The sequence below is a fragment of the Clostridium sp. NSJ-145 genome, from assembly GCF_021044725.1.
Lineage (GTDB): Bacteria > Bacillota > Clostridia > Clostridiales > Clostridiaceae > Clostridium > Clostridium disporicum_B.
In genome coordinates this window covers 1-56,688 of sequence record NZ_JAJNOS010000008.1, presented here as the reverse complement: position 1 = coordinate 56,688, position 56,688 = coordinate 1, and the positions used below count along the sequence as shown (strand labels likewise).

The window sequence follows — 56,688 nt, the reverse complement described above, 5'->3', positions numbered from 1 at the left end:
ATTGATGCTTTAATCTCATCATTTACATCTTCTAAAACAATAAAATGTTTTAGTTTTTTCTTCTTCGGCATCTGAATAGTTTTAGTCCTTCCGTTACTAAGAAGGTAATAATCATCATTTAATTTTTTAACAATAACATAATAATGATCCTTATCTCTTCCACATGTTGAAAGAACAACTTTTCCAATTAAGTCATTGTTTTGCAAATTTTTCACCTCGATGATTACCTTAGTCATAAATCTACAAGCCACCTTTTGGTATCATGCGAATTTATAACTAAGCAACACTTATTTAATTAGTGTCAATATTTCCGGCCCATCTGGTAAAATTACAACAGTGTTTTCGTAGTGAGCTGATAAGCTCTTATCTGCAGTAACAACTGTCCAGTCATCACCTGCGGTTTTCACTCTATATGTTCCCATGTTAACCATAGGCTCTATAGCTAGTGCCATACCAGCAACTAACTTGGGACCACGGCCAGGTCTACCAAAGTTAGGAACTTCAGGATCTTCATGAACTGTCTTTCCTATTCCATGACCTACGAAATCTCTTACAACTGAAAAACCATTAGCCTCTATATGATTCTGTATATTATGAGAAATATCAGATAGTCTGTTTCCGACGATAGCAGCTTCAACTCCCTTGAAGAATGATTCTTCAGTTACAGTTATAAGCCTTCTTGCTTCTTCAGAAATTTCACCAACAGCAAAAGTTCTTGCTGCATCACCATGGAAGCCATTTATTTCTGCTCCACAGTCAACGCTGATAATATCTCCTTCTTTTAATACATAACCTCCTGGTATTCCATGAACTACTTGCTCATTAACTGATATACATAGTGAAGCAGGAAATCCATAGAGCCCTTTAAATGAAGGTTTTGCCCCATGCTTAGTTATAAATTCTTCTGCTATTCTATCCAGTTCAGCAGTAGTTACTCCTGGTTTAACCTCTTTTTCAACAAGTAATAAAGTTTCAGCAACGATTTTTCCTGCCTGTCTCATTAGGTCAATTTCTTTTTCAGTCTTAATAATTATCATTAATTAACACTTCCTAATATGCTACAGATACTTTCAAAAACTTCGTTTATAGCTTTAGTTCCATCTACTGTTGATAATAAGTTTTTATTATTATAAAAATCAATCAGTGGTTGTGTTTGTCTTTCGTAGACCTCTAGTCTTTCACTAACTGTCTCTTCAGTATCATCTTTTCTTTGTACTATATCACTTCCGCAAACGTCGCACACACCATCTTTAGTAGGTGGATTGAATTTTACATGATAACTAGCTCCACATGATGGACATACTCTTCTTCCTGTCATTCTTTCAAGAATGAAACTGCTAGGTACTTCTATTGAAAGAGCTGTATCTAACTTTTCATTTCTATCTGCTAAAAATCCTTCTAGGGCTTCAGCTTGAGCAACAGTTCTTGGAAAACCATCTAATAGATATCCATTTTTACAGTCTTCCCAAGTAAGTCTATCCTTAACCATATTAATAGTTACTTCATCTGGAACTAACTGACCTTTATCCATGTAACTCTTTGCTTCTATTCCTAGAGGGGTTCCTTCAGAAATATTCTTTCTAAAGATATCCCCAGTAGAAATATGTGGTATAGAATATCTATTACTAATTGATTTTGCCTGTGTTCCTTTTCCAGCCCCAGGAGGACCTAATAATACTATCTTCACGGGCATCATCTCCATTATTAATCTATTTTAAGAATCCTTGATAGTGTCTCATTACTAATTGTGAATCAAGTTGTCTAGAAAAATCTAATCCAACTCCGATTAAAATTAATACAGATGTTCCACCGAATTGAATTCCTTTGAATGCTGTATAATTATTAACTATTGTTGGTAATACTGCTAAAACCGCTGCAAATACTCCTCCGATTAAAGATACTTTAGTAAGTAACTTTTCAAAATACTTCTCTGTTGGAACTCCTGGTCTAACACCTGGAATAAATCCTGCAGATTTATGAAGATTTTCAGCCATTTCATCTGGTTTAAAAGTGATTTGAGTATAGAACCAAGTAAAGAATATAGTGAACGCAGCATAGAATACTGGGTACATCCATGTTTCTTTATTGAATATACTATATGGACTATGTAAAATCCATGTCGACCAACTCTTACCAGGGAAGAAATTAGCTATTGTCTCAGGGAACATCATTACTGACATTGCAAAGATTATAGCAATAACCGCTGATCCTATTATACTTAGTGGAATATGTGTAGATTGACCTTTCATAACCTTGCTTCCAACAGCTTTACCAGCATATTGAACAGGCACTCTTCTCTCTGCTAATGAGAAGAAAATACTTATTGCTAGTAGTGCAACTACAGCTACTAAGAATATGGTAATTTCTACTATTCCTACTTGACCAGCTTCCTTTAATGTAAATAATGACATTAAAGTCATTGGTAATTGAGATACGATATTGACAAATATTAATATTGATACCCCGTTACCGAATCCTCTTTGAGTTATTTGGTCTCCAAGCCACATACAGAATGTAGAACCAACTACTAAAGAAATTAATACTACTGCTTTTTCAGCTGTATTTAATCCTGTAGCAGCTCCTTGAGAAGATATCATAGTGAATATTCCCATTGCTAAAACGAATCCTATTCCTATTGATAAGTATCTTGTAATACTTTGTATCTTCTTTCTACCTTCTTCACCTTCTTTAGAAAGTTGTTCTAATGAAGGAATTGCAATTGTTAGTAATTGCACTATGATTGAAGCATTAATATATGGAGAAACTGCTAAAGCAAATATGCTAAAGTTTTTTAAAGCTCCTCCTGATATTAAGTTATAAAAACTTAATAATCCTCCAGATTCAGTTACTTGTGTCAAATATGATGTGTCAATCCCAGGAACAGGAATATGTATCCCTATCCTGAAAATTGCTACTAAAAATATCGTCCATAAAAATTTCTTTCTTAATTCGGGAACCTTCCAGGCATTACGTAGGGTTGATAGCATATTAAATCACCTCAACTTTTCCTCCGGCTGCTTCGATTTTCTCTGCCGCTTGTTTAGAGAATTTGCATCCCTTAACAGTTAGGCTTTTTTCTATAGTTCCGTTACCTAATATCTTAACTCCGTCTAGAACCTTAGATATTACTCTAGTTTCTAATAATAATTCAGGAGTTACTTCTGTACCATTTTCAAATATGTTTAATCTATCAACGTTGATAGAAACGTACTTTTTAGCGAAGATATTTGTGAATCCTCTCTTAGGAAGTCTTCTGTATAAAGGCATTTGACCACCTTCAAAACCAGGTCTTACTCCACCACCTGATCTAGCGTTTTGTCCTTTTTCACCTTTACCAGCGTTTCTTCCTAAACCTGAACCAGTACCTCTACCAACTCTTTTAGGAGCTTTTCTGCTTCCAGCTGCTGGTTTTAATTCATGAAGTTTCATATCTTAGTGCACCTCCTCGTTCTTATACTTCTTCTACTTTTAATAAGTAGTCAACTTTGTTGATCATACCTCTGATTTGAGGAGTATCCTCATGCTCTACAGTCTTGTTGATTTTTCTTAGACCAAGGGCATTTGCAGTAGCGATATGGTCTTTCTTTCTTCCGATTAAGCTCTTAACTAAAGTAACCTTTATCTTTGCCATTGCTTATACCTCCTAACCTAAAATTTCCTCAACAGTTTTGCCTCTTAACTTAGCTATATCTTCAGCTGTTCTTAAGCTTGCTAAACCATTGATTGTAGCATTTACCATGTTTCTTGGATTGTTTGAACCTAAAGACTTAGCTCTAACGTCCTTTAATCCTGCTAATTCAAGGACAGCTCTTGCTGGACCTCCAGCGATAACTCCTGTACCTTCTTTAGCTGGCATTATTAGAACTTTACCAGTTCCAAATTTACCATATATTTCGTGAGGAACTGTTGTTCCAACTATAGCAACGCTAACCATGTTTTTCTTAGCGTCTTCGATACCTTTTTTAATTGCTTCTGGGATTTCGATTGACTTACCCATTCCTACGCCTACGTGTCCGTTTTCGTCACCAACAACAACTAAAGCGCTGAATCTGAAGTTTCTACCACCCTTAACAACCTTAGTAACTCTGTTTATAAAAACAACCTTTTCCTTAAGGTCTAGTGTGCTAGGATCGATTCTCATTGATTTCCCTCCTTGTTTTATTAGAATTTTAAGCCTGCTTCTCTAGCGCTATCTGCTAATACTTGAACTCTTCCGTGATATACGTATCCACCTCTGTCAAATACAACTTCAGTTATACCCTTATCTACAGCTCTCTTAGCGATTAATTCACCAACAAGCTTTGCAGCTTCTTTGTTTCCACCAACTTTTAAGTTTAAATCCTTATCTAAAGTTGAAGCAGATACTAAAGTAACAGCATTTACATCATCTATTATTTGAGCGTATATATTCTTTTCACTTCTATATACTGAAAGTCTTGGTCTTTCAGGAGTACCAGAAACTTTCTTACGTACTCTAAGGTGACGCTTTACTCTACTTGAATTTTTGTCTACCTTTTTAAACATACGGTCCACTCCTTTCTATTATTTCTTACCAGTCTTACCTTCTTTACGTCTGATAACTTCGCCTTCAAACTTAATACCTTTACCCTTATATGGTTCTGGTTTTCTCCATTTTCTTATATCAGCTGCAACAGCTCCAACTACTTGCTTATCTATACCTGATATAACAACTTTAGTAGCTGATGGAGTTTCGAAAGTTATCCCTTCAACTGCTTTTATTTCAACTGGATGTGAGAATCCTAAGTTCATTACTAAGTTTTTACCTTGTAATTGAGCTCTGTAACCAACACCAACTAATTCTAGAGTTTTTTGGAATCCCTTTTCAACTCCTATAATCATGTTGTTGATTAATGCTCTAGTTAATCCATGAAGAGCTCTGTGCTCTTTTACATCGCTAGGTCTAGTTACAACAACTTGGTTGTCTTCAACTGCAATATTAATGTCTTTAGCCATAGTTTTAACTAATTCACCTTTTGGTCCTTTAACAGTAACTACGTTACCTTCAGCAACAGTTACAGTTACACCAGTAGGGATAGCTATTGGTAATCTACCTACTCTTGACATAATCGCACCTCCTATTTTACTTGTTAGATATATATGTTAATCTAGTTAATTTCTCTTTTTAGTTTAGAAACTACCAAACGTAGCAAAGAACTTCTCCGCCTAATCCCATTTTTCTAGCTTCTCTATCAACTACTATTCCTTTTGAAGTTGATATAACAGCAACTCCTAGTCCGTTAAGAACTCTTGGAACTTCGTCTTTCTTACAGTAAACTCTTAAACCTGGTTTAGATATTCTCTTTATACCAGTTATAACTCTTTCTTTGTTTGAGCCATATTTAAGAGCTATTCTCATCATTGGAACTACACCATCATTATATTCTTCAATATTTTTGATGTATCCCTCTTGTAATAATATATTTGCAACAGCCTTCTTTACATTTGAAGAAGGTACTTCTACAACTTCGTGTCTCACAGAATTTGCATTTCTAATACGAGTTAGTAAATCTGCGATAGGATCTGTCATAACCATTTAATTTGCCTCCTTTCACTGGTTCAAGTCTACCAACTTGCTTTTCTACATCCTGGGATTTCACCCTTGTAAGCAAGTTCTCTAAAGCATATACGACAAATACCAAATTTTCTTAGTACTGCATGTGGTCTTCCACATATTCTGCATCTTGTATAAGCTCTTGTAGTGTATTTAGGTGTTTTGCTCCACTTTTCAATAATAGCTTTACGTGCCACAGTTTTCCCTCCTTATTTTTGAGCGAATGGCATTCCAAGGAATCTTAATAATTCTCTTGCTTCTTCGTCAGTTTTTGCACTAGTAACGAAGATTATATCCATTCCTCTAACTTTATCGATTTTATCGTATTCTATTTCTGGGAATATTAATTGCTCTTTAATTCCTAATGAATAGTTTCCTCTTCCATCGAAAGCCTTATCTGAAACTCCTCTGAAGTCTCTAACTCTTGGAAGGGCTATTGACACTAGTTTGTCAGCAAATTCAAACATTTTAGTTCCTCTTAATGTTACTTTGCATCCTAATGCCATGTTTTCTCTTATCTTAAAGTTTGCAACTGATTTCTTCGCTCTAGTTAAGATTGGCTTTTGACCAGTGATTAAAGTTAAATCTGCAACAGCTGATTCTAAAACCTTTTGGTTATCTTTAGCCTCTCCAACTCCCATGTTTATAACTATTTTTTCAAGCTTTGGAACTTCCATAATATTTTTATATCCGAACTTTTCAATCATCGCTTGAACTACTTCATTTTTGTACTTTTCTTGAAGTCTTGGTGTCATTATAAGTACCTCCTTTCAAATTCTAGAATGTTTCTCCGCACTTCTTACAAGTTCTAACCTTAGTACCATCTTCTAAGATTTTGTTGCTAATTCTTGTAGCATTTTTGCATTTTGTGCAGTATAACATAACTTTTGAGCTGAATATAGCTCCCTCTTTTTCTATTATACCACCTTGAGCGTTTGCTCTTGTTGGCTTTTGGTGTTTCTTTACTATGTTAACTCCTTGAACAAGAACCTTTCCTGTCTTTGGATATACTTTTAAAACTTCACCAGTCTTTCCAGCATCTTTACCAGAAATAACTACTACTGTGTCGTTCTTTCTAACGTGTAACTTCAAATTAGCCACCTCCTTATTATAGAACTTCTGGTGCTAATGATAATATTTTATTGAATTCTTTATCTCTTAGCTCCCTAGCAACAGGCCCGAATATACGAGTTCCTCTTGGTTGCTTGTCGTCTTTTATTATAACCGCTGCGTTTTCATCAAATTTGATGTATGAACCGTCAGCTCTTCTTAATCCTCTTACTGATCTAACTATAACAGCTTTTACAACGTCACCTTTTTTAACAACTCCGCCTGGTGTTGCACTTTTAACGCTAGCAACTATTATATCTCCAATGTTACCGAACTTTCTTTTTGATCCGCCTAAAACTCTGATACACATGATTTCTTTTGCACCTGAGTTATCTGCTACCTTTAGTAAGGTTTGTTGTTGTATCATTGAATTTTACCCTCCTTTCAGTCTTTAAAGCTTATTTAGCTCTTTCAACTATTTCAACAAGTCTCCATCTCTTATCTTTAGATAATGGTCTAGTTTCCATTATTAATACTCTATCATTAATTTTTGCTTCATTATTTTCATCATGAGCTTTAAATTTAGTAGTTCTGTTTACTGTTTTCCCGTAAAGTGGATGTCTTACTTTAGTTTCAACAGCAACAACGATAGTTTTTTCCATTTTATCAGAAACAACTCTACCGATTCTCTTTTTTCTTAATCCTCTTTCCATTAGGGGCTACCTCCTTCCAGATTTACTGTTCAAATGCCCTGATCTCTTCTTCTCTTATGATGGTTTTGATTTGGGCTATAGATTTTTTCACTTCTTTTATTCTCATAGGATTTTCTAATTGACCTGTAGCTAATTGGAATCTTAAATTGAATAATTCAGCTTTAAGGTCGTTTAATTTAACCTTTAAATCTTGAGGATTATTTGCTCTTAATTCTTTTAACTCTCTAGCCTTCATTATTCTTCACCACCCATTTCCTCAAAATCTCTTCTTGTAACGAACTTACACTTTACAGGAAGTTTGTGTGATGCAAGTCTCATTGCTTCTCTTGCAACTTCTTCGTTAACTCCTGATAATTCAAATAATACTCTACCAGGTTTAACTACAGCTACCCAGTATTCTGGTGAACCTTTACCAGAACCCATTCTTGTTTCAGCTGGTTTTTCAGTAACTGGCTTATCTGGGAATACTTTTATCCAAAGTTTTCCACCTCTTCTAATGTATCTATTTATAGCAATTCTGGCAGATTCAATTTGATTGCTTGTAATCCAACCACAAGTTTGCGCTTGTATACCGAAATCTCCGTATGCAAGGAAATTACCTCTAGTTGCCTTACCTTTCATTCTACCACGTTGTACCTTACGATGCTTTACTCTTTTAGGCATTAACATGACTTATTCCTCCTTTCTTATGCGTTAACTTCTTCCTTCTTTTCAACTTTTTTAGTTGGAAGAACTTCTCCATTATAAACCCAAACTTTAACTCCGATTTTTCCGTATGTTGTATCTGCTTCAGCAAATCCATAATCGATATCAGCTCTTAATGTTTGTAGTGGAATTGTTCCTTCATGATATTGTTCAGTTCTAGCGATTTCAGCTCCGCCTAATCTTCCTGAACAAGCAGTTTTAACACCCTTAGCTCCTAATTTCATAGCTCTTTGGATGCTTTGCTTCATAGCTCTTCTGAAAGATACTCTCTTTTCTAATTGAGCAGCTATATTTTCAGCTACTAATTGAGCATTAGCTTCTGCATTCTTAACTTCAACGATGTTGATTAAGATGTTCTTTCCGTTTACTAATTTTGCAACCTTAGCTTTTAAAGCTTCGATTCCTGCTCCACCTTTACCGATAACAACACCTGGTTTAGCAGTATATATATTTAACTTAACTCTCTTAGCAGCTCTTTCGATTTCTATCTTAGAGATACCAGCTGAGAAAAGTTCCTTCTTTACGAATTCTCTTATTTTGTTATCTTCGATTAAGTTGTCTGCAAAAGTCTTCTTGTCAGCGTACCATTTTGCATCCCAACCCTTGATAACTCCTACTCTAAGTCCGTGAGGATGTACTTTTTGACCCACTATTGTTTCCCTCCTTCTTTATTAAGCTCTTTCTTTAACTACTACTGTAATATGACTTGTTCTCTTGTTGATTCTGAATGCTTTACCGTGATCCATTGGTCTGAATCTCTTTAATGTTGGACCAGCACCTACGAATGTTTCTGCAACATATAAGTTTTCAACGTTTAAGTCATGATTGTTCTCTGCGTTTGCAACAGCTGATTTTAAAACTTTGTTTATAACAACTGCAGCATCCTTTGGAGTATATTGTAATATAGCGAAAGCTTCGTTAACACTCTTTCCTCTTATTAAATCAAGAACAACTCCTACTTTCATTGGAGATATTCTAACGTATTTAGCTATAGCTCTAGCTTCCATTTATGTTCCTCCTTTCTGAGATTACTTTCTCTTTCTTGATGCTTTCTCGTCGTAATCGTGTCCTTTATAAGTTCTAGTAAGAACGAATTCTCCTAACTTATGTCCAACCATATCCTCTGAAACATAAACTGGAACGTGCTTTCTTCCATCGTGAACAGCGATTGTATGACCGATCATTTGTGGGAAAATTGTTGAACTTCTTGACCAAGTCTTAACAACTTTTTTCTCACCATTAGCGTTCATTTCTTCTATTTTCTTTAAAAGTCCTTCGTGTACGAAAGGCCCTTTTTTAATTGATCTACTCACTATTTTTGCCTCCCTTCATAATCTCTAGGCTTAGCAAACCTCGAAGAGAATTAAAATTCTCTTCAATTATTTGCTATTTCTTCTCTTAATTATAAATCTATCAGAATACTTCTTATTCTTTCTAGTCTTGTATCCAAGAGCTGGTTTACCCCAAGGAGTAACTGGACTTGGTCTACCGATTGGTGATCTACCTTCACCACCACCATGAGGGTGATCGCAAGGGTTCATTACAGAACCTCTAACTGTAGGTCTCCATCCCATGTGTCTCTTTCTACCTGCTTTACCAATGTTGATGATATCGTTAGTAGTGTTAGAAACTGTTCCGATTGTAGCTCTACATTCGATTCTTACATATCTCATTTCACCTGATGGTAATCTTAATGTAGCGTAATCGCCTTCCTTAGCCATTAATTGAGCTGAAGTACCAGCTGATCTTACCATTTGACCACCTTTACCAGCTTGTAATTCGATGTTGTGAATTACTGTACCAACTGGCATGTGCTTTAATTGTAAACAGTTACCTGGTTTGATATCTGCTTCTGGTCCAGATACTACTGTATCTCCAACCTTTAATCCTACTGGAGCAAGTATGTATCTCTTTTCTCCATCAGCATATACAACTAACGCAATGTAAGCTGTTCTGTTTGGATCGTATTCTATAGTAGCAACTCTTGCTGGAATACCATCCTTGTTTCTCTTGAAATCTATTATTCTGTATTTTCTCTTAGCTCCACCACCGTGGTGTCTTACAGTTATTTTACCTTGAGCATTTCTACCACCAGTTTTCTTTAAAGAAACAAGAAGTGATTTCTCTGGGCTATTTGTAGTTATTTCTTCAAAAGTAGCCATAGTCATTTCTCTTCTTGATGGTGTAGTAGGTCTAAACTTTTTAACTGCCATGCTAATTCCCTCCTTCTTTAAGCTTCTCTGGCTTTGTCGCCAATACTACGCTTTTTTAAAATTATTGCATTCCTTCAAAGAATTCAATAGCTTTGCTGTCTTGAGCTAAAGTAACGATAGCTTTCTTTTGGTCAGCTCTCTTACCAACATGTACGCCCATTCTCTTAGTTTTTCCCATAGTTCTGATTGTTTGAACTTTTTCAACTTTAACGCCGAAAATTTCTTCACAAGCTCTTTTTATTTGAACTTTGTTAGCATTCATGTGAACTATGAAAGTGTACTTCTTTTCTGCCATAGCAGTCATAGATTTTTCAGTTATAACAGGCTTTCTTATTATATCGTGGCTTGTTAACTTCATTATGCGTACACCTCCTCAATCTTTGTTACGGCATCCTTAGTTACCATTACTGTTGGATACTTTAATAAATCATAAACATTGATGTTGTTAACAGGTAATACTGCTACCCCCTCAATATTTCTAGCAGATTTATAAACATTTTCGTTAGATTCAGCAGTGATGATTAATGTCTTCTTAGCTTCGAAAGCTTTTAACATTTCAACAACTTGCTTTGTCTTTGGTGCTTCGAAATCTAAGCTTTCTAAAACTACCATTTCGTTGTTTTGAACCTTGCTAGTTAATGCTGATACCATAGCAACTCTTTTCATGCTCTTTGGTATTGACATTCTGTAATCTCTTGGCTTTGGTGCGAATACAACTCCACCTTTGATCCATTGTGGTGCTCTGATTGAACCTTGTCTTGCTCTACCAGTTCCCTTTTGTCTCCAAGGCTTGATTCCGCCTCCTCTAACCTCAGCTCTAGTTTTAGCTGATTGAGTTCCTTGTCTCTTGTTAGCTAATAATGCAACAACTACTTGATGCATTGCAGCTTCATTCACTTCTACTGCGAATACTTTATCATTTAATTGGATATCTCCAACTTGCTTTGCTTCTTTGTTAAATAATCCTACTGTAGGCATCCTATTTCCTCCTTTCTACAGAATTAAGCTTTAACTGCGTTTCTTATTACTACTGTGCTCTTATTTGCACCAGGGATACCACCCTTAACTAGTATTAAGTTCTTTTCTGGGATAACTCTAACTACTTCTAAGTTCATTACTGTAGTGTTAACAGCACCCATATGTCCTGGCATTTGCTTGTTCTTGAATGTTTTTGATGGATCTGATGAAGCTCCCATTGAACCTACTGCTCTGTGGAACTTAGAACCGTGTGACATTGGTCCTCTGTTAGCATTCCATCTCTTGATAACACCTTGGAATCCCTTACCTTTAGAAACTCCAGAAACGTCAACTTTTTCACCAGCAGTGAATATGTCAGCCTTTATTTCTTGACCAACTTCGTATTCGTTAGCGTTATCTAATCTAAATTCTTTTAAAGTTCTTCTTAAAGAAACTCCTGCTTTAGCGAAATGACCTTTAACTGGTTTATTCACTAACTTTTCTCTTATTTCACCGAAACCTACTTGTATTGCTTCATAACCATCCTTTTCGATAGTCTTCTTTTGAACAACAACACATGGGCCAGCTTCTACTACAGTTACAGGAACAACTTTTCCATTCTCGTCGAATATTTGAGTCATACCTATTTTCTTACCGATTATAGCTTTTTTCATGTATTTACACCTCCTAAACGTATTAGCGGATTGCTTAGCAATCATAACCGTTCAACTTTTCGTTTAAATATTAATTATAGCTTTATTTCGATATCCACACCAGCTGGTAAGTTTAATCTCATTAAAGCATCAACAGTCTTTGGTGATGGATTAACGATGTCGATTAATCTCTTGTGTGTTCTGATTTCGAATTGTTCTCTTGAATCTTTGTACTTGTGAACAGCTCTTAAGATTGTTATTACATCTTTCTCAGTTGGTAGTGGTACTGGACCTACAACCTTTGCACCTGTAGTCTTTGCTGTTTCAACGATTTTTTCAGCTGATTGATCTAATATTGTGTGATCAAAAGCCTTTAATCTGATTCTTATTTTTTGTTTTGACATTCTGGTTTCCCTCCTTTTCATGTACGCTTTACTTCTAACGCACAACAGCGATAGTTCTGTAAACTGTTCCTGGTGTTTCATATATATGAAACGTAAAACTAATCACTGTCGTTGGATTCTAGATCCTAACTTGCTCCTCAAGAATAACCCGGAAGTCCGACAACCTCTTGATTCATCGCGTCATATTACACAACTTCTTTATTATACTATGTTTACATATCTTTATCAAGACTTTTTTTATTGTTTTTTCATCGTCATTATTGGATTTTAAAGTAAATAATTTCTGTGTTTTTTCTCAATTTGCAATTAATATTCTATAATGATTTTTAATTTTAATCAATAGTTATTTAGATGTAATTTTAGCCTTTTTTAGATTATCTTTTTTAATCTTCCCCTAAACTTCACATGTTAAACATTATCATCCATAAAAAATTTTTTTTAAATAAAAAAAAGAATAAGGGCGTCCCCTTATTCTTTTCAATTGTCATGACTTTTTTAGCGCTTATATATTTGTAAGAAATTAATCTTTTAATTTTAAAAGTTATACATTTATAATTGAAATTATTCGATTATAGATGTAACAACTCCTGAACCTACAGTTCTTCCACCTTCTCTGATAGCGAATCTTAAACCTTCGTCCATAGCAACTTGAGTTATTAATTCAACGTTCATATCGATGTGGTCTCCAGGCATAACCATTTCCATACCATCTGGTAATTTGATTGATCCTGTAACGTCTGTTGTTCTGAAGTAGAATTGTGGTCTGTATCCATCGAAGAATGGAGTATGTCTTCCACCTTCTTCTTTCTTAAGTACGTATACTTGACCTACGAACTTGCTGTGTGGATTTACTGATCCAACTTTTGCTAATACTTGACCTCTTTCGATGTCAGTTCTTTGAACACCTCTTAATAATGCTCCGATGTTGTCTCCAGCTTGAGCTTCATCTAGTAACTTTCTGAACATTTCTATTCCTGTTACTACTACTTTTCTCTTTTCTTCCATTAATCCTACGATTTCAACTTCGTCTGATACGTGAAGAACTCCTCTTTCAACTCTTCCTGTTGCAACTGTTCCTCTACCAGTGATTGTAAATACGTCTTCTACTGGCATTAAGAATGGCTTATCAGTAGCTCTTTCTGGTGTTGGGATGTAGCTGTCTACAGCATCCATTAATTCCATGATGCAAGCTGTTGCTTCTGGATCTGTTGGGTTTTCTAATGCTCTTAAAGCTGAACCCTTGATTACTGGAATGTCATCTCCTGGGAAGTTGTATTCAGAAAGTAATTCTCTAACTTCCATTTCAACTAATTCTAATAATTCTTCGTCGTCAACCATATCTGCTTTGTTTAAGAATACAACGATGTAGTCAACACCAACTCTTGAAGCTAGTAGTATGTGCTCTCTTGTTTGAGGCATTGGACCGTCTGCAGCTGAACAAACTAAGATTGCTCCGTCCATTTGTGCAGCACCAGTGATCATGTTCTTAACATAGTCAGCGTGTCCTGGACAGTCTACGTGAGCGTAGTGTCTATGTTCTGTTTCGTATTCAACGTGAGCTGTATTGATTGTGATTCCTCTTTCTTTTTCTTCTGGAGCCTTATCGATATCTGCATAGTTGAATGCTTCAGCGAATCCTCTGTTTGCTAATACTGTTGTAATAGCCGCTGTTAATGTAGTCTTACCGTGGTCTACGTGACCGATTGTTCCAATGTTAACGTGTGGTTTGCTTCTTTCGAATTTTTGCTTTGCCATTTGAAATTCCTCCTTATGGAAATAAAATTTTTCAACTTAACAGAATAAATAAACTGTTATGCTTTAAATTTTATAATTATTTAAATTAGTTATTTTTAAAATTTATATTAATATTTATGATGAAGTCCATAACTTAATTATGAACAACATCACAAAAAATTATTACATATTATTTAGCTCTTTTTCCAGCTACTTCTTCTTGAATGCTCTTTGGAACTTCTTCATAGTGATCGAATACCATTGAGTAAGTACCTCTACCTTGAGATCTAGATCTTAAAGTAGTTGCATATCCGAACATTTCTGCTAGTGGAACGTATGCTCTTATAATTTGAGCTCCATTAACAGCTTCCATTCCTTCCATTCTACCTCTTCTTGAGTTGATGTCACCAATAACATCTCCCATGTACTCTTCAGGAACAGTTACTTCAACCTTCATCATTGGTTCAAGTAATACTGGACTTGCTTTTTGCATAGCGTTCTTGAACGCCATAGAACCAGCGATTTTGAATGCCATTTCTGATGAGTCAACTTCATGGTAAGAACCGTGTACTAACTTAACTTTGAAGTTTATAACTTCGTATCCAGCTATTATACCGTTCTTAGCAGCTTCTTGAATACCAGCATCGATTGCAGGAATATATTCTCTTGGAACAGCTCCTCCAACGATAGCATTTTCAAATACGTATTCTCCTTCAGTTGGTTCCATTTCAATTACAGCGTGACCGTATTGACCCTTACCACCTGATTGCTTAGCGTACTTAGCTTCAGCTTTAACAGCAGATCTGATAGTTTCTTTGTAAGCAACTTGAGGAGCACCTACATTACATTCAACCTTGAATTCTCTTTGAAGTCTATCAACGATGATGTCTAAGTGTAACTCACCCATACCAGCGATGATTGTTTGACCTGTTTCTTGATCAGTCCAAGTCTTGAATGTTGGATCTTCTTCAGCTAACTTAGCTAAAGCTAATCCCATCTTTTCTTGACCAGCTTTTGTCTTTGGCTCGATAGCTACAGATATAACTGGTTCTGGGAATTCCATAGATTCAAGTATGATTGGTGCATTTTCATCACATAAAGTATCACCAGTTGTAGTGTTCTTTAATCCGATGATTGCTCCTAATTCACCTGCTTCTAAAGATTCAACTTCTTCTCTTGTATTAGCATGCATCTTAACAAGTCTTCCGATTCTTTCTTTCTTACCTTTTGTTGAGTTAAGAACGTATGAACCACTGTTCATTACACCAGAATAAATTCTTGTGAATGCAAGTTTTCCAACGAATGGGTCAGTAGCAATTTTGAATGCTAATGCAGCCATTGGAGCTTCATCTGAAGCTTCTCTTGAATCTTCTTCACCTTCTAAAGTTTGACCTTGGATAGCAGGAATGTCTAATGGTGATGGTAAGTAAGCAACAACCCCATTAATCATTTCTTGAACACCCTTGTTCTTGTATGAAGAACCACAGATACATGGAACTATTTCGTTAGCTATAGTAGCTTTTCTTAAAGCAGCATGTAACTCTTCTTCAGTTATGTCTTCACCTTCTAGGTATTTTTCCATTAATTCTTCATCAGTTTCAGCTATTGCTTCTATCATAGCCATTCTGTATTCTTCAGCTTGATCAGCTAAATCTGCAGGAATTTCTTCAATTCTTACATCTTTACCTAAATCATCGTAAGTTATGATAGCATGGTTAGCTATTAAGTCAACCATTCCTCTGAAGTCAGCTTCAGCACCTACTGGTATTTGTATTGGAACTGCATTTGCTTTTAATCTATCTCTTACAGTGTTTATACATCTGAAGAAGTCAGCACCTGTAGCATCCATTTTATTAACATATATCATTCTTGGAACGCCATACTTATCTGCCTGTCTCCAAACAGTTTCAGTTTGTGGTTCAACACCACTCTTAGCGTCAAGAACTGTAACAGCTCCGTCAAGAACTCTTAATGATCTCTCAACCTCAACTGTAAAATCTACGTGTCCTGGAGTATCGATTATGTTTAATTCATGACCTTCCCAGAAACAAGTTGTAGCAGCAGAAGTAATTGTTATACCTCTTTCTTGCTCTTGAACCATCCAGTCCATTTGTGAAGCACCTTCGTGCGTTTCACCGATTTTGTGAGTTTTTCCAGTATAGAATAATATACGCTCAGTAGTAGTTGTTTTACCAGCATCTATATGAGCCATTATTCCAAAGTTACGGAATTTATCTAATGGATATTTTCTAGCCATTGTATGTCCTCCTCTCAATGAGTAATTTTATATTCGACAAAACTGTTTTGGCACAAGCCAAAACAGTTTTTGTATTAGTATCTGTAGTGAGCGAATGCTTTGTTTGCTTCTGCCATCTTGTGAGTATCTTCTCTCTTCTTAACAGCAGCACCAGTATTGTTAGCTGCGTCTAATAATTCCCCAGCTAATCTTTCAGCCATAACTTTTTCGCCTCTTTTTCTAGCTGCAGCTAAAATCCATCTTAAACCTAAAGTTTGTCTTCTTTCAGGTCTAACTTCTATTGGAACTTGGTAGTTAGCACCACCTATTCTTCTAGCTTTAACTTCTAATAAAGGCATTACATTGTTCATAGCTTCTTCAAATACTTCTAAAGCATCTTTGCCTGTTTTTTGCGCCATTATTTCAAACGCTTCGTAGCATATCTTTTGAGCTACTCCCTTTTTACCATCTTCCATAACGTTGTTTATTAACTTAGTAACAACCTTTGAGTTGTACATTGGATCTGGTAATACATCTCTCTTAGCGATAAATCCTTTTCTTGGCACTTTTCTTCCCTCCTTAACAATTTTAAATTTAAGTTCATCGGTACTCGGTAAAGTCTTACCCTACCGCAAAGTGCTTCGCTTCTTACATTTATATAAACCATATGTATTGCTATCTATAGTGTATAATCAATGCCGAAGATAAGCACTATTTTAGTTTAAGAAACTATTTTTTCTTAGGTCTCTTAGCACCGTATTTAGATCTTCCTTGCATTCTGTTAGCTACTCCAGCACAGTCAAGTGCTCCTCTAACGATATGGTATCTAACACCAGGAAGGTCCTTAACTCTTCCACCTCTTATAAGAACAACGCTGTGCTCTTGTAAGTTGTGTCCTACACCACCGATGTAAGCAGTAACTTCGAATCCGTTTGTAAGTCTTACTCTGGCAATTTTTCTTAAAGCTGAGTTAGGCTTCTTTGGAGTAGTAGTTTTTACAACAGTACAAACTCCTCTTCTTTGTGGACACTCGTTAAGTGCTGGTGCTGTAGATTTGTTAACAACAGTTTTTCTACCTTTTCTTACTAATTGGCTTATAGTTGGCATTTTGTCACCTCCTGAAATTTATTTATCTATATTAAATAAGATAAACGCATATTAATCATTAAGTACTAATGTAGCAGCTGATTTAACATCAATTCCACTCATTTTCCCTAGTTCTTTCATAGTAGATATTTCTACTATCTCTACGTTATTCTCTTTAGCAAGCTCTATTAAAGGTAATACAAGCTTACTAATTGCATCTTTAGCTACATATAAAACTTTGCCGTTTCTAATGAGTTTTTGGCATTGCTTTACGCCTATGACTTTCTTTCCTACAATTTTGTCTAACATGAAATCCCCCCTCATTATAAAGTTCATAGAGACATTTGCATGTCTCTATGAATCATGCAGACATTTATCTTGTAGTGTAGCTTTTTAAAAATCACACAATTGGTATTTTATCATTTAAGCATACACATGTCAATAAATTTACATTGTATTATTCAATTACATCAATTGTTTCAATTTCTTCGTCTTCACTCTCTACATCAAGGTCTACAGATCTGTATCTCATCATACCTGTACCAGCTGGAATTAACTTACCTATAATTACATTTTCTTTTAATCCAACTAAAGGATCTACCTTACCTTTGATTGCTGCTTCTGTAAGAACTCTAGTAGTTTCTTGGAATGATGCAGCTGATAGGAAACTATCAGTAGCTAAAGCTGCTTTAGTAATACCTAATAAAGCAATTTCACCTTGTGCTTCTTCTCCTCCAAACTCTCTAACTCTTTCATTTTCAGCTTCGAAGTCGAACATATCTATCATAGTACCTGGTAATAAATCAGTATCTCCTGAATCTGAAACCTTAACTTTTCTTGTCATTTGTCTAACAACAACTTCTAAGTGCTTATCGTTGATATCAACCCCTTGAAGTCTATAAACTTTTTGAACTTCAGAAAGTAAGTATCTTCTAGCTCCTTCAACACCTTTGATATTCATAATATCATGAGGGTTAACTGAACCTTCTGTTATTTCATCTCCAGCTTCTATAACATCTCCATCTGAAACTTTTAATCTTGATCCAAATGGTATGTCGTAGCTACGTTCTTCACCATCAGAACCCATTACGTAAACAGTTCTCTTCTTCTTAGTTTCTTCTACTCTTACAGAACCTGAGATTTCACTTACTATAGCTAATCCCTTTGGTTTTCTAGCTTCAAATAATTCTTCAACTCTAGGAAGACCTTGAGTGATATCCGCACCGGCAACACCACCAGTATGGAATGTTCTCATTGTAAGCTGAGTACCTGGTTCTCCGATAGATTGTGCAGCTATTATACCAACAGCTTCACCAATATTTATTTTTTGAGCTGTAGCCATGTTCATACCGTAACACTTAGCACAAACACCAATCTTACAAGAACATGTAAATACAGATCTAATCTTAACTTTTTTAACACCTGCTGCAACAACTTTATCAGCCATATGTCCGTCAATATATTGATCCTTAGCTACCATTACTTCTCCTGATTCAGGGTTAATGATATCTTCAGCAGTATATCTTCCATATAGTCTTTCAGCTAATCCTTCAATAACTTCGTTACCTTCTTTGATTTCGCTTACTATTATACCTCTATCAGTACCACAATCTTCTTCTCTTACGATAACGTCTTGTGATACGTCAACAAGTCTTCTTGTTAGGTATCCTGAGTCGGCAGTCTTAAGTGCTGTATCGGCATTACCCTTTCTAGCACCGTGTGTAGATATGAAGTATTCTAATACTGAAAGACCTTCTCTGAATGATGCTTTGATCGGTAACTCGATAATTTTACCTGATGGAGCGGCCATAAGTCCTCTCATACCAGCTAATTGTTTTATCTGAGCCTTAGATCCTCTGGCTCCAGAGTCAGCCATCATGAATATTGGATTGAATTTATCCAAACTATCCATAAGTGCATTCGCAACATCTTCAGTAGTTTTACTCCACTTTTCGATTACTCTTTCATATCTTTCATCTTCTGATATGAACCCTCTCTTATACATCTTTTCTATCTTTTCAACAGTTTGTTCTGCATCTTTAAGAAGTTCATATTTAGCATCAGGTACTATCATATCAGATGCAGCTACTGTTACAGCTCCAATTGATGAATAGTGATATCCTAAAGCTTTTATCTTATCAAGCATTATTGATGTATTTGTTGGGCCGTGTTTTGTATAACACTTATCAATAAGCTTTCCTAATGTCTTTTTAGTAATTAAGAAATCAACTTCTAAGTCAAACATAGTTTCAGGATTTTCTCTATCAACATATCCTAAATCTTGAGGTATAGATTCATTGAATATAATCTTACCTACAGTAGTTTTTATAATACCATGTTTCATTTCTCCATTAACTTCTCTAAACATTCTAACGTTAATTGCAGCATGAACAGCTATTTCACCAACGTTGTAAGCCATTATAGCTTCATCTACATCTGCAAAGTAGCTTCCTTCACCCTTCGCACCTTCTTTATCCATAGTTAAGTAATATGAACCTAGAACCATATCCTGTGTAGGAACACAAACTGGCTTACCATCTGAAGGTTTCATTATATTACCTGCTGCAAGCATTAAGAATCTAGCTTCTGCTTGAGCTTCTACTGATAATGGTACGTGAACAGCCATTTGGTCACCATCGAAGTCAGCGTTATATGCTGTACATACTAATGGATGAAGTTTAATAGCTCTTCCTTCAACTAATACTGGTTGGAATGCTTGAATACCTAATCTATGTAGAGTAGGTGCTCTGTTTAGTAAAACTGGATGGTCAGTAATAACTTCTTCAAGTATATCCCATACTTGATTGTTTACTCTCTCAACCATTCTCTTAGCACTCTTAATATTGTGTGCTATTCCATCTTCTACTAATTTTTTCATAACGAAAGGCTTAAATAATTCTAAAGCCATTTCTTTTGGTAAACCACATTGGTACATCTTAAGCTCAGGTCCAACAACGATAACTGATCTTCCTGAGTAGTCAACTCTCTTACCAAGTAAGTTTTGTCTAAATCTACCTTGCTTACCTTTTAACATATCTGATAATGATTTTAGAGGTCTGTTTCCTGGACCAGTAACTGGTCTTCCTCTTCTACCATTATCTATAAGAGCATCTACAGCTTCTTGTAGCATTCTCTTTTCATTTCTAACGATTATATCTGGAGCTCCTAAATCTAAAAGCTTCTTTAATCTGTTATTTCTGTTTATAACTCTTCTGTAAAGATCATTTAAGTCAGAAGTAGCAAATCTACCACCATCTAATTGAACCATTGGTCTTAAATCTGGAGGTATTACTGGAATAACATTGATAACCATCCATCTTGGATCATTTCCAGATTTTCTGAATGATTCAACAACTTCAAGTCTTCTTATTATTCTTACTCTCTTTTGACCTGTGCTAGTTTTAAGTTCTTCTTTAAGATCTCTTCCAGTTGAATCTAAGTCGATTTCTCCTAAAAGATCTTGAACAGCTTCAGCTCCCATTCCAGCTACAAAGCTTTCTTCACCGAACTTATCTACTGCTTCTCTGTACTCTTTTTCACTTAATAATTGCTTCTTAAGTAATGGAGTTTCCTTTGGATCTATTACTACATATGAAGCAAAGTAAAGAACTTTTTCTAAAGCTCTTGGTGACATATCTAAAAGTAATCCCATTCTTGATGGAATACCTTTGAAGTACCAAATGTGAGATACTGGGGCAGCCAGTTCAATGTGCCCCATTCTCTCTCTTCTTACTTTAGCCTTAGTTACTTCAACTCCACATCTATCACAAACGATACCTTTGTATCTAACTCTTTTGTACTTACCACAATGACATTCCCAGTCTTTCATTGGTCCAAATATTCTTTCACAGAATAGACCATCTCTTTCTGGTTTTAATGTTCTATAGTTAATTGTTTCAGGTTTCTTAACTTCTCCTCTAGACCACTCTCTTATTTGGTCAGGTGAAGCTAAACCAATTTGTATAGCATCAAAATTGTTTAATTCAAACAAGGGTATATCCTCCCTTCAATTTTAGTGTTCATCATTGACAAAATCATCTAGTTCTAATTCTTCTTCATGGAACCCATCTAAAGTGAATGCATCAGCATCGAATTCTATATCTTCTTCGATCTCGTCTTCACTTGAAGTGTAGCTATCGTCTCCTACAGGAATATCGTTAACTATTTCTTCTGTTCCTTCAATATTTACCTCTAAATCATCCATATCTTCATCTGCAAATTCTTTTAATTTAACTTCTTCATTTGCATCATTTAATACTTTAACATCTAAACATAAAGCTTGTAGCTCTTTAATTAGAACCTTGAATGATTCTGGAACTCCTGGTTCTGGTATGTTTTCACCCTTTACGATTGCTTCGTAAGTTTTAACTCTACCAACAACGTCATCTGACTTAACTGTTAGCATTTCTTGTAGTGTATGAGCAGCACCATATGCTTCTAACGCCCAAACTTCCATCTCACCGAATCTTTGACCACCAAATTGAGCTTTACCTCCAAGTGGTTGTTGAGTTACTAATGAGTATGGACCTGTTGATCTAGCATGGATCTTATCATCAACTAAGTGAGCAAGTTTTAAGATATACATTATACCAACTGTAACAGGGTTATCAAATGCTTCCCCAGTTCTTCCGTCGTATAATACAGTCTTTCCGTTTGCATTATATCCAGCCTTTTCTAAACATGCTTCAATATCACTTTCAGTTGCACCATCAAACACTGGAGTAGCTATATGCCATCCTAATTGACTTGCAGCCCATCCTAAGTGAACTTCTAATACCTGCCCGATATTCATACGTGATGGAACCCCTAGTGGATTTAAACAAATTTGTAGTGGTCTACCATCTGGTAAGAATGGCATATCTTCTTCTGGTAAAACTCTTGAGATAACCCCTTTGTTACCGTGACGTCCTGCCATCTTATCCCCAACAGATATCTTTCTCTTTTGAGCTATATAACATCTTACAAGTTCATTAACACCTGGATTTAGATCATCACCGTTTTCTCTTGTAAATACTTTTACATCAACGATTATACCTGCTTCTCCGTGTGGAACTCTTAAAGAAGTATCTCTAACTTCTCTAGCTTTTTCACCAAAGATCGCTCTTAATAATCTTTCTTCAGCAGTTAATTCTGTTTCTCCCTTTGGAGTTACTTTACCAACAAGGATGTCACCAGATCTAACTTCAGCACCGATTCTGATTATACCTCTTTCATCTATATCTCTTAAAGCATCTTCTCCAACGTTAGGAATATCTCTTGTTATTTCTTCTGGTCCTAACTTTGTATCTCTTGCTTCACATTCATATTCTTCGATGTGGATAGATGTAAATACATCTTCTCTAACTAATTCTTCAGAAATTAGCATCGCATCTTCGTAGTTATAACCTTCCCAAGTTATGAATCCCATTCTGATGTTCTTACCTAATGCAATTTCACCTAAATCAGTTGATGGTCCATCAGCTAATACTTGGTTCTTAAATACTATTTCACCATTATCAACTAAAGGTCTTTGATTTATACAAGTACCTTGGTTACTTCTCTTGAACTTAAGTAACTTGTAAGTATCAATTCCACCATCTACATCTCTTCTTATTCTTATTTCATCAGCTGAAACGTAAACTACCTTACCAGCGTTTTTAGCTTTAGGTAATACTCCTGAATCTGCAGCTGCTCTGTACTCTATTCCTGTACCTACTATTGGTGCTTGTGGCTTTAATAGTGGAACTGCTTGACGTTGCATGTTTGAACCCATCAGTGCTCTCGATGCGTCATCATTTTCAAGGAAAGGAATCATCGCTGTAGCAACAGAAACGATTTGTCTTGGAGATACGTCAACTAAGTCTACTTCTTTAGCATTAACAACTAAAATGTCATGCTTATGTCTTACAGTAACTCTACTGTCAATAAACTTTCCGTCTTCTCCAATTGGCTCATTTGCTTGCGCAACTAAGTATAAATCTTCTTCATCAGCTGTGAAATATCTAATTTCATTTGTAACTATACCTGTATCTTTATCTATAACTCTATATGGAGTTTCAATAAATCCATATTCATTAACTCTTGCATATGTAGCTAAAGAGTTGATAAGACCTATATTTGGACCTTCTGGAGTTTCAATTGGACACATTCTACCATAATGTGAATAGTGAACGTCTCTTACTTCGAAACCAGCTCTTTCTCTTGAAAGACCTCCTGGTCCTAATGCAGATAATCTTCTCTTATGAGTTAATTCTGATAATGGATTAGTTTGATCCATGAATTGAGATAATTGTGAGCTACCAAAGAATTCTTTTATAGCTGCTGATACTGGTCTAATGTTAATTAACATTTGTGGAGTTATAGCTTCTTGGTCTTGAATAGTCATTCTTTCCTTAACTACTCTTTCCATTCTTGATAAACCAATTCTGAATTGGTTTTGTAATAACTCACCAACAGATCTTAATCTTCTATTACCTAAGTGGTCGATATCATCTGTATATCCTACACCGTAAGCTAAACCAATTTCATAACTTATAGTTGCAAATATATCATCTCTAACGATGTGTTTAGGTATTAATCTATTTATGTTCTTTTTAATCTCTTCTTTTATTGATCCTTCATCATCATAATTTTGTAATATTTCCATTAAAGTTGGGTAATGAACAGCCTCTCTAATGTTTAAATCACTTATATCAAAGTTTACAAATTTATGAATATCAACAAAGTGGTTACCTATAACTCTTAAAACTCTATCTTCAACTAAGATATCAACTGAATTAATTCCAACATTTTGGATTGCTTCAGCCATAGTTCTACTGATTTTTTGACCTTGTTCAACCATAACTTCACCAGTTGAAGGGTTTATTATATCAGTCGCTGCTATTTGATTTATAAGTCTTAAGTTTATAGCTAATTTCTTATTAAATTTGTATCTACCAACTCTAGAAAGATCGTATCTCTTTGCATCAAAGAATAAAGAGTCTATTAAAGATACAGCTGAATCAACAGTTGGTGGTTCACCTGGTCTTAATCTCTTATATATTTCTAATAATGCTTCTTCTCTAGTTTTAGTATTATCTTTTTCTATTGTAGCTTTAAATCTTTCTTCTTCACCGAAGTACTCTAAAAGCTCTTGATCGCTTCCGAAGCCCATAGCTCTAGCTAAAATAGTTATTGGAAGCTTTCTTGTCTTATCTATTCTTACATAGATAATATCGTTAGAATCAGTTTCGTATTCTAACCATGCTCCTCTGTTTGGTATTACAGTTGAAGAGAATAATTTCTTACCACTCTTATCAACTGAATAGTTGTAGTAAACTCCTGGAAATCTTACTAATTGGCTTACGATAACTCTTTCAGCACCATTAATAACAAAAGTACCTTGTTCAGTCATTAATGGGAAATCTCCCATAAACACTTCTTGTTCTTTTATTTCTCCAGTTTCATTATTTGTTAGTCTTACAGACACTTTTAATGGAGCAGCATAAGTAGCGTCTCTCTCCTTACACTCTTCCACCGAATACTTAATATTGTCCATATCAAGTTTGTAGTCTACGAATTCAAGTACAAGATTCCCAGTAAAGTTTGTAATAGGATTAATGTCATCAAAAACTTCTAATAATCCTTCTCTTAAAAACCATTCGTAAGAATCCAATTGTACTTCTATTAAGTTTGGCATCTCAGTTACATCTTTAACTTTTGCAAAACTCATTCTAGTTCTTTTTCCAACTTGGACAGGATGTACCATGAATTTTCACCCCTTGTATAAAGTAAAATAACCAAAAACACACTTTCCCTAGGGAATTGTGCTTTCGGAGGCATCACGTCTTAGTATAACCTTTTTTCTAAAAAATTATACTCATTTTCCGCAAGAATATATAGTTTTCCATATTGAACAGTACATTTTGTAATAGTACCATATACAATATTTTTTGTCAATACTTTTGTATATTAATTATATCCTGTTAATATAATAGTATTTTGCCCAATTAACTCCATTATATTAATATATTGACAAATAAAAAAGGTGCTATAAAGCACCTTTTTATATTTAAATAGAAATTACTTAACTTCTACTTCTGCTCCAACTTCAGCTAATTTAGCTTTCATTTCTTCAGCAGCTTCTTTAGCTACAGCTTCTTTAAGAGTCTTAGGAGCTCCGTCAACTATTTCCTTAGCTTCCTTTAATCCTAATCCAGTTAATTCTCTAACAACTTTGATAACCTTTATTTTGTTAGCTCCAGCGTTAGTTAATACCACGTCGAACTCTGTCTTTTCTTCAGCAGCAGCTCCACCAGCAACAGCACCAGCAACAGCTACAGGAGCAGCAGCGCTAACACCAAATTCTTCTTCACATGCAGTAACTAATTCGTTTAATTCTAAAACTGTCATTTCTTTTATAGCTTGAATGATATCTTCTCTTGTCATTTTAAATTCCCTCCAAATTCTTTTTTTAAATTAATAACCAGCAATTATTCAGCTGATTCTGATTCTTTCTTTTCCTTGATTGCATTTAATAAGTATGCAAGGTTTGATAATGGAGCCTTGAAGCTTCCAAGAAGTTTTGCGATAAGAACTTCTCTTGATGGGATTGTAGCAAGTTTTTCAACTCCAGCCTTGTCGTAAACAATACCTTCTACAACACCTGCTTTAAGCTCTAATTTCTTGTGCTCTTTACCAAAGTTAAATAATACTCTAGCAGGAGCAGTAGCATCTTCGTATCCGAATGCTATTGAAACTGGTCCTTCTAAATGTTGAACTAAGTCTTCTAAACCTAATTCTCTAGCTGCTAATGTTACTAAAGTGTTTTTGTAAACTTTATATTCAACACCAGCTTCTCTTAAGCTCTTTCTTAACATTGTATCTTCTTCAACTGTTAAACCTTGGTAGTTAGCTAATGCAACACCTTGAGCTTTTTCTAACTTTTCTTTAATTTCAGCTACTTTAGCTTCTTTTAATGTTCTATTCTTGTTCATCACTGTGTGTCCACCTCCTCACAGTTTCTTAACTGCAAAATATATTAATAAAGGTCTTCCCATAGACATAGGAAGACCAAAATAATTACTTACCTTATTTTGATTCCTAGGTAGGCAATTATTTAAACCTTTCGGCACCTACTGTCTACGGAAACAGTATTCTTTTTTTCACAACGAAATTTATTATATTATAAACTTAACGTTATGTCAATAATTAATCTAAAACTTTAGTTGGATTAATTTTTGCTCCAGGTCCCATAGTGCTTGAAACAGATACAGATTTAACGTATTGTCCCTTAGCAGCTGCTGGTTTAGCTTTTATTAAAGCTTCCATTAAAGCGTGGAAGTTTTCTTGTAACTTTTCAACTCCGAATGAAACCTTTCCGATTGGGCAGTGAACGATAGCAGTTTTGTCAACTCTATATTCAACCTTACCAGCTTTGATTTCAGCGATAGCCTTAGCTACATCAAATGTAACTGTTCCTGATTTTGGGTTTGGCATTAATCCCTTAGGTCCTAATACTCTACCTAATCTACCAACAACACCCATCATATCTGGAGTAGCAACTACTACATCGTAGTCGAACCAGTTTTCACCTTGGATCTTTTGAACTAATTCTTCAGCTCCAACGAAATCTGCTCCAGCTTCTTGAGCTTCTTGAGCCTTAGCACCCTTAGCGAATACTAAAACTTTAACTGATCTACCAGTTCCGTTTGGAAGAACAACAGCTCCTCTAACTTGTTGGTCAGCGTGTCTTGGGTCAACCCCTAATCTTACGTGTAACTCAACAGTTTCATCAAACTTAGCTTTAGCAGTTTTAACAGCTAAATCTAAAGCTTCTGATGGAGTGTATAAAACACTTTTATCTATTAATTTTGTACTTTCAACATATTTCTTTCCCATAATAAGCCTCCTACGTGGTACTAACGGTTTTTACCTCCCACTTATTTTTAAAGAATTACTCTTCAATAGTAACGCCCATACTTCTTGCTGTTCCTTCGATCATGCTCATAGCTGATTCGATTGAAGCTGCATTTAAGTCTGGCATTTTTAATTCAGCAATTTTTCTAACTTGATCTTTAGTTAGCTTACCAACTTTTGTTCTGTTTGGTACTCCAGATCCGCTTTCTAATCCTAATTCTTTCTTAATTAGAACTGCTGCTGGAGGAGTCTTTAAGATAAAACTAAAAGATCTATCTTGGTAAACTGTTATAACAACTGGTATTATTAATCCAGCTTGGTTAGCAGTTTTTGCATTGAACTCCTTACAGAATCCCATAATATTAACACCGTGTTGTCCTAAAGCTGGACCTACTGGTGGTGCTGGTGTTGCCTTACCTGCAGGAAGTTGTAATTTAATCATTCCTGTTACTTTCTTAGCCATTTACTATTCCTCCTATACTGTGGTAATACGGATTTTATAATAATCCTCCCACTTAATTAAAAACATTAGTTTATATAGTAATATTAAACTAATTTCTCAACTTGATTGAAATCTAGTTCAGCAAGAGTTTCTCTTCCGAACATATCGATTAAAGCTTTTATCTTACGCTTTTCGATGTTTATTTCTTGGATGATCGCTACGAATTCTCTAAGCGGTCCAGAAATAACAACTACACTTTCACCTACTTCTAAATCAATATCAACTGGAACTTCTACAACTCCCATGTTTTCAATCTCTTCATCAGTAAGCGGTACTGGTTTAGAACCAGGTCCAACGAATCCTGTTACACCTCTTGTGTTTCTAACCACATACCATGACTCATCAGTCATTAGCATTTTAATTAGTACATACCCTGGAAATTTCTTTTTAAGTGAAACTTTTTGTTTTCCATCTTTTTCTTCAATAACTTCTTCCATTGGAACTTGGATGTCATGAATTAAAGATTCAAGATTTCTGTTTTCAACAGTCTTCTCAATATTAGCCTTCACTTTGTTTTCATAACCTGAGTATGTATGTACTACATACCATCTTGCTCTTTCGCTCATATATTTTTTAGATGAAAAATTTCACCTAAACCTCCTTTATTTCAGATTAAAAATTAATTTAAAGAGGCTTGAAAAAATATAATCTAACCCACCTACTAATACTATATATATTAGTACAACTACGCCAACTGCAATTAACGCTTTCTTTGTGTCATCTTTAGACGGCCAAGTTATTCTCTTAACCTCTGCCTTAATTTCTCTGAAAAATTTAGCAATACTATTTTTTTCAGATTTACTTTTAGTTTTTACACCTTCTTTAATAGCCATCGTTTCACATCCTTAAACTATCGCGAGTATGTGTCATTACTATATAAGCTAATTATTTTGTTTCTTTATGAGTTGTATGCTTCTTACAGAATCTGCAATATTTGTGCATTTCCATTCTGTCTGGGTTGTTTTTCTTGTTTTTCATTGTGTTATAGTTTCTTTGCTTACACTCTGTGCATGCTAATGTTATTTTAACTCTCACAGTCTGCACCTCCAGTATTTAAATAATCATAAGTCTCTATGCTATTGTGTTTCAGTATTTCGTTAATTACTTTAACACATTATCATAAAACTATTATTATGTCAATAATATCAGCTTTGTAAAGGACTAGGTAAAGTAACCCAGCCCTTTTTTCTTCTGTATTATTCTATTATAGATGTAACAACTCCTGAACCTACAGTTCTTCCACCTTCTCTGATAGCGAATCTTAAACCTTCATCCATAGCAACTTGAGTTATTAATTCAACGTTCATATCGATGTGGTCTCCAGGCATAACCATTTCCATACCATCTGGTAATTTGATTGATCCTGTAACGTCTGTTGTTCTGAAGTAGAATTGTGGTCTGTATCCATCGAAGAATGGAGTATGTCTTCCACCTTCTTCTTTCTTAAGTACGTATACTTGACCTACGAACTTGCTGTGTGGATTTACTGATCCAACTTTTGCTAATACTTGACCTCTTTCGATGTCAGTTCTTTGAACACCTCTTAATAATGCTCCGATGTTGTCTCCAGCTTGAGCTTCATCTAGTAACTTTCTGAACATTTCTATTCCTGTTACTACTACTTTTCTCTTTTCTTCCATTAATCCTACGATTTCAACTTCGTCTGATACGTGAAGAACTCCTCTTTCAACTCTTCCTGTTGCAACTGTTCCTCTACCAGTGATTGTAAATACGTCTTCTACTGGCATTAAGAATGGCTTATCAGTAGCTCTTTCTGGTGTTGGGATGTAGCTGTCTACAGCATCCATTAATTCCATGATGCAAGCTGTTGCTTCTGGATCTGTTGGGTTTTCTAATGCTCTTAAAGCTGTACCCTTGATTACTGGAATGTCATCTCCTGGGAAGTTGTATTCAGAAAGTAATTCTCTAACTTCCATTTCAACTAATTCTAATAATTCTTCGTCGTCAACCATATCTGCTTTGTTTAAGAATACAACGATGTAGTCAACACCAACTCTTGAAGCTAGTAGTATGTGCTCTCTTGTTTGAGGCATTGGACCGTCTGCAGCTGAACAAACTAAGATTGCTCCGTCCATTTGTGCAGCACCAGTGATCATGTTCTTAACATAGTCAGCGTGTCCTGGACAGTCTACGTGAGCGTAGTGTCTATGTTCTGTTTCGTATTCAACGTGAGCTGTATTGATTGTGATTCCTCTTTCTTTTTCTTCTGGAGCCTTATCGATATCTGCATAGTTGAATGCTTCAGCGAATCCTCTGTTTGCTAATACTGTTGTAATAGCCGCTGTTAATGTAGTCTTACCGTGGTCTACGTGACCGATTGTTCCAATGTTAACGTGTGGTTTGCTTCTTTCGAATTTTTGCTTTGCCATTTGAAATTCCTCCTTACTTCTTTAGATACACCTTGCCTAGCGTTTGCATTTCTAAATGTATATAATTGGAGCTCACGATCGGGATTGAACCGACGACCTCCGCCTTACCAAGGCGACGCTCTGCCGACTGAGCTACGTGAGCATTAAAGTGTATTACACTTTAATATACCAATTATAAAGTTTACTAGCATTTGTTTTTTTTGTCAATATAGATTAGTACATTATTTATTATTTACAAGGCATTTTTCAAGCTTCTTCTTGACACGCTGTAGAGCGTTATCTATAGACTTTGAATGCCTATCTAAATCACAAGCTATCTCCTGATATGACTTACCCTCTAAATAAGATTGTAATACTTGAATTTCTAAGTCTGATAATACCTTATTAATTTCCTCTTCAATGAATTCTTTTTGCTCTTGACTTATAATAAGCTCTTCAGGATCAGTTGTTCTTATACTAGATATTATGTCTAATAAAGTCCTATCTGATTCTTCTTCTGATACAGGTTTGTTCAAAGATATATATGTATTTAGAGGAATATGCTTTTGTCTTGTAGCTGTTTTTATTGCAGTTATTATTTGACGCGTAATACATAACTCTGCAAAAGCTCTAAATGAAGTAGATTTTTCTCCATTAAAATCTCTTATTGCTTTATATAAGCCTATCATACCCTCTTGATATATATCCTCTTTATCTGCACCTATTAAAAAATAGGATTTAGCTTTAACCTTAACAAAATTCTCATACTTAGAAATAATAAACTCTTGAGCTCTTTTGTTTCCTTTTTTAGCTTCTTCAACTATTTGTTCTTCTGATTCACATTTATAGAAATATTCTACAGAATTAAAATCTCTTTCTTCATTCATAAACTTCCTCCACCCCCCAATACCATTTATTAACTTCTCCTAATAGCTTCTAGTTTTTTCAAAACATCTTCATCTAAATTATCTTCTAAAGTATTTTTAGCTGATACATGAACTTTTTTACTATTTTTTTTTACATTCTCAATATCAACTCGTACTAAGTTATAGAACTCTATACTTGATATTCTTACAGCTCCTCTTTGAAAGATTGTTTGTTGTTCTAAGGAGTCAGAAGTTACTACATAAACTTCAAATCTTCTCCCTAAATTATGTACCTCTCTTTCAATATATGCATCAGCAGTTTCTCCATCCTTAGTAAATACAACTAATAAGTTTTTATTGTGTTCGTATTTGTTTTCAATATTACCAGTTACTCTATGTCCATCATAAACTATAACAATCTTACATCTATTAATAGCTCCATAATTATGCAATATATCAACTAGTTTTTGTCTTGCACTATCTAAACTAATTTCTTTTTCTCTCTTTAAATTACTCCAACTATTTATTACATTGTAACCATCAACAAATATAATTTTCACATTGAACACCTTTATATAACAATTATTTTGTTAATCTTCCTTTTAATACTTCATACATCATTATACCACCTGCTACTGAAGCATTTAAAGAGTTAATTTTTCCAATCATAGGGATTTTAACTAATACATCACATTTCTTTAGTGTAAGTTTAGAAATTCCTCTACCTTCACTACCTATAACTAATGCACATGGCCCAGAAAAGTTTGTATTATAGCTAAAATCTTTACCATCTATATCTGCTCCATATATCCATATGCCTTCTTCCTTTAATTGGTCAATCGTCGCATTTATATTGGTAACTTTAGCTATTCTCATATGCTCAATAGCACCTGCTGAACACTTATACACTGTAGGAGTTACTCCAACATTTCTTCTTTTTGGAATAATTATTCCATGTACCCCACATAATTCTGCTGTTCTTATTATTGATCCTAAATTATGAGGATCTTCTATTTCATCTAATATTACTATGAAAGGATCTTCACCTTTTCTCTTAGCACGATTAATAATATCTGTCACTTCAGAATATTTAAATGGAGTAACCTTAGCTATAACACCTTGGTGATTTGCTCCTCCACACATTTCATTTAATTTTCTTCTATCTACTTCTTTAATTACAACATTTTTATCTTTTGCTAAACTAAGTACTACTTTTATTGACCCTTCTAAGTCACCTTTGCTTACACATAAATATTCTATTGTTGTATCACTTTTTAAGGCTTCTATAACTGCATTTCTTCCTAAAACTAAGTCTTCTCTTATTTCTTCATGCATTGCTTCATTATTTCTCTTTGAGTAGTTATCTGAATAATCTCTTCTTCTTTCTGCTCTAGCTTGCTTCTCTTGAAATTTATTAAATTCTCTTTCTCTTCTTCTTGGGTTTTCTCTTTTAGCCATAATAGACTCTCCTTTATTTCTTATTAAGTTCTGTAGTCACGGCTTTATTCATTATGTAATTTAATCTTTCATAATTACCTATTAAATGTAAATAGCCAATAAGTGCTTCAAAACCAGTTGCCATTCTATAATCTCTTACATCTGCATTTTTCGGAACTGTTGCAGATTTTGTGTTTCTTCCTCTTTTAAAGATATAACTCTCTTCTTCAGTCAATTCTTCTTCTAATAAGTGCATAATAGTAGATTGACTTTTTGCTTTAACATATCCAATAGCTTTTACATGAATTTTATGTGCTGTTAATTCTACGTTATTAGCTAATATATAATTTCTAATAAAAAGTTCATAAACAGCATCTCCTATTAAAGCTAGTTGAAGTGGATTTAATAATCTAGCATCTTTAGGTGTAAATTCTTTTTCTCTATAATCTTGTAACATTTTTCACCTCTATCTATAACAATGGTAATTTTCTATTAAAATTTAAAAGTTAAGAGTTAAAAGTTAAGGCTAAAACTTACTTTTCTTTTACTCTTAACTCTTCATTATTAACTCTTAACTCTAATTACTCTACCATTATTAATTAAATCTTAGTCAGCCTTTTTCCATCTAACTCCTTGAGGAGTATCTTCTAAAATTATTCCTCTAGCTTTAAGATCATCTCTTATCTTATCAGCTAATGCAAAATCTCTATTTTTTCTTGCATCCTGTCTTGCTTGAATTAAAGCTTCAACTTCTTCTTCTAAGCTTACTTTAGTTGTTTTTTGTAATATTCCTAAAGGCATACCTAATTCTCTTATTAATTCTAAAGCTTTTTCACAAAGTTCTTTTGACGAATTAATAGTTACATTTGTATTTACATCTCGTGCTAAATCAAATAGAACTGAAATTGCATCGGCTGTGTTAAAGTCATCATCCATTTTTTCGATATATCTTTGTCTATAAGAATCTAAGCTATCAAGATATTTCTTTTCTTCATCAGTCATAGATTCTAACTTCACTTCATCAATTAAGCTTTCTAAGTTTCCTATAGCATTATATAATCTTTCAACTGAAGCTTTAGCTGAATCTAATAATTCAGTGCTAAAGTTTAATTGAATTCTGTAGTGACCTGAAAGCATTAAAAATCTTATAACATCTGCATCATATTCTTTTAAAGCATCTCTTGCTGTTAAGAAGTTATTTAATGATTTAGACATTTTTTGATTATTAACATTTAAGAATGCTGCATGTAACCAATAGTTTGCAAATTTCTTTCCTGTTAAGGCTTCGCTTTGTGCTATTTCATTTTCATGGTGTGGGAACGTTAAATCCATACCACCTGCATGTATATCTATAGTATCGCCTAATAATTTCTTTGCCATACAAGAACATTCAATATGCCATCCTGGTCTTCCAAGTCCCCATGGACTTTCCCATGCAGGCTCACCTGGTTTTTGTGCCTTCCAAATAGCAAAATCCATTGGATCTTCTTTTCTCTCATCTACATTTATTCTTGCACCAGCTTGTAAATCATCTAAGTTTTGACCTATTAATTGTCCGTAAGCTTCAAATTTCTTAGTTCTAAAATATACATCTCCATCAACAGCATAAGCATATCCTTTATCAACTAATCCCTTAACAAATTCAACAATATCTGTTATATATTCAGTAGCTCTTGGATTTACAGTAGCTCTCTTAATATTTAGTCCATCTGCATCTTTATAATATTCACAGATATACTTATCTCCGATTTCTTTTACTGTAGTTCCTTCTTCATTTGCTCTATTTATCATTTTATCATCTATATCAGTGAAATTTTGAACATAATTAACTTCGTATCCTCTATACTCAAAATATCTTCTTATAGTATCAAAAACGATAAATGTTCTACCATTCCCTATATGAAAGAAGTTATATACTGTAGGACCACAAACATACATCTTAACCTTTCCTGGCTCTAACGGTACAAACTCTTCTTTTTTTCTAGTTAAGCTATTAAAAACTTTCATTCTCTTCAAACCTCCTTAATTGAATTTTTTATAAACTTACTTATTCACCACTAAGTGAATCAAGCTTTATTATCTTATAATCTTACTCCTTGTTTATCAAATTGAGATTTAACAACATCTAAAACAGAATCAATTTTTATTACTTCCATTTCCCCATCTCTTAATTTGAATTCAACTTCTCCATCAGATATCTTTTTACCAACAGTAACTCTCATTGGAATTCCTATAAGTTCTGAATCTTTAAACTTAACTCCAGGTCTTTCATTTCTATCGTCTAATATAGCATCTACACCCATAGCTCTTAATTCATTATATAACTTATTTGCTATTTCCATTTGAGCTTCATCTTTAATATTTACAGGAATTACTGATACATGATATGGTGCAACTGAAAGTGGCCATATAATACCATTTTCATCATGATGTTGTTCTATTATAGAAGCCATTGTTCTAGTAACACCTATTCCATAGCATCCCATTACAAATGGTACATTTTTACCATTTTCATCTATAAATGTTGCATTCATTGCTTCAGAGTACTTAGTTCCTAACTTGAAGATATGACCTACTTCTGTCCCTCTTGCAATAGTAACTTCTCCTCCACACTCTGGACACTTTTCTCCTATAGTTATATTTCTGAAATCACCAACTGTTCCTTCAAAGTCTCTTCCATAGTTAACATTTTCTAAGTGATATCCTGTTTCATTTGCTCCAACTACAAAGTTAAACATCTTTGAAACTTCCTCGTCAACTAATAAAGTATCTACCTTTATACCTACTGGTCCTGCAAATCCTACTCCAGCATTAGTAGCTGCAAAAACTTCTTCTGCTGTAGCCATATTTAAATCTACAATTCCACCTAAAGCATTTGATACTTTAACTTCATTAACTTCTCTATCTCCTCTAACCATAACTGCAACTATCTTGCCATCAGCATTAAAGATTAAAGTTTTAGCAAATTTCTTTTCAGTAGTATTAAAGAATTTAACTAACTCTTCTATTGTTCTAATGTTTGGAGTTTCAGTCTTAATCATTTCTTTTAATTCTTCAGCTTCTGCAACCTCTGGTGTTGATGGAGCCTTTTCTATATTAGCTGCATAATCACAACAAGTACAGAATACTACATCATCTTCACCAACTTCTGATTTAACCATAAATTCTGCTGAATTTGATCCACCGATAGCTCCTGAATCAGCAGCAACGCACTTAGCATCTATTCCACATCTATTGAATATTTTTACGTAAGCATCGTGCATCTTATCATATGAAGCATCTAATCCTGCTTGGTCTTTATCAAAGCTATAAGCATCTTTCATTATGAATTCTCTTGATCTCATAACTCCGAATCTTGGTCTTCTCTCATCTCTATATTTAGTTTGAATTTGATAAAGATTAACTGGTAATTGCTTATAAGATTTTATTTCATTTCTAGCTATATCAGTAAATACTTCTTCGTGAGTAGGTCCTAAACAAAACTCTCTATTTCCTCTATCTTTTAATCTGAATAATTCAGCTCCATAAACTCCCCATCTTCCTGATTCTTGCCATAATTCAGCAGGTAAAAGAGCTGATGCTAAAAATTCTTGAGCTCCTGCAGCATTCATTTCTTCTCTTACTATATCTTCTACATTCTTTAATACCTTTAAACCAATTGGCATATAGTTATATACACCAGCAGCCATTTTTCTAATCATTCCAGCTCTAAGCATTAGCTTATGGCTATCAATTTCTGCTTCTGCTGGCACTTCTCTTAATGTTGATACTAACATATTTGACATTTTCATAATTAGTTCCTCCAATTTGTTTATATTTATCATCGCTATTCATAATTTAAAATAACTATAAAATTAGCATATTGTTCTACAATTAAAAAAAGCCGTCCCTAATTATATAATTAGGGCGACTTGTATCGCGGTACCACCTAAATTTGTGCTCTTAATAATGATAACGGTATTAGACCGATAGTTTTTACCTATAACTCCGAAGCTGGTTCAAAATCTAGTTGAGAATCTTACAGCCACGGATTCTCTCTCTGAAAAAGGCGATTTCTACTATTCTTCTTCACTGCTTTAAATTTAATATTTATAATTTATTATATAGTTCCAAAAAACTTATGTCAATATTAGCTATTATTAGCTTATACAAGCCTTTCAGCTAAAATTATATCATCTGGAGTAGTTATTTTTATATTTGTATACTCTCCGTCATATAAATACACCTTATATCCGTATTTTTCGGATACCATAGTATCATCTGTAACTACATCTCCATTTTCCTTAACTTTTTCATGGCACTTTAATATATTATCGTAGTTAAATACTTGTGGTGTTTGAATAGCTACTAAAGTACTTCTATCAGGAGTATCTATAGAAAAGTTTTCTTTATTCTTTACTTTTATCGTATCTTTCGGCATAACTCCTGGTGCTGCTGCTCCATATTTCTTAGCACATCTAATTCCCTCATCTATTAAATTATCAGAAATTATCGGTCTTGCTCCATCATGAATAAGAACTATATCTGTATCATTCATACTTTTAAGAGCATTATACACAGAATCCTGTCTTTCAGCTCCACCTTCAACTATTTTATCAACCTTCAATGAATATTTCTCTAAAACTTCTTTTTTACAATATTCTATTTCATCTTTAGGTAAAACTAGCACTATTTGATCTATATTTTTATTATCTATAAACTTTTTTAAAGTATAGTATAAAATTGGTTTACCTTTTATTTCGATAAACTGCTTACTAACTTTACTTCCCATTCTTTTCCCTTTTCCACCTGCTAATATAATAACACTAGTCATAAGATAATTTTAATTCTCCTTTTGTTTTGCAAAAATCATTCTTCCTGCTGCTGTTTGTAATACAGAAGTTACTATTACATCTAATTGCTCTCCAATAAATTTCTTTCCACCTTCAACTACTATCATAGTTCCATCATCTAAGTAAGCTACTCCTTGTGATGATTCTTTTCCCTCTTTATTCACAACAACCTTCATTTCTTCTCCTGGAAGAACTACTGGTTTAACTGCATTAGCTAATTCATTAATATTTAACACAGGAACACCTTGGACTTCAGCAACTTTATTTAAATTATAATCATTAGTAATTACTTTTCCATTTAATGTTTGAGCTAATTTTAATAGCTTTGAGTCTACTTCAGCTATTTCTGGGAAATCCCCTTCCCATATTTCTGTTTCAATTTCAAGTTCCTTTTGAATTTTATTTAGTATATCTAAACCTCTTCTACCTCTATTTCTCTTTAATGAATCTGAGGAATCTGAAATATGTCTTAATTCATCTAATACAAAGCTTGGTATAATTAAAGTTCCTGAAATAAATCCAGTCTTACATATATCAAAGATTCTACCATCAATAATTACAGATGTATCTAATACATTAGATATATTCTTAGCATTATTTTTATGTTTTTTCTCTTTTGAAGAACTTTTCTTCATGTTTCCAATCATACTATTTATATCATCTTTTTTCTCAACAAATATTTTTACACCAATTATTACCGCTACTAGTTCAATCAAAACAAGTAATATTGGTCCAGCTACTGGATGTATACCTACCACAGGAATCCCAATTAGCGAAGCTATAAGTAAGGCTACTATAGTTCCAACAGTTCCGTATACCAATTCACTTGCACTCACCTTTTGTACACTTTTTTCTACTGTGTCTATTATTTTATTAAGTCCTTTGTAGATAATAGGTGATATAAAATATAATATAATACCGAACACTAAAATAACAAAAAATAAAAATACTATCTTACTTATTGGACTTTGTAATAATTTCACCTCTAAATCACTAAATACGTTTAATAATCCATCTCCTACTACATACCCTAGTATAAATCCTATAGTAGTAATTATTATTCTAAATAACTTCTTTAACACCTTTTAACCTCCTTTGTCATAAATGTTACACTTTCTATTATACCCTTATATTTATCTTATAGATACATATATAACCAATATTAATTATAACATAGTATTTATCAATTTTAGGAATAATTATCTAATTACATATCAAATATATTTTTCTTTACCCCCTATTAAAAAACATTTACATTTATTATTATAATATTAATCCTTCAGCTGATGGATATATTGACAGAATTAACAGAAAAAAACTATAATTAATTTACAAGCATTATTATTCTAAGGAGTTGAGGCGAGATGAAGGACGTTATATTCGATAATTTCCAAAATGATGTGGATGATTCATTACTAAGACATAAAAGCATTTTAGATATTTTAACAAAATATTCTGAATCTAGTGCTAGAGTAAATAGAGCTGTTGCTAAGGCTGTTACAAATTGTGGTTGTATTAAAATAAATGCAGATAAACAATCTTCTCCTCAAGACCAAGATAGCCTTGAAGATTTTTATAATTCTTTAAATAATCATTTAGATGGCGAACTTTGTGAAACTTGTCGTGATGTAATTGAGCGTGAAATGGGTAATAATATGTTTTATCTTACTTCCTTGTGTAATGCACTAAATATAAGTTTATATGATGTACTTATAAAAGAAGATAATAAAATTAATACTTTAGGAAAATTTAATTTTAGATAAAAAAATATGGCAGTAAATTTACTGCCATATTTTTTTATAATTCTTTTTTTAAATATATTTGTTCTTTAATTCTTTTCAATCCATTTCTTATTGCAGTAGCTCTAGCTTCTCCTATCCCCTCAACCATATCAAGATCTTCTTTTGATGCTTTAATAACATTTTTAAGGCTATCAAAATGCTTAATAAGATTTTCAATAATACTCGTTGGTATTCTAGGAATCTTAGAAAGAATTCTATATCCCTTTGGAGATATTAAAGTATCCACTAACGACACTCCAGCATATCCCAATAATTTAGACAGATTATCTAAGTCTAATAGCTCTTCAGAATTTAGCTTTTGAATTTCCTTATAAATTTCATCAGCGTCAGCTTCATCATTACAATAATCTTTAATTAAAAGTATTCCATCTCTTTCAATATTTTTTATTAATTCATTAAGCTGCATAGAAATTAGTCTTCCTTCATTACCTAATTCAACTATATGCTTTTTAATTTCCTCAACTATTCTCATTACCATTTCAGTTCTTTGTATAGCTGTAGTTACATCAAATACTGTAGTTAAATCTTGAAATTCAAGAATATTTAAGTTATTAATAACTTTCTCTAATACATTAACATACTTTTCTAAAGTCTGTATTGCTTGGTTAGCATTTGCTAAAATAACACTACTATCCTTAAGTATGTATTTTAGGTCACCTTTATATATTGTAATTATGTTTCTTCTTTGTGAGATTGCTATGACAAGGGTTCCAGTTTGTCTTGCTATTCTTTGAGCTGTTCTATGTCTAGTTCCTGTTTCGAAAGTAGCTATTGTTGAATCTGGTATAAGTTGAGCGTTAGCAGAAACTATCTTTTTTAAATCTCCACTTATAACAATAGCTCCATCCATCTTTGCTAGTTCGTATACATATGCTGGTGTATATTCTGAATTAATATTAAATCCACCATCTACTAGCTTCATTACATTTTCACCGTCACCAATTATTATTAATCCACCAGTTTTAGCTCTTAGTATGTTATCTAATCCCTCTCTTAAACTTGTTCCTGGACTGACTAATTTAAGTATATTTTTTATTTCATTATCTTCCTTTATTCTCATTATAATCACCTAATTATTAATTCTATTATTATTGCGAATCTCTATTATTTATTATCTATAGACATGGAATATTACATCATTTAAAGTTTTTAATGCTATAACTTCTATACCTTTAAATACAGTACCCTTAGCAAAAGAATCTTTTGCTACATATACCCTCTTAAATCCCATTCTTGCAAGCTCTTTCACTCTACCTTCTAAAGAAGGTACTTTTTTAAGTTCTCCAGTTAATCCTACATCTGCGATAAAAGCAATATTTCCCTCTATCCCTTTTTGCTTAACCGAAGATACAATACTCATTATTACGGCTAAATTAATACCCTGCTCTCTAATTCTCATACCTCCGGTGGTCTTAATTATTACATTTTTATCGTAAAGATTTATTCCACCTCTTTGCTCAAGAATAGAAATTAAAGTATTTAACTTATCTTTGCCTAAAGTCTCCCCTATTCTAGTTGGATAAGGAGTAAAAGTCTTAGATACTAAGCTTTCTATTTCTGTTATTATAGCTCTTGATCCTTCCTTTATAACTGTTAACGTACTTCCTGATACTAATTCTCCTTCATCTCTTTTAGTCATAAAAAATTCTGATGGATTATCTATAGACATCATACCTTTTTCAGTCATTTGGAAAAATCCTGTTTCTCCTGTGCTTCCAAATCTATTTTTGGAACTTACTAGTCCTCTTAGTTCTTCATCACTATCAGCTTCTATTATTAATACAGTATCTACTAAATGTTCTAAAGCTCTAAGACCAGCAAGTTCATCTGCTTTTGTCATTTGTCCAACAATTATAACCGCTCTCTGTCTTTTATCATTTTTAGCAACCCTTAATAATTCATTAGCACACTCCATAGTCTGAGTCGGAGAACCTGCTCTTGCAGGTAAATAGCCCTCCATAGTAAAGGTCTGTATACTATCTATAATAATTAAGTCTGGATCTATCTCTTCTATAGAATCAACAACATTATCTAAATTAGTTTCTTGAAGAACCCATATATTATCATTAATTTTCTCTAATATTCTATCTGCTCTATTTTTTATTTGGCTATCACTTTCTTCTCCTGATGCATATATAACTTTATGCCCTTTCTTAGCTATACAATCTGCCACTTGTAAAAGTAACGTTGACTTTCCCGCACCAGGTCTAGCCGTAATTATGGTAATAGAATCTTTTACTATTCCACCACCCATAACTCTATCAAATTCATTAATTCCTGTAACTATTCTATCACTTTTGCTAGAAGTTACCTCTGTAAGTTTCTTGGCTACCTTTTTAGGAGTTCTTGTTGCTGTTACTGTTTTACTCGTACTTTTAGCCTGAACTACCTCTTCCTCAAAAGTATTCCAATTATTGCAATCTGGACATTTTCCTAACCATTTTGGTGTTTCATACCCACAATCCCTACAGATATAAACTGTTTTTATTTTCACCATACCGATTCACCACTTCTGTTGTACTTATATATTAGTATTCTTAACTTATTTCACTCTTTCTAATATATCATAATTAAAATAAAAAAATATACAAAATACAAAAAATCATCGTTAAAAATATTAACGATGATTTTTTATAAATGATAATTATTTTATTAATTTTGCTGCCGCTTCATCAATTATAACAACTACATCTCTATGCATTTGTAGCATTGTAGCTGGATTATCAGTTGTAATCTTTCCTGAGAATAATCCTTTAATAGCTTCTGCTTTTCCTTCACCTGACGCTATTAAGATTATTTTTTTAGCTTTCATAATTCCGCCTAGTCCCATAGTTAATGCTTTTCTTGGAACTTCATCAATTGAATCAAAGAATCTAGCATTTGCTTCTATAGTGCTTTCTGTTAATGAAATTATATGAGTTCCTGCTGATAATTCTTCTCCTGGTTCGTTAAATGCAATATGTCCATTGTTTCCAATACCTAATAATTGAACATCTATTCCGCCAAGTTCCTCAATTTTCTTATCATAATTCTTACATTCTTCTTCTAAATTTTCTGCTAATCCATTTGGTACAAAAGTCTTAGCTTTATCAATATTTATGTGATTGAATAAATTAGTATTCATGAAATTTCTGTAGCTTTGCTCATGCTCTGGATTTAATCCAATATATTCGTCTAAGTTTATTGAAGTACATTTAGAAAAATCTAATTCATTATTTTCACACTTAGCTATTAACTCTTTATACATTCCTACTGGTGATCCTCCAGTAGCTAGTCCTAAAACTGCTTCTGGTTTCTCTATTATAACTTTAGCAAATTCGTCTGCTGCAACTTTACTTAATTCTTCATAATTTTTAGTAACTATTAATTTCATATAATCTCTCCCTCTCTACGTGAAATATTCACTTGTAATGTAAACTTATCTGATCTATATAATGCCTCTTCAATAAATAATACTTTATTTTTATTAGCAAAAGTTTTTCCTATTATCTTAAGCACCGGAAAATTCTCTTTAGTATCAAACTTTTCTTTTATTTCATCTGTTATATCAACAGCTACTATAGATGAAGTAGAATTACTTATTGAATATCCAAAATGCTCTAAAATTTTATATAATGATCCTTTTAACATCTCATTATTAATATGACCACAATAATCTACAGGTATAAATACAGTCTCTACTGCTATACATTCATTATCAACTATTCTTCTTCGTTCAATTTTATAAACCTTATCTAGCATAAAAGTATCTTGCATATCATCCGGTGTATCTATAATATCGAAGTTAATAACTTCTGTTCTCAACTCTCTACCAGTTTGCTTTATCATCTCTGTAAAACTCATCATATCTTGTTGTTTTACAGTTTGCTCACATACAAAAGTACCTTTACCTTTTAATCTAGTTAAAACTCCTTCTTGAACTAATTCCCCTATAGCTTGTCTTATAGTCATTCTACTTACGCCATAGATTTCACATAATTCTCTTTCGCTGGCTATACATTCACCAGGTTTCCAAAGACCTTGTGCAATTTTTTTAACTAAGTCATTTTTTAATTGGAAGTATACCGGTATAGGACTATTCTTATCAATCATAGTATCGCCTCCTAATCATATTATAACGTTCAGAATTATAGATGTCTATACCAGTTTTAAAAAATCTTTGTATATTTTTATTAAACTTACTAATACTAATTATAAAAAGTTTAGGAGATGTTATTATGTTTTCAAAATCTTATTATGATAATATAAACGGTAAAAATATACTAACTGATTATAGACCAAAAGATATGAGTAATGATTATCTTGATAATTTTACAGATTCCTCTTTAGAAAATATGGTTATAAATTCTAACTTAGATAATAGTAATATGATTAAATAACTATTTATAATATATATTATATGATATATTAGTATTAAGATTACTATTTTAGGAGGTACTTTATGGTTAAAGTTTATTCAACTAATACTTGTCCTTGGTGTGATAAAGCTAAGAGCTATTTAAAATCAAAAGGAATCGAGTTTGAAGAATTAAATGTTCAAGAGGATATGGTTGCTAGAGAAGAAATGATAAAAAAATCTAAACAAATGGGAGTTCCTGTTTTAGATGTAAATGGAACTATCATAATAGGTTTTGATAAGCCTGCAATTGATACTGCACTTAATGCTTAATTTCAATTGACAATTACAAGTTTAAAACATAAAAACTATAAGTTTTAAAGCCAGCATAAGCTGGCTTTATTTATTTATTTATTTATTTATTTATTTATTTTAACTTTCATTAATTACGATTATTTAAATTAATTATAACTCCCTTTCTTCTTGACATTGCTTCTATAGAATATCTAATTCCTTGAGTACCTATTCCTGATGCTTTTACACCTGAAAACGGAAAATGATCTGGGCCTCTTTCTGGTTTATTATTAATTTGAACAGTTCCTACTTCTAACTTATCTGCTATATAAAAAGCTTCATCTATATTTTTAGTAAATACTGATGCCTGCAACCCATATTCAGATTTATTGGCTATTAATATGGCTTCCTCTTTATCTTTTACTCTAATAATCGGCAAAACTGGTCCAAATGGCTCTTCCCATGCTAATCTCATGTCCTCAGTAACATAATCGAATAAAGTTGGATATATAATATTATTTTCTCTCTTTCCACCAGCTAACAAATGTGCTCCTTTTTCTCTAGCATCCTCTATAAGTTCCCACACAAAATCAGCTGCTTTATCATCAATTAATGGAGTTATAGTTACTCCTTCATCTGTCGGATTTCCTACCTTAAGCTCTAATACCTTTCTTTTAATCTTATCTGCCAATTCATCTGCAACTTTATCAACTACTAATATTCTCTTAACAGCAGTACAACGTTGTCCTGAATAAGAATATGCTCCAGCTACTATATTAGCTGCTGCTAAATCAAGGTCTGCATCATCTAATACAATTGCTGCATCTTTCCCACCTAATTCCATTAACAATGGAACCATACTTGTTATACTTGCTATTCTCATTCCAACTTCAGTACTTCCTGTAAAGTTAATAAAATCTATCTCTGGATGAGTTACTATATAATCTCCTATTTCACTTCCTCTTCCTGTTACAGTATTTAGAACACCAGCTGGAACTCCAGCTTCATCAAAAACTTTTGCTAAATATAATCCACAAAGACTACCTTGTGTAGCAGGTTTTAATACTACGGTATTCCCAGCTATTAATGCTGGTGCTATTTTAGAAGCTGATAAATTTATAGGATAATTAAACGGAGAAATTGCAAGAACTACTCCCATTGACTCTCTAGTAACAACAGATATTTTATTTTTATCAAATCCAGGAAAGCTATCACTTACTATAGTTTCTCCAAACATATTTTTAGCTGTATCAGCAGTAAATCTTATGTAATCAGCAGTTCTGTTAATTTCGGACTCAGCGCTTTTTCTATCTTTAGCAATCTCTCTTATAAGAATATCAGATAACTCATCTATTCTCTCTTGTAATATGTCTGCAACTTTATAAAGAATTTTTGCTTTTTCATTTATAGGTACATCTTTCCACTTGTTATGTGCTTTTTGTGCTATCATAACTACATCATTTACCTCTTCCTTTGTCATTGCTGGTATCTTTCCAACTACTTTGCCGTCTGTTGGCGATTTAATCTCTATAAAGCTGCCACTTTTGCTATCACACCATTTCCCATTAATTAAATTTCTAAACTTTCTCTCTTGTCCGATTAAATTACTAAACATATGATTATTCTCCTCCCTATTAATTTATTATTTATTTTCTCCCACCTATTTCACTTTTATTATTTAACATAAGATAAACTTATCTATAATTAAATTTAGATATAAATTATTAAAATAAAAAAAGAAGCTTAAATTTATAATCTAAGCTTCTTCAAATTAATTATTAAACCTAAAAAATATTTAATAATTTATATTTAATTATAACTACTCATAAAAATACTATATAGATTAGTATTTATTTATGTGCAAACTCTATACCTTGCTCATTACATTGAATAAGAAGTTTATCTCCATCAACTATATCACCTTTAATTATTTCATCACTCAATTTATCTTCAATTTCTCGAGTAATTATTCTTCTTAAAGGTCGTGCACCAAAATCTTTTTCCTTATTTTTTTCAGCAATAAATTTACTTAAATCTTTATCATAATCAATAAATATGTTCTTTTCTTTTAACCTTCCCATTGTCTCGTTTATCATTATATCTACAATTTTTAATATACTATCTTCATTTAATTGATTAAATATTATTATTTCATCTAATCTATTTAAAAATTCTGGTCTAAAGGCTTTTTTCAATGCACCTTCTATTACTTCTTTCATCTTTTCATATTCTGCTTTACCAGTATCTTTATTTGAAGCAAAACCGACCTGTTTTTGCTTTTTAATATTTTCAGCTCCTACATTAGATGTCATTATAATTATAGTATTCTTGAAGCTAATCATCTTACCTTTACTATCTGTTAATCTTCCATCTTCCATAATTTGAAGTAAAATATTAAATATATCTGGATGAGCCTTTTCTATTTCATCTAATAACACTACAGAATATGGTTTTCTTCTAACAGCTTCTGATAATTGCCCGCCTTCGTCATACCCTATATATCCTGGAGGAGATCCTATAAGTCGTGAAACTGAATGCTTTTCCATGTATTCAGACATATCTAATCTTATAAGATTATTCATATTACCAAACATAGCTTCAGCTAATGCTTTTGATAACTCAGTTTTTCCAACACCTGTTGGCCCACAGAATATAAATGTTCCTATAGGTCTATTAGGATCTTTAAGCCCTATTCTAGCTCTTTTTACAGCTCTAGATATAGCACTTATAGCTTCATCTTGACCAATAACTTTACTTTTTAATATATCCTCTAAATGCAAAAGTCTATCTGATTCTTTTTCTGTAAGTCTTGATATAGGAACCTTAGTCCAGGTTGATACAACCTTAGCAATATCTTCTTCATCTACAAGATAAACTTCTGAACAATTCTTTGTATTCCATCTATTCTGAATCTCATAGAACTCATCTCTCAATCGTTTTTCTTTATCTCTTAAATTAGCTGCCTTTTCAAAATCTTGATTTTTTATAGCATCTTCTTTTTCATTTATAGCCTTTTCTATAGCCACCTCTTTTTCTTTTATTTCAGGTGGTAACGTTAGTTTAGATATTCTTACCTTTGCTGCAGCTTCATCAATCAAATCTATAGCCTTATCTGGCATATATCTATCATTTATATATCTTTCACCTAAGCTAACTGCCATTTTTAAAGCTTCATCAGTTATTTTAACTTTATGATGTGACTCATATTTATCCCTAAGTCCAAATAATATCTTTAATGTATCCTCTGGTGATGGTTCCTCAATATTTACTGGTTGAAATCTTCTTTCTAAAGCTGCATCTTTTTCTATATGCTTTCTATATTCATCTATTGTAGTTGCACCAATACATTTTATTTCTCCTCTTGCTAATGCAGGCTTTAAAATATTAGACGCATCTATAGCTCCTTCTGCTCCTCCAGCTCCTACTATAGTGTGTATCTCATCTATAAATACAATAATGTCCTCTTCTTGTCGTAACTCGGCCATAATTTTCTTTAATCTATCTTCAAATTCACCTCTATATTTTGCACCAGCAACCATAGCAGTAATATCTAATGTTAAAATTCTTTTATCTTTTAGACTTTCTGGAATATCTCCTAGTACAATTCTTTGAGCTAATCCTTCTATTACAGCTGTTTTTCCAACTCCTGGTTCACCAATTAAACATGGATTATTTTTAACTCTCCTACATAGAATCTCTAACACTCTTTGTGTTTCAGCATCTCTTCCTACTACAGGATCTAATTTTTGATCTTTTGCTAATTGAGTTAAATCTCTACTAAATTGATCTAACATAGGAGTTTTATTGTTTTTCTTTTCTTTTGAAGCTGTCTTTTTTACTTCTTTTAATTCGCTTCCCATAATGTATTTTTCTAAATCATCTTTCATTGAATTGATATCAGCCTTACAACTTGTAAGAATAGCATAAGCTACACCTTCTCCATCGTTAATCAATGATAATAGAATATGTTCTGGTGTAATAAAATTTTGTCCGTATTTTCTTGCCACTTCTAAACTATCATCAAATAATCTCTTTGTTCTAGGTGTTAATAATATATCACCTGATAATATCTCTTCATCTCCAAATCCTAAATACTCTTCTGTAAGCCCTCTAACTTTATCTATAGTCAATCCTTTAGTAGTTAATAATTGACTAGCGTATCCATTTTCTTTTAATATCCCTAAAAGTACATGTTCAGTTCCTATATATCCATGCTTAAACTTTTGAGATTCTTGTTGTGCTTCTATTAAAACTATTTGTGCCCTTTCTGTAAACCTCCCAAATATCATTTTCTTACACCTCCATACCCTAGGTTATAATTTATATAAAATTAATTAACCATTAATTTTAAATTTATATTAATTATTATGATAGAATAACTGCTATCATACCCCTTAAAATATCTGCTCTAACCTTATTTTTATCTTCTACAGATGTTAAAATTCTATCATTTACAGACATTTTAATAAGATCACATTCTCTTTCAGTTACTAGATTCAACTCTAATAAATAATTAATTAAAGATAATGCACCTTGGTAAGTTATACTTTTACCAATAGCTTCATTAAGCATCATAGCAATCTTTTCATTATTATCATTTGATATTTTCTTGATTACTATATAGCCTCCACCACCTCTTCTGCTTTCGATAATATATCCTTTTTCGTGACTAAATCTAGTAGTCAATACATAGTTAATCTGTGATGGAGCACAATTAAATTTATCTGCTAAATCATTTCTCTGGATTATTATTTCCTTACTGGTTTTTTCCTCAATCATATTATTTAAAAATTCGGCTATACCATCTGATATTCTTGCCATAAAAACACCTTCCTAAACATCTTTGACTTTCTTTGACTTTAATTATATACAAATATTTTTTTAGTGTCTATGTTTAAAGTTTTCCCTTATATAAAAAATTCATTTAAATTCTGTAATATTTAGATTTTATTTAGTCAATACTCTTAAAATATAGATATTTAACAAGATTCTAGGATGTGATAATAAATGCAGATTAAATGGTTAGGAAATAGTTCATTTTTAATAAAAACATCTTTATCCAAAAAAATTCTCATAGATCCATTTACTCCATTAGAACTTTTAGATTTTGATACTACTTTTGATATAATAACCTTTAGCAAAGATTTTCATAAAATAAGTAATTTTGATTTGAGTAAGTATGGTGCTAAAATAATCACTAGAGATGAAGTATATTGTGAAAATAACATTAAAATTAAAGGATATTTATCCTACAGTGATAATGTATCAGGATTAAAACGTGGTAAAAACTATATATATCTTTATGAAGTAGATAAATTAAGAATATGCCATCTTGGATATTTAGGACATTTTCTTAATGAAGAAATTATAAATATACTAAAAAATGTAGATATTTTATTCTTGCCTATTGGTGGGAATCTTTGTTTAAATGGTAATGAAAGTTATAAGCTATCTGAACTACTTACTCCTAAATATATTATCCCAATGTGCTATAAATGTAATAAGTATGACTTTTATTTTGATGGTCCTTTAGATTTTATATCTAAATCTAAAAATATTTATAATGTAAACTCCTCTGAAATTAATATTAATGATTTACCTAACAATACTCCATTAACAGTACTTTTAAAGCATTAAAAAAGAGCCACCTACTTAGGTGACTCTTTATAGTAACTATTCAGCTACTGGTGCTCCAACTGGACAAACATTTGCACAGTTTCCGCAATCGATACAAGTATCTGCATCTATAACAAATTGAGTATCTCCTTGGCTGATAGCGTTAACTGGACATTCAGCAGCACAAGCTCCACAGTTTACGCATGAATCTTCTATTACGTATGCCATTAAAAAAACCCCCTCACTTATTAAATTTCATATATATTGTATCATAGTCAATATTTTTTTCAAAGTGTTTTTATTATGTGATATAAAGTTCACTTCTAAGATTCTATCATGTACCCTGCCATTTCAATAAGATTTATAATATCCTCTGATGATATAGTTAAATTATCATATACTATTTGAACTTCTTTTTTAGCCTTGCTTATCTCACATGCAACTATACCTTCTTCATTTGTAAGTATATTCCTAATAGTAGTTACATCAGTAGATTTATTTAAATTATTAATCTTTATTGAAATTTTCATAATATCCTCCTTAGTTATCTTTAATTAACGCCTTAATAAACTTTTTATCCTCTTCTGAATCTATCTCTAATCTAATATCTGAATCATCTATTGAGTCTTCATAGTTTCCTTCAATTAATTCGATATTGTCTATATTAAAGTCATTTACCATTTCTTCGCCAGCTTTTTTATATTTTACTCTTACTGTTTCCTTAACAGTATTATTACTTATAACTTCTCCTGTACCTTCCTCAGTTTTAACTATTGAGCCAACCTGAGGCATTCTCTTTCTAATATCTTCATACGTACTTTGCTCGTAATTTAAGCAGCACATAAGACGTCCACATATACCTGATATCTTAGTTGGATTAAGTGATAAGTTTTGTTCTTTTGCCATTTTTATAGAAACAGATGCAAAATCTCCTAAAAATGAAGAACAACACATAGGTCTTCCACATGGACCTAATCCACCTAACATCTTTGCTTCGTCTCTAACTCCGATTTGTCTTAATTCAATACGTGTTTTGAATATAGTAGCTAAATCTTTTACTAATTCTCTAAAATCTACTCTACCATCTGCTGTAAAGTAAAATATTACTTTATTATTATCAAATGTATATTCAACATCAATAAGCTTCATTGTTAATTTATGTTCTTGAATTTTGTTAAAGCATATATTAAATGCGGCTTCTTCTTTAGCTTTGTTATCAAAATGCTTATCTATATCTTCTTGTGATGCTATTCTTATAACACTTTTAAGAGGTGCTACTATATCCTCCTCTCTTACTTCTTTTATTCCAATTACACATTCACCAAATTCTATTCCTCTAGCAGTTTCTACTACTACATAATTACCTTTTTCTATTTTTAAATCAGTTGGATCAAAATAATATATCTTTCCAGCCTTTTTAAATCTCACTCCTACAACTTTTATCATATTTTTAAACCTCCAAAAAGCTAATAAGCATAACTCTTATAGTTACTGCCCAATTAACATTATTTTTAATGTTTCTTCTAGCTTCTTCAATACTACTCATTAAGTTATTTAACTTCCTAAAAGACATTTCCTTAGTAAGTTCTTTAATCTGATCAATTTTATCACTATTTATAATTAAGCTTTCATTTTCGATTTCCTTATGAATCATTATGTCTCTTATAAAATCACCCATTATACTTAGAACTTCTTCTTTATCTCCCTTATAAGAATTTAAAACTTCTTCTTCTTCTAATAGAGCTTCAGGATCATTTTTTGTTATTTTAATTAATAATTCTACAATTTTACATCTTAATTCTTTAAGCTTATCATCATTAATATATCTATCTATTCTTCCCGGAATTCCAGAACTAAATGCTATTGCTGCCTTTGTTTCAGGTTCATTTTTATCATAACCTTTTATTTCAGCATACTCATATAACTCTTCTTTTGATAATGGTGTCAATTTAAATATTTCACATCTAGATTTAATAGTATCTAAAACTAACTCTAAACTCTCACATAGTATTATTATGTACACTCCTAAAGGTGGTTCCTCTATTGTTTTTAATAATGCATTTTGAGCTTGAACTGTAAGCTTATTACCTTCATGAATAATAACCACTTTCTTATCTCCCTCAAAAGGTTTCTTTTGAACTTCTTCTATAATAGCTCTTACATCATCTACTCCGAAGGAAGCCTTTTCAGTCTTATAATTTATAATATCTACATATTCCCTATCTAAATCACCTTTAAGTATTAATTTAGCTAAATTTAGCGCTAGAACGCTCTTTCCAATTCCATCCTCACCACAAATAAGGTGGGCATGAGAAAGAGTTCCATTTGAACATCGCTTGTTGAAATTCATAACTAAGTCTCTATACCCAATAAACTTTCTCATACTCACGCCTCTTTTTCATCTATATTCTATACTTTAATAAATTGATCTACATCTAATACAAAGATAGTAGCTCCTCCTACTTCAACTTCCATAGGATATGGCATATACATACCAGTTCCGTTAGACATAGTAGTTGGTGTTGGTATTATTTCTTTTCTCATTTTACAAACATCTTCAACAACCTTAACTACATCATTAACTTTATCCTTTTCTACTCCTATCATTAATGTTGTGTTACCAGACTTTAAAAATCCGCCTGTAGTTGCTAACTTTGTAACTCTAAAACCTTTATCATTAAGTTCTTCAATTAGATCTAAAGCATCATCATCTTGTACTATTGCGATTACTAACTTCATAAAATTACCTCCACTCAATAAATTTCCCTTTTATATTATTTTATCATACTATTTAAATGTTTTAATATTTTTTATGTTAGTTTTACATAAAATATATCTATAATTTTACAATAGTTCAATTAATAAATGTTTTATATCCTTTTAAATTACTTCTATAACCTTTTTGTATATCTCTTCATGAATATCATCAATAGTTCTTAATAACTTACCTTCAGTGCATTTAACTTTATTCCAATTATATTTTTCAGCAATTTTAAGTGAGTTATTATATGATTTTATTAAATATTCCTCATTGCTTTCATGAATATCCTTTTCTTCCTCACCAGTTATCTTATTTAATCTATTTTTCATTAATTCTTGACTTACCATAGGATCTACATCTAAGAAAATAACTTGGTCTGGCTTCGGTATTGCATATAAGTTAAACTCTAAGTCACTTAACCAATTCAAGAATTTCTCTTTTTCTTCTTCATCCATTTTTGCTGCTTGATGTACCATATTTGATGTAGTATATCTATCGGATATAATTATCCCACCTTCATTATAGAACTTTTCCCATTTAGTTTTAAATGATGCGTATCTATCAGCAGCATAAAAAGTTGATGCAACGTATGGACTAACATCATTAGGATTGCTTCCAAACTCACCTCTTAAATACATCTTTACTAATGCTGAAGACTCGCTATCGTAATCTGGGAAAGTTATTTTCATACAATTATATCCTTCATTAATAAGTCTTTCATATAATTTTTTAGATTGAGTTGCTTTTCCACTAGCATCTGAACCTGACTCTATAATAATTAATTTACCTTTACTCATAAATAAGCCCACCTTTCAAGTATGTAAGGTATTTTCCTTAACTTTTAAAATAATATATCTTTTATTCTATTTTTCATATCCTCATATTGCTTATCATCAAATTCCTCATTAGTAATACTATTTACGCAATCTTCACATATGAAACTTTTTATAATCATTATACCATCATAACGAGCCTTCCCACAAATTTTACAATGTCTTTTCTTTTTTAAGATTATTTCCTTATTATTAATCATTATAACCCCTCCTTGTCTCATATTTAAAATTTTGGACAAGAATTAATATTTTTATACTTTAATATAAAAAGCTATAAAATAAATACTTTATGGAAAAAATAATATTAAAACTTTAAACTGGAGGAATCACTAAATGAATCAAGAAATGATTTCCTATTTATCTACATGTTATGATGAATTACGTACACTAAATAGAGACTTATATGCTAATCCCGAAGATAGTTATAAAGAATTTTTTGCTTGTGACTCTATATGCAATCTATTAGAATCTCATGGCTTTGATGTAAAAAGGAATTTTCTCGATTTAGAGACATCTTTTTATGCCTCTAAAGGAAATACATACCCCAAAATTTGCTTTTTATGCGAATATGATGCTGTTCCTGGAGAAGGTCATTTAACTGGTCATAACTTATTAACCACAACTTCTTTAGGTGCTTCTCTAGCACTTTCAAAAGTAATTGATAAAATAGGTGGAACTGCTGTAGTAATTGGTTGTCCTGGTGAATATCGTGGTGGTACAAAATCTATTATGGTAAAGCAAGGTGTTTTTGATGATATAGATATTGTATTAGTAGCTCATCCCGATGTAACAACTAATGAAAGTGGTACTTCTGCTGCTATAGTCCCTCTAAAGATTAAGTTCTTAGGTAATAGTGGTTTAAGTTTTTTAAATAATGATACCTATACTTCATTAGATGGTATATTATTGACTTTCAATATTTTAAATTCTATATTAAAAGGATTTCCTAAAGATGTTGAAGTTAACTCTATATTATCTCAAGGTGGTTTTACTCCATTATTACTTCCAATAGAAAGTGAAGCCCAATTTTATATAAGAGCAAAAGAGATGGATATGGCTAGAATAGCAGAAAATAAATTAAGAGAAATAGCTATTTATGTTTCAAAGCTTATTCGAGTTCAATACTCTTTTTCACTATATGAATGTCCTAATGAAGAGTTAATTACTAATAGAACTTTAAATAGATTATTCAGCCATAACCTTAAAGAAAACGGAATAATTGATATAGGTCCGCCAAGGGATGTACGCTCTGGATTAAGCATTGGTATAGTTAGTAAAACTGTTCCTTGTATACATCCTTATATAAAGGTAATTGAAGATAATAGTATTAGATATGGTACCAAAGAATTTGCAGAAACTACAATATCACCATTTGCCTTTGAGCAATCTATGAAAGCATCCTTATCATTAGCAGCTACTGCTGTAGACTTAATAACAAATAATACTTTGCTTAATGAAATCAAAGATGAATTTTTTAAAGAAAAATAAAAGGTGAAGCTATTTAATTAGCTTCACCTTGTAATATATTAACTTTATCATATACTCTTTTTAATAATCTTTCACTTGGCTCAAATGAAAACTTTAAAAGTTGTCCATTTCTCTTGTACACACAGTAACATTTTCTAGAAGTAGTTATGCTGCTCAAATAGTTTCCATGAGATTTAATTTTTGATAGCTTTTTAGGTATCTCAACCTTTTTCCCTATGAAAACAATATCCTGCATTCTTATGCTTTCTAAAATGTTATCACCTTTACAATTTAATTTATTTATTATTAACTTATCTGCAATTATTGAGTATTTATAAGATAAACTACAGCGTCTAAATTCCTTAAATAATACAAATACTATCATTATTAATAGCAGAACCTCTATTACTCTATAAACTTGAAAAGTTTTTCCTATCACTATTTCAGCAATTTCAACGGCATATAAAGCAATAGTTATAGCTAATAATGAAATCATTATAGCAGGAATTTTCCTTCCGTGTACAACTTCTCTATGCATGACAATATATATCCCCCATAAAATATAATAATTTTGACAATGCTATGATTATACTAATTATTATAGTATAATTCCATTCGGAAATTTCGCCTTATTCATAGATTATATGAAAATAATTAATAAATCTTTAATAAATCTTCATTAATCTAAGGTTTTAAATCTATTACTAATTTTATTGTGATATACTGATAAATATAATAATATTACTCACTTAATTGGAGGTATCTATGATTAAAATATACAAAAGCTTAAGCGAAACAAATCCTCATTTAAAAGCTTTAAATAATATTGAACCTGGTTGTTGGATTAACATGATAGCACCTACAGAAGAAGAGATTATATTAGTTTCAAAAAAGACAGGAGTTCCTTTAAATTTTTTGAGAGCACCTTTAGATGATGAAGAAACTTCTCGTATTGATTTTGAAGATGATTATCTCCTAGTAATAGTAGATATTCCTTTTACGGAAATGGAAGATAATTCTCTTACATATGATACATATCCATTAGCAATTATTCATTCTGAAAAACAAATAGTAACTGTCTGCTTAAAAAATAGTAGAATATTAACTGATTTTATAAACAATAAAGTTAAATCTTTCTTCTCATTCAAAAAATCTAGATTTATTCTTCAAATATTAAGTAGAGTTTCTACATATTATTTAATATATTTAAGACAGATTGATAAAAAAAGTTTAATGATTGAAAAAAGATTGCATAAGTCTATGAAAAACAGAGAGCTTATACAACTTCATTCATTAGAAAAATCCCTTGTTTATTTTTCTACATCTCTTAAGGCAAATGAAATTACTTTGGAAAAAATGCTTAAACTAGAAATAATGCAAAAATATCCTGAAGATCAAGATGTATTAGAAGATGTTATTATTGAGAATAAACAAGCTATTGAAATGACTGATATATATAGTAATATACTTGCTAGTACAATGGACTTCTTTGCTTCAGTAATTTCAAACAATCTTAATATTGTTATGAAGGTGTTAGCATCAGTTACAATATTAATGGCTATTCCAACTATTATTGGTGGTATATTTGGAATGAATGTTTTACTTCCATTTAGCCCTGATGATCCTAATGCATTTAATATAATAATGATATTTACACTCTTATTAACAGGATTTGTTGCAATACTTTTATATAAGAAAGATATGTTTAGTTAATTTTATAGTTATCCACTAATATAAAATATATCCACAGGCAAAATAATTTCACCTGTGGATATATTGTTTTTTTGTGTATATTTTTAATTAATATAAATTTACTTTAAATGAAAAAATAAAAACCTACAAGCATTGCTTGTAGGTTTTTTGGAGGCGCCAATCAGATTTGAACTGATGAATAAAGGTTTTGCAGACCTCTGCCTTACCACTTGGCTATGGCGCCGTACCTGGTGGCTCGACCAGGAATCGAACCAGGGACACGAGGATTTTCAGTCCTCTGCTCTACCGACTGAGCTATCGAGCCACATTACCAGGCAACGTCCTACTCTCCCACACAGTCTCCCGTGCAGTACCATTGGCGCTGTAGAGCTTAACTTTCCTGTTCGGAATGGGAAGGAGTGTTTCCTCTACGCCATCATCACCTGATGCTATGATTCTCTAAATCTTCGATTTAGTTAGAGTCTTGTACTCCTCAACTCTGTTGAGTGAGTTTCCTTTTTCAAAGAATTTTGTTCTCTGAAAATTGCACATGAATTTTATATTTTTTATTGGTCAAGCCCTCGACCTATTAGTATCAGTCAGCTAAATACGTTACCGCACTTACACCTCTGACCTATCAACCTTGTGTTCTTCAAGGGGTCTTACTAGCTTATGCTATGGG

General features: G+C 32.5%; 69 protein-coding genes, 3 tRNA genes, 2 rRNA genes and 2 other annotated features (1 of these 76 only partly in view). Of the genes, 6 read left to right on the top strand and 68 right to left on the bottom strand.

The features are described 5' to 3' along the window. From LQE93_RS08595 to LQE93_RS08355, 49 genes are all read right to left on the bottom strand, one after another. On the bottom strand, positions 1 to 236 hold the 5' portion of the coding sequence (locus LQE93_RS08595; protein ID WP_055267058.1) for a KOW domain-containing RNA-binding protein. It extends 76 nt beyond the left edge of the window; 236 of the gene's 312 nt are visible here — the first part of the coding sequence; the start codon lies at positions 234 to 236; its stop codon lies beyond the left edge, outside the window. Between the two features lie 51 nt (positions 237 to 287). Continuing rightward, a complete protein-coding gene (gene map / locus LQE93_RS08590; protein ID WP_055267056.1) occupies positions 288 to 1,037 on the bottom strand; it encodes a type I methionyl aminopeptidase in 750 nt (249 codons plus the stop codon). Further along, positions 1,037 to 1,687: an adenylate kinase gene (locus tag LQE93_RS08585; RefSeq protein ID WP_055267054.1), complete on the bottom strand. Its 651-nt coding sequence runs from the start codon at positions 1,685 to 1,687 to the stop codon at positions 1,037 to 1,039. Before LQE93_RS08585 ends, map begins: the two co-directional genes overlap by 1 nt. Positions 1,688 to 1,709: 22 nt before the next feature. Beyond that, positions 1,710 to 2,987 carry a preprotein translocase subunit SecY gene (gene secY, locus LQE93_RS08580; RefSeq protein WP_231073013.1) on the bottom strand — a complete coding sequence of 426 codons (1,278 nt, stop codon included), beginning with the start codon at positions 2,985 to 2,987 and terminating at the stop codon, positions 1,710 to 1,712. Between the two features lies 1 nt (position 2,988). Further along, positions 2,989 to 3,429 carry a 50S ribosomal protein L15 gene (rplO, locus tag LQE93_RS08575; protein ID WP_055267050.1) on the bottom strand — a complete coding sequence of 147 codons (441 nt, stop codon included), beginning with the start codon at positions 3,427 to 3,429 and terminating at the stop codon, positions 2,989 to 2,991. A gap of 22 nt (positions 3,430 to 3,451) precedes the next feature. Next, the gene (rpmD, locus tag LQE93_RS08570; protein WP_005212077.1) at positions 3,452 to 3,631 is read right to left on the bottom strand and encodes a 50S ribosomal protein L30; all 180 of its coding nucleotides are present in this window, start codon (positions 3,629 to 3,631) and stop codon (positions 3,452 to 3,454) included. Positions 3,632 to 3,643: 12 nt separating this feature from the next. Then, positions 3,644 to 4,141, bottom strand: coding sequence for a 30S ribosomal protein S5 (gene rpsE, locus LQE93_RS08565; RefSeq protein ID WP_032117040.1), 498 nt, complete (start codon positions 4,139 to 4,141; stop codon positions 3,644 to 3,646). A gap of 20 nt (positions 4,142 to 4,161) precedes the next feature. After that, on the bottom strand, positions 4,162 to 4,524 hold the full coding sequence (gene rplR, locus LQE93_RS08560) for a 50S ribosomal protein L18 (RefSeq protein ID WP_186837931.1): 363 nt from the start codon (positions 4,522 to 4,524) through the stop codon (positions 4,162 to 4,164). 18 nt (positions 4,525 to 4,542) lie between these two features. Beyond that, positions 4,543 to 5,085 (bottom strand): 50S ribosomal protein L6, encoded by a 543-nt coding sequence (gene rplF, locus LQE93_RS08555; RefSeq protein ID WP_055267048.1) that lies wholly within the window; start codon positions 5,083 to 5,085, stop codon positions 4,543 to 4,545. A 70-nt stretch (positions 5,086 to 5,155) separates the two neighbouring features. Further along, positions 5,156 to 5,554, bottom strand: a complete 399-nt coding sequence (rpsH, locus tag LQE93_RS08550; RefSeq protein ID WP_055267047.1) for a 30S ribosomal protein S8 — start codon at positions 5,552 to 5,554, stop codon at positions 5,156 to 5,158. 29 nt (positions 5,555 to 5,583) lie between these two features. Continuing rightward, on the bottom strand, positions 5,584 to 5,769 hold the full coding sequence (locus LQE93_RS08545; protein WP_032117036.1) for a type Z 30S ribosomal protein S14: 186 nt from the start codon (positions 5,767 to 5,769) through the stop codon (positions 5,584 to 5,586). Positions 5,770 to 5,781: 12 nt separating this feature from the next. Beyond that, on the bottom strand, positions 5,782 to 6,327 hold the full coding sequence (gene rplE / locus LQE93_RS08540) for a 50S ribosomal protein L5 (protein WP_055267044.1): 546 nt from the start codon (positions 6,325 to 6,327) through the stop codon (positions 5,782 to 5,784). A gap of 22 nt (positions 6,328 to 6,349) precedes the next feature. Next, positions 6,350 to 6,664 (bottom strand): 50S ribosomal protein L24, encoded by a 315-nt coding sequence (gene rplX / locus LQE93_RS08535; RefSeq protein WP_055267043.1) that lies wholly within the window; start codon positions 6,662 to 6,664, stop codon positions 6,350 to 6,352. Positions 6,665 to 6,680: 16 nt separating this feature from the next. Further along, entirely contained in the window at positions 6,681 to 7,049 is a 369-nt protein-coding gene (rplN, locus tag LQE93_RS08530) for a 50S ribosomal protein L14 (protein WP_021876949.1), read from the bottom strand. A 31-nt stretch (positions 7,050 to 7,080) separates the two neighbouring features. Then, positions 7,081 to 7,335 carry a 30S ribosomal protein S17 gene (gene rpsQ / locus LQE93_RS08525; RefSeq protein ID WP_055267042.1) on the bottom strand — a complete coding sequence of 85 codons (255 nt, stop codon included), beginning with the start codon at positions 7,333 to 7,335 and terminating at the stop codon, positions 7,081 to 7,083. 22 nt (positions 7,336 to 7,357) lie between these two features. Beyond that, a complete protein-coding gene (gene rpmC / locus LQE93_RS08520) occupies positions 7,358 to 7,570 on the bottom strand; it encodes a 50S ribosomal protein L29 (RefSeq protein WP_032117032.1) in 213 nt (70 codons plus the stop codon). Next, positions 7,570 to 8,004, bottom strand: coding sequence for a 50S ribosomal protein L16 (gene rplP / locus LQE93_RS08515; protein ID WP_040419026.1), 435 nt, complete (start codon positions 8,002 to 8,004; stop codon positions 7,570 to 7,572). The genes rpmC and rplP overlap by 1 nt, the downstream gene beginning before the upstream one ends. Before the next feature lie 17 nt (positions 8,005 to 8,021). Beyond that, positions 8,022 to 8,690 (bottom strand): 30S ribosomal protein S3, encoded by a 669-nt coding sequence (gene rpsC, locus LQE93_RS08510; protein WP_055267040.1) that lies wholly within the window; start codon positions 8,688 to 8,690, stop codon positions 8,022 to 8,024. Positions 8,691 to 8,711: 21 nt separating this feature from the next. Continuing rightward, positions 8,712 to 9,047 (bottom strand): 50S ribosomal protein L22, encoded by a 336-nt coding sequence (rplV, locus tag LQE93_RS08505; RefSeq protein ID WP_055267038.1) that lies wholly within the window; start codon positions 9,045 to 9,047, stop codon positions 8,712 to 8,714. A gap of 21 nt (positions 9,048 to 9,068) precedes the next feature. After that, the gene (gene rpsS / locus LQE93_RS08500; protein ID WP_032117028.1) at positions 9,069 to 9,353 is read right to left on the bottom strand and encodes a 30S ribosomal protein S19; all 285 of its coding nucleotides are present in this window, start codon (positions 9,351 to 9,353) and stop codon (positions 9,069 to 9,071) included. A gap of 66 nt (positions 9,354 to 9,419) precedes the next feature. Next, complete coding sequence (gene rplB / locus LQE93_RS08495; protein ID WP_055267036.1) at positions 9,420 to 10,253, bottom strand: 50S ribosomal protein L2; 834 nt, start codon at positions 10,251 to 10,253, stop codon at positions 9,420 to 9,422. Positions 10,254 to 10,314: 61 nt separating this feature from the next. Continuing rightward, positions 10,315 to 10,611, bottom strand: coding sequence for a 50S ribosomal protein L23 (gene rplW, locus LQE93_RS08490; protein ID WP_032117026.1), 297 nt, complete (start codon positions 10,609 to 10,611; stop codon positions 10,315 to 10,317). Further along, entirely contained in the window at positions 10,611 to 11,231 is a 621-nt protein-coding gene (gene rplD / locus LQE93_RS08485; protein WP_055267034.1) for a 50S ribosomal protein L4, read from the bottom strand. The genes rplW and rplD overlap by 1 nt, the downstream gene beginning before the upstream one ends. A 23-nt stretch (positions 11,232 to 11,254) precedes the next feature. Further along, positions 11,255 to 11,884 (bottom strand): 50S ribosomal protein L3, encoded by a 630-nt coding sequence (gene rplC, locus LQE93_RS08480; protein ID WP_055267033.1) that lies wholly within the window; start codon positions 11,882 to 11,884, stop codon positions 11,255 to 11,257. 74 nt (positions 11,885 to 11,958) lie between these two features. Continuing rightward, complete coding sequence (gene rpsJ, locus LQE93_RS08475; RefSeq protein ID WP_032117023.1) at positions 11,959 to 12,267, bottom strand: 30S ribosomal protein S10; 309 nt, start codon at positions 12,265 to 12,267, stop codon at positions 11,959 to 11,961. 561 nt (positions 12,268 to 12,828) lie between these two features. Further along, complete coding sequence (tuf, locus tag LQE93_RS08470) at positions 12,829 to 14,022, bottom strand: elongation factor Tu (protein ID WP_186837932.1); 1,194 nt, start codon at positions 14,020 to 14,022, stop codon at positions 12,829 to 12,831. A gap of 169 nt (positions 14,023 to 14,191) precedes the next feature. Beyond that, complete coding sequence (gene fusA, locus LQE93_RS08465) at positions 14,192 to 16,258, bottom strand: elongation factor G (protein WP_055268348.1); 2,067 nt, start codon at positions 16,256 to 16,258, stop codon at positions 14,192 to 14,194. 74 nt (positions 16,259 to 16,332) lie between these two features. Beyond that, complete coding sequence (gene rpsG, locus LQE93_RS08460) at positions 16,333 to 16,803, bottom strand: 30S ribosomal protein S7 (protein WP_032117019.1); 471 nt, start codon at positions 16,801 to 16,803, stop codon at positions 16,333 to 16,335. Positions 16,804 to 16,966: 163 nt separating this feature from the next. Continuing rightward, positions 16,967 to 17,344 carry a 30S ribosomal protein S12 gene (rpsL, locus tag LQE93_RS08455; RefSeq protein ID WP_032117018.1) on the bottom strand — a complete coding sequence of 126 codons (378 nt, stop codon included), beginning with the start codon at positions 17,342 to 17,344 and terminating at the stop codon, positions 16,967 to 16,969. A gap of 51 nt (positions 17,345 to 17,395) precedes the next feature. Then, entirely contained in the window at positions 17,396 to 17,632 is a 237-nt protein-coding gene (locus LQE93_RS08450) for a ribosomal L7Ae/L30e/S12e/Gadd45 family protein (RefSeq protein ID WP_055268350.1), read from the bottom strand. A 148-nt stretch (positions 17,633 to 17,780) separates the two neighbouring features. After that, entirely contained in the window at positions 17,781 to 21,314 is a 3,534-nt protein-coding gene (gene rpoC, locus LQE93_RS08445) for a DNA-directed RNA polymerase subunit beta' (RefSeq protein ID WP_055268353.1), read from the bottom strand. A 21-nt stretch (positions 21,315 to 21,335) separates the two neighbouring features. Further along, entirely contained in the window at positions 21,336 to 25,049 is a 3,714-nt protein-coding gene (gene rpoB / locus LQE93_RS08440) for a DNA-directed RNA polymerase subunit beta (RefSeq protein WP_231073011.1), read from the bottom strand. A gap of 314 nt (positions 25,050 to 25,363) precedes the next feature. Beyond that, positions 25,364 to 25,729 carry a 50S ribosomal protein L7/L12 gene (rplL, locus tag LQE93_RS08435; protein ID WP_055268356.1) on the bottom strand — a complete coding sequence of 122 codons (366 nt, stop codon included), beginning with the start codon at positions 25,727 to 25,729 and terminating at the stop codon, positions 25,364 to 25,366. A 44-nt stretch (positions 25,730 to 25,773) separates the two neighbouring features. Next, positions 25,774 to 26,277, bottom strand: a complete 504-nt coding sequence (gene rplJ / locus LQE93_RS08430) for a 50S ribosomal protein L10 (RefSeq protein ID WP_055268358.1) — start codon at positions 26,275 to 26,277, stop codon at positions 25,774 to 25,776. Between the two features lie 37 nt (positions 26,278 to 26,314). Then, positions 26,315 to 26,446: a sequence feature (ribosomal protein L10 leader region), on the bottom strand. Between the two features lie 45 nt (positions 26,447 to 26,491). After that, on the bottom strand, positions 26,492 to 27,181 hold the full coding sequence (rplA, locus tag LQE93_RS08425) for a 50S ribosomal protein L1 (protein ID WP_055268360.1): 690 nt from the start codon (positions 27,179 to 27,181) through the stop codon (positions 26,492 to 26,494). A 55-nt stretch (positions 27,182 to 27,236) separates the two neighbouring features. Further along, on the bottom strand, positions 27,237 to 27,662 hold the full coding sequence (gene rplK / locus LQE93_RS08420; RefSeq protein WP_055268363.1) for a 50S ribosomal protein L11: 426 nt from the start codon (positions 27,660 to 27,662) through the stop codon (positions 27,237 to 27,239). 83 nt (positions 27,663 to 27,745) lie between these two features. Beyond that, complete coding sequence (gene nusG, locus LQE93_RS08415; protein WP_186837934.1) at positions 27,746 to 28,267, bottom strand: transcription termination/antitermination protein NusG; 522 nt, start codon at positions 28,265 to 28,267, stop codon at positions 27,746 to 27,748. 36 nt (positions 28,268 to 28,303) lie between these two features. After that, entirely contained in the window at positions 28,304 to 28,534 is a 231-nt protein-coding gene (gene secE / locus LQE93_RS08410; RefSeq protein ID WP_055268367.1) for a preprotein translocase subunit SecE, read from the bottom strand. A gap of 52 nt (positions 28,535 to 28,586) precedes the next feature. Further along, on the bottom strand, positions 28,587 to 28,736 hold the full coding sequence (rpmG, locus tag LQE93_RS08405) for a 50S ribosomal protein L33 (protein WP_055268369.1): 150 nt from the start codon (positions 28,734 to 28,736) through the stop codon (positions 28,587 to 28,589). Between the two features lie 161 nt (positions 28,737 to 28,897). Continuing rightward, complete coding sequence (gene tuf, locus LQE93_RS08400) at positions 28,898 to 30,091, bottom strand: elongation factor Tu (protein WP_231073009.1); 1,194 nt, start codon at positions 30,089 to 30,091, stop codon at positions 28,898 to 28,900. Positions 30,092 to 30,157: 66 nt separating this feature from the next. After that, positions 30,158 to 30,233, bottom strand: a tRNA-Thr gene (locus tag LQE93_RS08395). A gap of 79 nt (positions 30,234 to 30,312) precedes the next feature. Continuing rightward, positions 30,313 to 30,957, bottom strand: coding sequence for an RNA polymerase sporulation sigma factor SigH (gene sigH / locus LQE93_RS08390; RefSeq protein ID WP_055267027.1), 645 nt, complete (start codon positions 30,955 to 30,957; stop codon positions 30,313 to 30,315). A gap of 29 nt (positions 30,958 to 30,986) precedes the next feature. Continuing rightward, the gene (locus LQE93_RS08385) at positions 30,987 to 31,496 is read right to left on the bottom strand and encodes an NYN domain-containing protein (RefSeq protein ID WP_231073007.1); all 510 of its coding nucleotides are present in this window, start codon (positions 31,494 to 31,496) and stop codon (positions 30,987 to 30,989) included. A gap of 22 nt (positions 31,497 to 31,518) precedes the next feature. Continuing rightward, complete coding sequence (gene rlmB / locus LQE93_RS08380) at positions 31,519 to 32,394, bottom strand: 23S rRNA (guanosine(2251)-2'-O)-methyltransferase RlmB (protein ID WP_186837936.1); 876 nt, start codon at positions 32,392 to 32,394, stop codon at positions 31,519 to 31,521. Between the two features lie 13 nt (positions 32,395 to 32,407). Continuing rightward, a complete protein-coding gene (locus LQE93_RS08375) occupies positions 32,408 to 32,830 on the bottom strand; it encodes a Mini-ribonuclease 3 (RefSeq protein WP_055267021.1) in 423 nt (140 codons plus the stop codon). Positions 32,831 to 32,979: 149 nt separating this feature from the next. Then, positions 32,980 to 34,380 carry a cysteine--tRNA ligase gene (gene cysS, locus LQE93_RS08370; RefSeq protein WP_231073000.1) on the bottom strand — a complete coding sequence of 467 codons (1,401 nt, stop codon included), beginning with the start codon at positions 34,378 to 34,380 and terminating at the stop codon, positions 32,980 to 32,982. A gap of 74 nt (positions 34,381 to 34,454) precedes the next feature. Beyond that, positions 34,455 to 36,164, bottom strand: a complete 1,710-nt coding sequence (locus LQE93_RS08365) for a proline--tRNA ligase (RefSeq protein ID WP_231072993.1) — start codon at positions 36,162 to 36,164, stop codon at positions 34,455 to 34,457. 108 nt (positions 36,165 to 36,272) lie between these two features. Further along, positions 36,273 to 36,454: a binding site (T-box leader), on the bottom strand. Positions 36,455 to 36,517: 63 nt separating this feature from the next. Next, positions 36,518 to 37,186, bottom strand: a complete 669-nt coding sequence (gene ispD, locus LQE93_RS08360) for a 2-C-methyl-D-erythritol 4-phosphate cytidylyltransferase (RefSeq protein WP_055267013.1) — start codon at positions 37,184 to 37,186, stop codon at positions 36,518 to 36,520. Positions 37,187 to 37,195: 9 nt separating this feature from the next. After that, positions 37,196 to 38,287 carry a PIN/TRAM domain-containing protein gene (locus LQE93_RS08355; RefSeq protein ID WP_186837938.1) on the bottom strand — a complete coding sequence of 364 codons (1,092 nt, stop codon included), beginning with the start codon at positions 38,285 to 38,287 and terminating at the stop codon, positions 37,196 to 37,198. A 282-nt stretch (positions 38,288 to 38,569) separates the two neighbouring features. Here LQE93_RS08355 and LQE93_RS08350 point away from each other — a divergent pair, with 282 nt between their 5' ends. Further along, positions 38,570 to 38,968: a hypothetical protein gene (locus LQE93_RS08350; protein WP_055267008.1), complete on the top strand. Its 399-nt coding sequence runs from the start codon at positions 38,570 to 38,572 to the stop codon at positions 38,966 to 38,968. A 34-nt stretch (positions 38,969 to 39,002) separates the two neighbouring features. Here LQE93_RS08350 and disA read toward each other — a convergent pair whose 3' ends face one another. From disA to LQE93_RS08330, 4 genes are all read right to left on the bottom strand, one after another. Further along, on the bottom strand, positions 39,003 to 40,067 hold the full coding sequence (gene disA, locus LQE93_RS08345) for a DNA integrity scanning diadenylate cyclase DisA (protein WP_055267006.1): 1,065 nt from the start codon (positions 40,065 to 40,067) through the stop codon (positions 39,003 to 39,005). 51 nt (positions 40,068 to 40,118) lie between these two features. Next, the gene (radA, locus tag LQE93_RS08340; protein ID WP_231073108.1) at positions 40,119 to 41,501 is read right to left on the bottom strand and encodes a DNA repair protein RadA; all 1,383 of its coding nucleotides are present in this window, start codon (positions 41,499 to 41,501) and stop codon (positions 40,119 to 40,121) included. Between the two features lie 150 nt (positions 41,502 to 41,651). Then, complete coding sequence (gene nagB / locus LQE93_RS08335; RefSeq protein ID WP_231072991.1) at positions 41,652 to 42,380, bottom strand: glucosamine-6-phosphate deaminase; 729 nt, start codon at positions 42,378 to 42,380, stop codon at positions 41,652 to 41,654. After that, positions 42,377 to 43,099: a GntR family transcriptional regulator gene (locus tag LQE93_RS08330; RefSeq protein ID WP_231072989.1), complete on the bottom strand. Its 723-nt coding sequence runs from the start codon at positions 43,097 to 43,099 to the stop codon at positions 42,377 to 42,379. Before LQE93_RS08330 ends, nagB begins: the two co-directional genes overlap by 4 nt. Before the next feature lie 125 nt (positions 43,100 to 43,224). On the opposite strand from LQE93_RS08330, the gene LQE93_RS08325 reads away from it, so the two are divergent. Together LQE93_RS08325 and LQE93_RS08320 are read left to right on the top strand one after the other, a co-directional pair. Continuing rightward, a complete protein-coding gene (locus tag LQE93_RS08325; protein WP_156334267.1) occupies positions 43,225 to 43,386 on the top strand; it encodes a hypothetical protein in 162 nt (53 codons plus the stop codon). A 62-nt stretch (positions 43,387 to 43,448) separates the two neighbouring features. Continuing rightward, positions 43,449 to 43,676: a glutaredoxin family protein gene (locus tag LQE93_RS08320; protein ID WP_055266995.1), complete on the top strand. Its 228-nt coding sequence runs from the start codon at positions 43,449 to 43,451 to the stop codon at positions 43,674 to 43,676. Positions 43,677 to 43,785: 109 nt separating this feature from the next. Here LQE93_RS08320 and LQE93_RS08315 read toward each other — a convergent pair whose 3' ends face one another. The 3 genes from LQE93_RS08315 to LQE93_RS08305 form a co-directional block, all read right to left on the bottom strand. After that, complete coding sequence (locus LQE93_RS08315; RefSeq protein WP_231072987.1) at positions 43,786 to 45,252, bottom strand: NADP-dependent glyceraldehyde-3-phosphate dehydrogenase; 1,467 nt, start codon at positions 45,250 to 45,252, stop codon at positions 43,786 to 43,788. Between the two features lie 235 nt (positions 45,253 to 45,487). After that, on the bottom strand, positions 45,488 to 47,926 hold the full coding sequence (locus LQE93_RS08310; protein ID WP_186837941.1) for an ATP-dependent Clp protease ATP-binding subunit: 2,439 nt from the start codon (positions 47,924 to 47,926) through the stop codon (positions 45,488 to 45,490). A 76-nt stretch (positions 47,927 to 48,002) separates the two neighbouring features. Beyond that, a complete protein-coding gene (locus LQE93_RS08305) occupies positions 48,003 to 48,458 on the bottom strand; it encodes a CtsR family transcriptional regulator (RefSeq protein WP_055266987.1) in 456 nt (151 codons plus the stop codon). A 186-nt stretch (positions 48,459 to 48,644) separates the two neighbouring features. On the opposite strand from LQE93_RS08305, the gene LQE93_RS08300 reads away from it, so the two are divergent. Continuing rightward, on the top strand, positions 48,645 to 49,274 hold the full coding sequence (locus tag LQE93_RS08300) for an MBL fold metallo-hydrolase (RefSeq protein WP_231072985.1): 630 nt from the start codon (positions 48,645 to 48,647) through the stop codon (positions 49,272 to 49,274). 36 nt (positions 49,275 to 49,310) lie between these two features. On the opposite strand, the gene LQE93_RS08295 is transcribed toward LQE93_RS08300, so the two are convergent. From LQE93_RS08295 to LQE93_RS08265, 7 genes are all read right to left on the bottom strand, one after another. Then, a complete protein-coding gene (locus tag LQE93_RS08295) occupies positions 49,311 to 49,481 on the bottom strand; it encodes a DUF362 domain-containing protein (RefSeq protein WP_032116987.1) in 171 nt (56 codons plus the stop codon). A gap of 95 nt (positions 49,482 to 49,576) precedes the next feature. Then, the gene (locus LQE93_RS08290; protein ID WP_055266981.1) at positions 49,577 to 49,783 is read right to left on the bottom strand and encodes a heavy-metal-associated domain-containing protein; all 207 of its coding nucleotides are present in this window, start codon (positions 49,781 to 49,783) and stop codon (positions 49,577 to 49,579) included. A 10-nt stretch (positions 49,784 to 49,793) separates the two neighbouring features. Beyond that, positions 49,794 to 50,699 (bottom strand): PSP1 domain-containing protein, encoded by a 906-nt coding sequence (locus LQE93_RS08285; RefSeq protein ID WP_231072983.1) that lies wholly within the window; start codon positions 50,697 to 50,699, stop codon positions 49,794 to 49,796. Positions 50,700 to 50,703: 4 nt separating this feature from the next. Next, positions 50,704 to 51,636, bottom strand: a complete 933-nt coding sequence (locus LQE93_RS08280; protein WP_231072975.1) for a DNA polymerase III subunit delta' — start codon at positions 51,634 to 51,636, stop codon at positions 50,704 to 50,706. Between the two features lie 26 nt (positions 51,637 to 51,662). Then, positions 51,663 to 51,992, bottom strand: coding sequence for a cyclic-di-AMP receptor (locus LQE93_RS08275; RefSeq protein WP_055266974.1), 330 nt, complete (start codon positions 51,990 to 51,992; stop codon positions 51,663 to 51,665). A gap of 141 nt (positions 51,993 to 52,133) precedes the next feature. Next, positions 52,134 to 52,811, bottom strand: a complete 678-nt coding sequence (locus tag LQE93_RS08270; RefSeq protein WP_055266972.1) for a dTMP kinase — start codon at positions 52,809 to 52,811, stop codon at positions 52,134 to 52,136. A 44-nt stretch (positions 52,812 to 52,855) separates the two neighbouring features. Beyond that, positions 52,856 to 53,047, bottom strand: a complete 192-nt coding sequence (locus LQE93_RS08265; protein ID WP_055266970.1) for a sigma factor G inhibitor Gin — start codon at positions 53,045 to 53,047, stop codon at positions 52,856 to 52,858. A gap of 133 nt (positions 53,048 to 53,180) precedes the next feature. Between LQE93_RS08265 and LQE93_RS08260 the strand changes: the two genes are divergently transcribed. After that, entirely contained in the window at positions 53,181 to 54,335 is a 1,155-nt protein-coding gene (locus LQE93_RS08260; protein WP_231072973.1) for a M20 family peptidase, read from the top strand. A 13-nt stretch (positions 54,336 to 54,348) separates the two neighbouring features. On the opposite strand, the gene LQE93_RS08255 is transcribed toward LQE93_RS08260, so the two are convergent. After that, entirely contained in the window at positions 54,349 to 54,852 is a 504-nt protein-coding gene (locus LQE93_RS08255; protein WP_055266966.1) for a hypothetical protein, read from the bottom strand. A gap of 227 nt (positions 54,853 to 55,079) precedes the next feature. On the opposite strand from LQE93_RS08255, the gene LQE93_RS08250 reads away from it, so the two are divergent. After that, positions 55,080 to 56,027, top strand: a complete 948-nt coding sequence (locus LQE93_RS08250) for a magnesium transporter CorA family protein (protein WP_231072971.1) — start codon at positions 55,080 to 55,082, stop codon at positions 56,025 to 56,027. Positions 56,028 to 56,175: 148 nt separating this feature from the next. Here the strand turns inward: LQE93_RS08250 and LQE93_RS08245 are convergent. The 4 genes from LQE93_RS08245 to LQE93_RS08230 form a co-directional block, all read right to left on the bottom strand. Further along, positions 56,176 to 56,250, bottom strand: a tRNA-Cys gene (locus LQE93_RS08245). 5 nt (positions 56,251 to 56,255) lie between these two features. Then, a tRNA-Phe gene (locus tag LQE93_RS08240) sits at positions 56,256 to 56,331 on the bottom strand. Positions 56,332 to 56,336: 5 nt separating this feature from the next. Further along, positions 56,337 to 56,453: ribosomal RNA gene (gene rrf / locus LQE93_RS08235) — 5S ribosomal RNA — on the bottom strand. Positions 56,454 to 56,575: 122 nt separating this feature from the next. Further along, positions 56,576 to 56,688, bottom strand: a 23S ribosomal RNA gene (locus LQE93_RS08230); the annotation flags it as partial.

Bases quoted from the DNA above. Each gene is read 5' to 3' on its own strand.
- rplA (WP_055268360.1), bottom strand. From the start codon at position 27,181: ATGGGAAAGAAATATGTTGAAAGTACAAAATTAATAGATAAAAGTGTT.
- rplC (WP_055267033.1), bottom strand. From the start codon at position 11,884: ATGAAAAAAGCTATAATCGGTAAGAAAATAGGTATGACTCAAATATTC.
- LQE93_RS08280 (WP_231072975.1), bottom strand. From the start codon at position 51,636: ATGAGAAAGTTTATTGGGTATAGAGACTTAGTTATGAATTTCAACAAG.
- rpsJ (WP_032117023.1), bottom strand. From the start codon at position 12,267: ATGTCAAAACAAAAAATAAGAATCAGATTAAAGGCTTTTGATCACACA.
- secE (WP_055268367.1), bottom strand. From the start codon at position 28,534: ATGGCTATTAAAGAAGGTGTAAAAACTAAAAGTAAATCTGAAAAAAAT.
- rpsE (WP_032117040.1), bottom strand. From the start codon at position 4,141: ATGAGAATCGATCCTAGCACACTAGACCTTAAGGAAAAGGTTGTTTTT.
- cysS (WP_231073000.1), bottom strand. From the start codon at position 34,380: ATGAAAGTTTTTAATAGCTTAACTAGAAAAAAAGAAGAGTTTGTACCG.
- nagB (WP_231072991.1), bottom strand. From the start codon at position 42,380: ATGAAATTAATAGTTACTAAAAATTATGAAGAATTAAGTAAAGTTGCA.
- rplN (WP_021876949.1), bottom strand. From the start codon at position 7,049: ATGATACAACAACAAACCTTACTAAAGGTAGCAGATAACTCAGGTGCA.
- tuf (WP_186837932.1), bottom strand. From the start codon at position 14,022: ATGGCAAAGCAAAAATTCGAAAGAAGCAAACCACACGTTAACATTGGA.
- rpsQ (WP_055267042.1), bottom strand. From the start codon at position 7,335: ATGGAAAGAGGATTAAGAAAAAAGAGAATCGGTAGAGTTGTTTCTGAT.
- rplB (WP_055267036.1), bottom strand. From the start codon at position 10,253: ATGGCAGTTAAAAAGTTTAGACCTACTACACCATCAAGAAGAGAAATG.
- LQE93_RS08305 (WP_055266987.1), bottom strand. From the start codon at position 48,458: ATGGCAAGAATATCAGATGGTATAGCCGAATTTTTAAATAATATGATT.
- rplV (WP_055267038.1), bottom strand. From the start codon at position 9,047: ATGGAAGCTAGAGCTATAGCTAAATACGTTAGAATATCTCCAATGAAA.
- rplL (WP_055268356.1), bottom strand. From the start codon at position 25,729: ATGACAAGAGAAGATATCATTCAAGCTATAAAAGAAATGACAGTTTTA.
- rpsH (WP_055267047.1), bottom strand. From the start codon at position 5,554: ATGGTTATGACAGATCCTATCGCAGATTTACTAACTCGTATTAGAAAT.
- nusG (WP_186837934.1), bottom strand. From the start codon at position 28,267: ATGAGCGAAAGAGCAAGATGGTATGTAGTACATACATACTCAGGTTAT.
- rplO (WP_055267050.1), bottom strand. From the start codon at position 3,429: ATGAAACTTCATGAATTAAAACCAGCAGCTGGAAGCAGAAAAGCTCCT.
- LQE93_RS08285 (WP_231072983.1), bottom strand. From the start codon at position 50,699: ATGATAAAAGTTGTAGGAGTGAGATTTAAAAAGGCTGGAAAGATATAT.
- LQE93_RS08375 (WP_055267021.1), bottom strand. From the start codon at position 32,830: ATGTTACAAGATTATAGAGAAAAAGAATTTACACCTAAAGATGCTAGA.
- rplK (WP_055268363.1), bottom strand. From the start codon at position 27,662: ATGGCTAAGAAAGTAACAGGAATGATTAAATTACAACTTCCTGCAGGT.
- secY (WP_231073013.1), bottom strand. From the start codon at position 2,987: ATGCTATCAACCCTACGTAATGCCTGGAAGGTTCCCGAATTAAGAAAG.
- LQE93_RS08270 (WP_055266972.1), bottom strand. From the start codon at position 52,811: ATGAGTAAAGGTAAATTAATTATTATAGAGTCAGGTTCAGATGCTAGT.
- LQE93_RS08295 (WP_032116987.1), bottom strand. From the start codon at position 49,481: ATGGCATACGTAATAGAAGATTCATGCGTAAACTGTGGAGCTTGTGCT.
- rplD (WP_055267034.1), bottom strand. From the start codon at position 11,231: ATGCCTACAGTAGGATTATTTAACAAAGAAGCAAAGCAAGTTGGAGAT.
- rlmB (WP_186837936.1), bottom strand. From the start codon at position 32,394: ATGGCTAAAAGAGAAAACCCAAGAAGAAGAGAAAGAGAATTTAATAAA.
- LQE93_RS08330 (WP_231072989.1), bottom strand. From the start codon at position 43,099: ATGATTGATAAGAATAGTCCTATACCGGTATACTTCCAATTAAAAAAT.
- ispD (WP_055267013.1), bottom strand. From the start codon at position 37,186: ATGACTAGTGTTATTATATTAGCAGGTGGAAAAGGGAAAAGAATGGGA.
- map (WP_055267056.1), bottom strand. From the start codon at position 1,037: ATGATAATTATTAAGACTGAAAAAGAAATTGACCTAATGAGACAGGCA.
- disA (WP_055267006.1), bottom strand. From the start codon at position 40,067: ATGAGAATAAAGGAAGATAATGAAATAAAAAATATACTTAAATTAGTC.
- rpmD (WP_005212077.1), bottom strand. From the start codon at position 3,631: ATGGCAAAGATAAAGGTTACTTTAGTTAAGAGCTTAATCGGAAGAAAG.
- LQE93_RS08350 (WP_055267008.1), top strand. From the start codon at position 38,570: ATGAAGGACGTTATATTCGATAATTTCCAAAATGATGTGGATGATTCA.
- LQE93_RS08255 (WP_055266966.1), bottom strand. From the start codon at position 54,852: ATGCATAGAGAAGTTGTACACGGAAGGAAAATTCCTGCTATAATGATT.
- sigH (WP_055267027.1), bottom strand. From the start codon at position 30,957: ATGAATGAAGAAAGAGATTTTAATTCTGTAGAATATTTCTATAAATGT.
- LQE93_RS08310 (WP_186837941.1), bottom strand. From the start codon at position 47,926: ATGATATTTGGGAGGTTTACAGAAAGGGCACAAATAGTTTTAATAGAA.
- rplE (WP_055267044.1), bottom strand. From the start codon at position 6,327: ATGACACCAAGACTTCAAGAAAAGTACAAAAATGAAGTAGTTCAAGCG.
- LQE93_RS08260 (WP_231072973.1), top strand. From the start codon at position 53,181: ATGAATCAAGAAATGATTTCCTATTTATCTACATGTTATGATGAATTA.
- rplW (WP_032117026.1), bottom strand. From the start codon at position 10,611: ATGAAGTTAACAAGCCACGATATAATAAGAAAGCCTGTTATAACTGAA.
- rpsL (WP_032117018.1), bottom strand. From the start codon at position 17,344: ATGCCAACTATAAGCCAATTAGTAAGAAAAGGTAGAAAAACTGTTGTT.
- rpmC (WP_032117032.1), bottom strand. From the start codon at position 7,570: ATGAAGGCTAGAGAGTTAAAAGAATTAAGAGCAAATAATCCTCAAGAT.
- rplF (WP_055267048.1), bottom strand. From the start codon at position 5,085: ATGTCAAGAGTAGGTAGATTACCAATAGCTATCCCTACTGGTGTAACT.
- LQE93_RS08315 (WP_231072987.1), bottom strand. From the start codon at position 45,252: ATGTTTAGTAATTTAATCGGACAAGAGAGAAAGTTTAGAAATTTAATT.
- LQE93_RS08250 (WP_231072971.1), top strand. From the start codon at position 55,080: ATGATTAAAATATACAAAAGCTTAAGCGAAACAAATCCTCATTTAAAA.
- LQE93_RS08320 (WP_055266995.1), top strand. From the start codon at position 43,449: ATGGTTAAAGTTTATTCAACTAATACTTGTCCTTGGTGTGATAAAGCT.
- LQE93_RS08365 (WP_231072993.1), bottom strand. From the start codon at position 36,164: ATGAAAATGTCAAATATGTTAGTATCAACATTAAGAGAAGTGCCAGCA.
- LQE93_RS08265 (WP_055266970.1), bottom strand. From the start codon at position 53,047: ATGATTAATAATAAGGAAATAATCTTAAAAAAGAAAAGACATTGTAAA.
- rplP (WP_040419026.1), bottom strand. From the start codon at position 8,004: ATGTTAATGCCTAAAAGAGTAAAGCATCGTAAGGTACAACGTGGTAGA.
- LQE93_RS08325 (WP_156334267.1), top strand. From the start codon at position 43,225: ATGTTTTCAAAATCTTATTATGATAATATAAACGGTAAAAATATACTA.
- LQE93_RS08300 (WP_231072985.1), top strand. From the start codon at position 48,645: ATGCAGATTAAATGGTTAGGAAATAGTTCATTTTTAATAAAAACATCT.
- LQE93_RS08450 (WP_055268350.1), bottom strand. From the start codon at position 17,632: ATGTTAGACAAAATTGTAGGAAAGAAAGTCATAGGCGTAAAGCAATGC.
- rpoB (WP_231073011.1), bottom strand. From the start codon at position 25,049: ATGGTACATCCTGTCCAAGTTGGAAAAAGAACTAGAATGAGTTTTGCA.
- rplJ (WP_055268358.1), bottom strand. From the start codon at position 26,277: ATGAACAAGAATAGAACATTAAAAGAAGCTAAAGTAGCTGAAATTAAA.
- fusA (WP_055268348.1), bottom strand. From the start codon at position 16,258: ATGGCTAGAAAATATCCATTAGATAAATTCCGTAACTTTGGAATAATG.
- LQE93_RS08290 (WP_055266981.1), bottom strand. From the start codon at position 49,783: ATGAAAATTTCAATAAAGATTAATAATTTAAATAAATCTACTGATGTA.
- tuf (WP_231073009.1), bottom strand. From the start codon at position 30,091: ATGGCAAAGCAAAAATTCGAAAGAAGCAAACCACACGTTAACATTGGA.
- LQE93_RS08275 (WP_055266974.1), bottom strand. From the start codon at position 51,992: ATGAAGTTAGTAATCGCAATAGTACAAGATGATGATGCTTTAGATCTA.
- rplR (WP_186837931.1), bottom strand. From the start codon at position 4,524: ATGTTTAAAAAGGTAGACAAAAATTCAAGTAGAGTAAAGCGTCACCTT.